This window comes from Achromobacter semiaridum (genome assembly GCF_053543755.1).
In genome coordinates this window covers 62,096-112,323 of sequence record NZ_JBLVOL010000104.1, presented here as the reverse complement: position 1 = coordinate 112,323, position 50,228 = coordinate 62,096, and the positions used below count along the sequence as shown (strand labels likewise).

General features: G+C 65.1%; 48 protein-coding genes and 3 pseudogenes. 33 read left to right on the top strand and 18 right to left on the bottom strand.

Annotated features, from left to right (window positions below; genetic code table 11):
* The 4 genes from ACNPP0_RS23855 to ACNPP0_RS23840 all read left to right on the top strand — a co-directional run.
* Positions 1 to 302: SPOR domain-containing protein (locus ACNPP0_RS23855; protein WP_448707194.1), on the top strand; the 302-nt coding region annotated here is incomplete at its 5' end.
* An 80-nt stretch (positions 303 to 382) separates the two neighbouring features.
* The gene (locus tag ACNPP0_RS23850; protein ID WP_448707193.1) at positions 383 to 1,015 is read left to right on the top strand and encodes a thiol:disulfide interchange protein DsbA/DsbL; all 633 of its coding nucleotides are present in this window, start codon (positions 383 to 385) and stop codon (positions 1,013 to 1,015) included.
* Positions 1,016 to 1,181: 166 nt separating this feature from the next.
* On the top strand, positions 1,182 to 2,399 hold the full coding sequence (locus ACNPP0_RS23845; RefSeq protein ID WP_448707192.1) for an ABC transporter substrate-binding protein: 1,218 nt from the start codon (positions 1,182 to 1,184) through the stop codon (positions 2,397 to 2,399).
* Positions 2,378 to 3,397 carry an alpha/beta hydrolase gene (locus ACNPP0_RS23840; RefSeq protein ID WP_332609143.1) on the top strand — a complete coding sequence of 340 codons (1,020 nt, stop codon included), beginning with the start codon at positions 2,378 to 2,380 and terminating at the stop codon, positions 3,395 to 3,397. The genes ACNPP0_RS23845 and ACNPP0_RS23840 overlap by 22 nt, the downstream gene beginning before the upstream one ends.
* A gap of 208 nt (positions 3,398 to 3,605) precedes the next feature.
* Here the strand turns inward: ACNPP0_RS23840 and metC are convergent, their stop codons facing one another.
* Positions 3,606 to 4,799, bottom strand: a complete 1,194-nt coding sequence (metC, locus tag ACNPP0_RS23835; RefSeq protein WP_448707191.1) for a cystathionine beta-lyase — start codon at positions 4,797 to 4,799, stop codon at positions 3,606 to 3,608.
* Between the two features lie 84 nt (positions 4,800 to 4,883).
* Entirely contained in the window at positions 4,884 to 5,606 is a 723-nt protein-coding gene (locus ACNPP0_RS23830; RefSeq protein WP_448707199.1) for a nitroreductase, read from the bottom strand.
* 208 nt (positions 5,607 to 5,814) lie between these two features.
* Here ACNPP0_RS23830 and ACNPP0_RS23825 point away from each other — a divergent pair, with 208 nt between their 5' ends.
* The gene (locus ACNPP0_RS23825; RefSeq protein ID WP_046803949.1) at positions 5,815 to 6,441 is read left to right on the top strand and encodes a LysE family translocator; all 627 of its coding nucleotides are present in this window, start codon (positions 5,815 to 5,817) and stop codon (positions 6,439 to 6,441) included.
* 33 nt (positions 6,442 to 6,474) lie between these two features.
* Here the strand turns inward: ACNPP0_RS23825 and ACNPP0_RS23820 are convergent, their stop codons facing one another.
* Positions 6,475 to 7,542 carry an MBL fold metallo-hydrolase gene (locus ACNPP0_RS23820; protein ID WP_448707190.1) on the bottom strand — a complete coding sequence of 356 codons (1,068 nt, stop codon included), beginning with the start codon at positions 7,540 to 7,542 and terminating at the stop codon, positions 6,475 to 6,477.
* Positions 7,543 to 7,615: 73 nt separating this feature from the next.
* Here ACNPP0_RS23820 and ACNPP0_RS23815 point away from each other — a divergent pair, with 73 nt between their 5' ends.
* The 3 genes from ACNPP0_RS23815 to ACNPP0_RS23805 all read left to right on the top strand — a co-directional run bounded on the left by ACNPP0_RS23815 (position 7,616) and on the right by ACNPP0_RS23805 (position 9,664).
* Complete coding sequence (locus tag ACNPP0_RS23815; protein ID WP_046803951.1) at positions 7,616 to 7,996, top strand: MerR family transcriptional regulator; 381 nt, start codon at positions 7,616 to 7,618, stop codon at positions 7,994 to 7,996.
* Positions 7,997 to 8,006: 10 nt separating this feature from the next.
* Positions 8,007 to 8,339, top strand: a complete 333-nt coding sequence (locus ACNPP0_RS23810) for a YnfA family protein (RefSeq protein WP_332609148.1) — start codon at positions 8,007 to 8,009, stop codon at positions 8,337 to 8,339.
* A gap of 251 nt (positions 8,340 to 8,590) precedes the next feature.
* Positions 8,591 to 9,664 carry a hypothetical protein gene (locus ACNPP0_RS23805; protein ID WP_448707189.1) on the top strand — a complete coding sequence of 358 codons (1,074 nt, stop codon included), beginning with the start codon at positions 8,591 to 8,593 and terminating at the stop codon, positions 9,662 to 9,664.
* Here ACNPP0_RS23805 and ACNPP0_RS23800 read toward each other — a convergent pair.
* Together ACNPP0_RS23800 and ACNPP0_RS23795 are read right to left on the bottom strand one after the other, a co-directional pair.
* Positions 9,651 to 10,622 carry a Bug family tripartite tricarboxylate transporter substrate binding protein gene (locus ACNPP0_RS23800; RefSeq protein ID WP_448707188.1) on the bottom strand — a complete coding sequence of 324 codons (972 nt, stop codon included), beginning with the start codon at positions 10,620 to 10,622 and terminating at the stop codon, positions 9,651 to 9,653. The genes ACNPP0_RS23805 and ACNPP0_RS23800 overlap by 14 nt on opposite strands.
* A 59-nt stretch (positions 10,623 to 10,681) precedes the next feature.
* Positions 10,682 to 11,860, bottom strand: coding sequence for a M20 aminoacylase family protein (locus tag ACNPP0_RS23795; protein WP_448707187.1), 1,179 nt, complete (start codon positions 11,858 to 11,860; stop codon positions 10,682 to 10,684).
* 247 nt (positions 11,861 to 12,107) lie between these two features.
* On the opposite strand from ACNPP0_RS23795, the gene ACNPP0_RS23790 reads away from it, so the two are divergent.
* From ACNPP0_RS23790 to ACNPP0_RS23755, 8 genes are all read left to right on the top strand, one after another.
* Positions 12,108 to 13,286: an isovaleryl-CoA dehydrogenase gene (locus ACNPP0_RS23790; RefSeq protein WP_332609152.1), complete on the top strand. Its 1,179-nt coding sequence runs from the start codon at positions 12,108 to 12,110 to the stop codon at positions 13,284 to 13,286.
* Between the two features lie 22 nt (positions 13,287 to 13,308).
* On the top strand, positions 13,309 to 15,228 hold the full coding sequence (gene aceK, locus ACNPP0_RS23785) for a bifunctional isocitrate dehydrogenase kinase/phosphatase (protein ID WP_332609153.1): 1,920 nt from the start codon (positions 13,309 to 13,311) through the stop codon (positions 15,226 to 15,228).
* Positions 15,229 to 15,230: 2 nt separating this feature from the next.
* A complete protein-coding gene (locus ACNPP0_RS23780) occupies positions 15,231 to 16,412 on the top strand; it encodes an acetyl-CoA C-acetyltransferase (RefSeq protein WP_046803956.1) in 1,182 nt (393 codons plus the stop codon).
* Positions 16,413 to 16,626: 214 nt separating this feature from the next.
* Positions 16,627 to 18,234 carry a carboxyl transferase domain-containing protein gene (locus ACNPP0_RS23775; protein ID WP_332609154.1) on the top strand — a complete coding sequence of 536 codons (1,608 nt, stop codon included), beginning with the start codon at positions 16,627 to 16,629 and terminating at the stop codon, positions 18,232 to 18,234.
* A 77-nt stretch (positions 18,235 to 18,311) separates the two neighbouring features.
* Positions 18,312 to 20,339 carry an acetyl/propionyl/methylcrotonyl-CoA carboxylase subunit alpha gene (locus ACNPP0_RS23770; protein WP_448707186.1) on the top strand — a complete coding sequence of 676 codons (2,028 nt, stop codon included), beginning with the start codon at positions 18,312 to 18,314 and terminating at the stop codon, positions 20,337 to 20,339.
* A gap of 238 nt (positions 20,340 to 20,577) precedes the next feature.
* Positions 20,578 to 21,813, top strand: a complete 1,236-nt coding sequence (locus ACNPP0_RS23765) for an MFS transporter (protein ID WP_448707185.1) — start codon at positions 20,578 to 20,580, stop codon at positions 21,811 to 21,813.
* 62 nt (positions 21,814 to 21,875) lie between these two features.
* Positions 21,876 to 22,250, top strand: coding sequence for a glutaredoxin family protein (locus tag ACNPP0_RS23760; RefSeq protein WP_448707184.1), 375 nt, complete (start codon positions 21,876 to 21,878; stop codon positions 22,248 to 22,250).
* Positions 22,251 to 22,378: 128 nt separating this feature from the next.
* A complete protein-coding gene (locus ACNPP0_RS23755; protein ID WP_332609159.1) occupies positions 22,379 to 22,930 on the top strand; it encodes a type 1 glutamine amidotransferase domain-containing protein in 552 nt (183 codons plus the stop codon).
* 89 nt (positions 22,931 to 23,019) lie between these two features.
* Here the strand turns inward: ACNPP0_RS23755 and ACNPP0_RS23750 are convergent, their stop codons facing one another.
* Together ACNPP0_RS23750 and ACNPP0_RS23745 are read right to left on the bottom strand one after the other, a co-directional pair.
* Entirely contained in the window at positions 23,020 to 23,634 is a 615-nt protein-coding gene (locus ACNPP0_RS23750; RefSeq protein ID WP_448707183.1) for an ABC transporter ATP-binding protein, read from the bottom strand.
* A gap of 199 nt (positions 23,635 to 23,833) precedes the next feature.
* Positions 23,834 to 24,724: a LysR family transcriptional regulator gene (locus tag ACNPP0_RS23745; protein WP_448707182.1), complete on the bottom strand. Its 891-nt coding sequence runs from the start codon at positions 24,722 to 24,724 to the stop codon at positions 23,834 to 23,836.
* Between the two features lie 226 nt (positions 24,725 to 24,950).
* On the opposite strand from ACNPP0_RS23745, the gene ACNPP0_RS23740 reads away from it, so the two are divergent.
* The 5 genes from ACNPP0_RS23740 to ACNPP0_RS23720 all read left to right on the top strand — a co-directional run bounded on the left by ACNPP0_RS23740 (position 24,951) and on the right by ACNPP0_RS23720 (position 29,328).
* Positions 24,951 to 26,003, top strand: a complete 1,053-nt coding sequence (locus ACNPP0_RS23740) for an alpha/beta hydrolase (protein WP_448707198.1) — start codon at positions 24,951 to 24,953, stop codon at positions 26,001 to 26,003.
* A 107-nt stretch (positions 26,004 to 26,110) separates the two neighbouring features.
* Positions 26,111 to 27,247, top strand: a complete 1,137-nt coding sequence (locus tag ACNPP0_RS23735) for an MFS transporter (RefSeq protein ID WP_448707197.1) — start codon at positions 26,111 to 26,113, stop codon at positions 27,245 to 27,247.
* A gap of 204 nt (positions 27,248 to 27,451) precedes the next feature.
* The gene (locus tag ACNPP0_RS23730; RefSeq protein WP_448707181.1) at positions 27,452 to 27,859 is read left to right on the top strand and encodes an ASCH domain-containing protein; all 408 of its coding nucleotides are present in this window, start codon (positions 27,452 to 27,454) and stop codon (positions 27,857 to 27,859) included.
* Between the two features lie 91 nt (positions 27,860 to 27,950).
* Positions 27,951 to 28,826 (top strand): leucine-rich repeat domain-containing protein, encoded by an 876-nt coding sequence (locus ACNPP0_RS23725; RefSeq protein ID WP_448707180.1) that lies wholly within the window; start codon positions 27,951 to 27,953, stop codon positions 28,824 to 28,826.
* Positions 28,741 to 29,328, top strand: a complete 588-nt coding sequence (locus ACNPP0_RS23720) for a hypothetical protein (RefSeq protein ID WP_448707179.1) — start codon at positions 28,741 to 28,743, stop codon at positions 29,326 to 29,328. Before ACNPP0_RS23725 ends, ACNPP0_RS23720 begins: the two co-directional genes overlap by 86 nt.
* A gap of 228 nt (positions 29,329 to 29,556) precedes the next feature.
* Here the strand turns inward: ACNPP0_RS23720 and ACNPP0_RS23715 are convergent, their stop codons facing one another.
* From ACNPP0_RS23715 to ACNPP0_RS23700, 4 genes are read right to left on the bottom strand one after another with little or no spacing between them, the layout of a single operon-like run.
* The gene (locus tag ACNPP0_RS23715) at positions 29,557 to 30,189 is read right to left on the bottom strand and encodes a hypothetical protein (protein ID WP_448707178.1); all 633 of its coding nucleotides are present in this window, start codon (positions 30,187 to 30,189) and stop codon (positions 29,557 to 29,559) included.
* A gap of 53 nt (positions 30,190 to 30,242) precedes the next feature.
* On the bottom strand, positions 30,243 to 31,232 hold the full coding sequence (locus ACNPP0_RS23710; protein ID WP_448707177.1) for an NAD(P)H-quinone oxidoreductase: 990 nt from the start codon (positions 31,230 to 31,232) through the stop codon (positions 30,243 to 30,245).
* Positions 31,229 to 31,579, bottom strand: coding sequence for a carboxymuconolactone decarboxylase family protein (locus ACNPP0_RS23705; protein WP_448707176.1), 351 nt, complete (start codon positions 31,577 to 31,579; stop codon positions 31,229 to 31,231). The genes ACNPP0_RS23710 and ACNPP0_RS23705 overlap by 4 nt, the downstream gene beginning before the upstream one ends.
* 14 nt (positions 31,580 to 31,593) lie before the next feature.
* Positions 31,594 to 33,030 (bottom strand): NAD-dependent succinate-semialdehyde dehydrogenase, encoded by a 1,437-nt coding sequence (locus ACNPP0_RS23700; RefSeq protein WP_448707175.1) that lies wholly within the window; start codon positions 33,028 to 33,030, stop codon positions 31,594 to 31,596.
* 155 nt (positions 33,031 to 33,185) lie between these two features.
* Between ACNPP0_RS23700 and ACNPP0_RS23695 the strand changes: the two genes are divergently transcribed.
* Positions 33,186 to 34,130: a LysR family transcriptional regulator gene (locus tag ACNPP0_RS23695; protein ID WP_448707174.1), complete on the top strand. Its 945-nt coding sequence runs from the start codon at positions 33,186 to 33,188 to the stop codon at positions 34,128 to 34,130.
* Positions 34,131 to 34,346: 216 nt separating this feature from the next.
* Here ACNPP0_RS23695 and ACNPP0_RS23690 read toward each other — a convergent pair whose 3' ends face one another.
* Together ACNPP0_RS23690 and ACNPP0_RS23685 are read right to left on the bottom strand one after the other, a co-directional pair.
* Entirely contained in the window at positions 34,347 to 34,829 is a 483-nt protein-coding gene (locus ACNPP0_RS23690) for a cupin domain-containing protein (RefSeq protein WP_448707173.1), read from the bottom strand.
* Positions 34,830 to 34,879: 50 nt separating this feature from the next.
* Positions 34,880 to 35,076 (bottom strand): annotated as a pseudogene (locus tag ACNPP0_RS23685) (hypothetical protein); the annotation flags it as partial.
* 7 nt (positions 35,077 to 35,083) lie between these two features.
* Between ACNPP0_RS23685 and ACNPP0_RS23680 the strand changes: the two are divergent.
* Positions 35,084 to 35,737 (top strand): annotated as a pseudogene (locus tag ACNPP0_RS23680) (helix-turn-helix domain-containing protein); the annotation flags it as partial.
* Between the two features lie 61 nt (positions 35,738 to 35,798).
* Here the strand turns inward: ACNPP0_RS23680 and ACNPP0_RS23675 are convergent.
* The 3 genes from ACNPP0_RS23675 to ACNPP0_RS23665 form a co-directional block, all read right to left on the bottom strand.
* The gene (locus ACNPP0_RS23675) at positions 35,799 to 36,389 is read right to left on the bottom strand and encodes a mobile mystery protein B (protein WP_448707172.1); all 591 of its coding nucleotides are present in this window, start codon (positions 36,387 to 36,389) and stop codon (positions 35,799 to 35,801) included.
* A complete protein-coding gene (locus tag ACNPP0_RS23670) occupies positions 36,380 to 36,841 on the bottom strand; it encodes a mobile mystery protein A (RefSeq protein WP_332609175.1) in 462 nt (153 codons plus the stop codon). Before ACNPP0_RS23670 ends, ACNPP0_RS23675 begins: the two co-directional genes overlap by 10 nt.
* Positions 36,842 to 37,062: 221 nt before the next feature.
* A complete protein-coding gene (locus ACNPP0_RS23665; protein ID WP_448707171.1) occupies positions 37,063 to 38,256 on the bottom strand; it encodes an acetylornithine transaminase in 1,194 nt (397 codons plus the stop codon).
* A 215-nt stretch (positions 38,257 to 38,471) separates the two neighbouring features.
* Here ACNPP0_RS23665 and ACNPP0_RS23660 point away from each other — a divergent pair, with 215 nt between their 5' ends.
* The 6 genes from ACNPP0_RS23660 to ACNPP0_RS23635 all read left to right on the top strand — a co-directional run bounded on the left by ACNPP0_RS23660 (position 38,472) and on the right by ACNPP0_RS23635 (position 42,968).
* Positions 38,472 to 39,437: a Bug family tripartite tricarboxylate transporter substrate binding protein gene (locus ACNPP0_RS23660; RefSeq protein ID WP_448707170.1), complete on the top strand. Its 966-nt coding sequence runs from the start codon at positions 38,472 to 38,474 to the stop codon at positions 39,435 to 39,437.
* Between the two features lie 240 nt (positions 39,438 to 39,677).
* Positions 39,678 to 40,001: a hypothetical protein gene (locus ACNPP0_RS23655; RefSeq protein WP_448707169.1), complete on the top strand. Its 324-nt coding sequence runs from the start codon at positions 39,678 to 39,680 to the stop codon at positions 39,999 to 40,001.
* A gap of 126 nt (positions 40,002 to 40,127) precedes the next feature.
* A complete protein-coding gene (locus ACNPP0_RS23650) occupies positions 40,128 to 40,910 on the top strand; it encodes a transporter substrate-binding domain-containing protein (RefSeq protein WP_332609180.1) in 783 nt (260 codons plus the stop codon).
* Positions 40,911 to 40,928: 18 nt separating this feature from the next.
* A complete protein-coding gene (locus ACNPP0_RS23645) occupies positions 40,929 to 41,597 on the top strand; it encodes an amino acid ABC transporter permease (protein ID WP_332609181.1) in 669 nt (222 codons plus the stop codon).
* On the top strand, positions 41,594 to 42,250 hold the full coding sequence (locus tag ACNPP0_RS23640) for an amino acid ABC transporter permease (RefSeq protein ID WP_448707168.1): 657 nt from the start codon (positions 41,594 to 41,596) through the stop codon (positions 42,248 to 42,250). The genes ACNPP0_RS23645 and ACNPP0_RS23640 overlap by 4 nt, the downstream gene beginning before the upstream one ends.
* On the top strand, positions 42,231 to 42,968 hold the full coding sequence (locus ACNPP0_RS23635) for an amino acid ABC transporter ATP-binding protein (protein WP_332609182.1): 738 nt from the start codon (positions 42,231 to 42,233) through the stop codon (positions 42,966 to 42,968). The genes ACNPP0_RS23640 and ACNPP0_RS23635 overlap by 20 nt, the downstream gene beginning before the upstream one ends.
* A gap of 11 nt (positions 42,969 to 42,979) precedes the next feature.
* On the opposite strand, the gene ACNPP0_RS23630 is transcribed toward ACNPP0_RS23635, so the two are convergent.
* Entirely contained in the window at positions 42,980 to 44,119 is a 1,140-nt protein-coding gene (locus tag ACNPP0_RS23630) for a DSD1 family PLP-dependent enzyme (RefSeq protein WP_448707167.1), read from the bottom strand.
* 288 nt (positions 44,120 to 44,407) lie between these two features.
* On the opposite strand from ACNPP0_RS23630, the gene ACNPP0_RS23625 reads away from it, so the two are divergent.
* The 4 genes from ACNPP0_RS23625 to gluQRS all read left to right on the top strand — a co-directional run bounded on the left by ACNPP0_RS23625 (position 44,408) and on the right by gluQRS (position 49,170).
* Entirely contained in the window at positions 44,408 to 45,370 is a 963-nt protein-coding gene (locus ACNPP0_RS23625; RefSeq protein WP_332609186.1) for a TAXI family TRAP transporter solute-binding subunit, read from the top strand.
* Between the two features lie 120 nt (positions 45,371 to 45,490).
* Positions 45,491 to 47,515: a TRAP transporter permease gene (locus ACNPP0_RS23620; protein ID WP_332609187.1), complete on the top strand. Its 2,025-nt coding sequence runs from the start codon at positions 45,491 to 45,493 to the stop codon at positions 47,513 to 47,515.
* A gap of 261 nt (positions 47,516 to 47,776) precedes the next feature.
* Positions 47,777 to 48,235, top strand: coding sequence for a Smg family protein (locus tag ACNPP0_RS23615; RefSeq protein WP_006216709.1), 459 nt, complete (start codon positions 47,777 to 47,779; stop codon positions 48,233 to 48,235).
* A gap of 41 nt (positions 48,236 to 48,276) precedes the next feature.
* Positions 48,277 to 49,170, top strand: a complete 894-nt coding sequence (gene gluQRS, locus ACNPP0_RS23610; protein ID WP_448707166.1) for a tRNA glutamyl-Q(34) synthetase GluQRS — start codon at positions 48,277 to 48,279, stop codon at positions 49,168 to 49,170.
* Positions 49,171 to 49,177: 7 nt separating this feature from the next.
* Here gluQRS and ACNPP0_RS23605 read toward each other — a convergent pair.
* Positions 49,178 to 50,228, bottom strand: a pseudogene (locus ACNPP0_RS23605) (GDYXXLXY domain-containing protein); the annotation flags it as partial.

The window sequence follows — 50,228 nt, the reverse complement described above, 5'->3', positions numbered from 1 at the left end:
CCACGCCTTTGTCCAAGCCCGCACCAGCGCCCACGCCGGCTCCTGCCGCCAAGGCCGCCGCGCCGGCCGCAACCGGCACGTACTACCTGCAAGCCGGCGCATTCCGGGGCGAGAACGACGCGGAATCGCTCAAGGCCCGCATTATTCTGCTGGGCTTGCCGGTTGCCGTGCAGAAGGCCGAAGTGAACGGCAAGCCGCTGAACCGCGTGCGTGTCGGCCCGTTTGCGCGGCTGGACGACATGAACCGGGCGCGTGGCCGCCTGGGCGAAAACAAGATCGAGACCGCCGTGGTGCGCCAGTAGCGCAATGCGGCGCCATTTTTTCATTGAACTAATCCGGCCCCGGGCCTGTCTGTAACTTTTTACTCAGGAACCTCTCATCCATGTTGTCCCCCAAGATCGTACGCATCATGGCCGCGGCCGCGCTGACCGCCTCCGCGTTCTTCAGCCCGGTTAGCCACGCCCAAGGCACCCAAGCCTACGTGGCCATCAACCCGCCGCTGCCCTCCGACACCCCGGGCAAAGTGGAAGTACTGGAATTTTTCGCCTACACCTGCCCGCACTGCGCCGCCATGGAACCCATGGTGGAAACCTGGGCCAAATCCGCCCCGGCCGACGTCGTGCTCAAGCAGGTTCCCATTGCCTTCAATGCCGGCATGAAGCCGCTGCAACAGGTCTACTACACGTTCATGGCCCTGGAACGCCCCGACCTGCACGCCAAGTTCTTCACCGCCATCCACGGTGAAAACAAGCGCCTGTTCGACAAGAAGTCCATGGGCGAATGGGCCGCCTCGCAAGGCGTGGACCGCGCCAAGTTCGATTCCGTGTTCGACTCGTTCAGCGTGCAGACCCAAGTGCAGCGCGCCACGCAGCTGGCCGAGGCCTACCGCATCGACGGCACCCCGTCGTGTGCCGTCGGCGGCAAGTTCATGACCTCGCCGGTCATGGCGGGCAACAGCTACGAAGGCGCCCTGAAGGAAGTCGACAAGCTGATCCCGATGGCGCGCAACAAGTAAGTCACGCGTTCATCTCGCTTCATCGTGCAAAACGCCTCGGCCACATGGCCGAGGCGTTTTTCTTTGGGAAATCGTTGAGAAAGTCTTCCAACTTTCTGATGTGCCGGGGCTACACTTTTGCCACAAGAATTCGCCGCGACGACGGCATCAAAAGGGTGGAAGACAAATGAAGCAGCAATTTTTGCGCATACGCGCGGCACGAGCGCTGGGCCTGTGCCTGGCATTGACCGCCATTGCCACGCACGCCAATACGGCGGACGGCGTGAAGATCGGCGTACTGACCGACATGGCGGGCGTTACCGCCGACGCCACCGGCAAGGGGTCGGTGGAAGCCGCCCGGCTGGCCATCGAAGAGATGGGCGGCACGGTGCTGGGCAAGCCGATTTCACTGGTCTCGGGCGACCACCAACACCGCCCCGACATCGGCAGCAGCATGGTCCGCAAGTGGTACGACACCGACGGCGTGGACGTCGTGGTGGACGTGCCCAATTCCTCGGTCGCGCTGGCGGTGCAGGGCATCGCGCGCGAAAAGAAGAAACTGGTGCTGTTCTCCAGCCCCGGCACCACCGCGCTGTCGCAGGCGCAGTGCTCGCCTTACGGCGTGCAGTGGACGTACACCACCTACGCCTTGTCGCGCGGCACCGCCACCGCCGTGGTCAATGAAGGCAACAAGCGCTGGTTCATCCTGGCGTCGGACTACGCCTTCGGCAAGCAGTTGGCGGCGGACACGGAAACCGTCGTGAAAGCCAACGGCGGTGAAATCGTGGGCACCGTGTTCCACCCCCTGAACGCGTCGGACTTTGCCTCGTTCCTGTTGCAGGCGCAGGGCTCCAAGGCGCAGATCATCGCCATTGCGAACGCGGGCGGCGACACGATTTCGGCCATCAAGCAGGCGGCGGAATTCGGCATCGGCGGTGTACAGCAGCTGGCCGCCATGTTGTTGCTGATCACCGACGTGCACAGCCTGGGGCTGCAAGCCGCGCAGAAGACCTACCTGACCGTGCCGTCGTACTGGGACATGAACGACGGCACGCGCGCCTTCACCAAAAAGTTCGAGGCGCGCGTCGGCCGCCCGCCCACCTTCCTGCAAGCCGGTGTGTACGGCCAGGTGCGGCACTACCTGCAAGCCGTGAAGGCGGCCGGCACGGCGGACCCGGACGCGGTGATGGCCAAGATGAAGTCGCTGCCCATCGACGACCCGTTCAGCATGAATGCACGCATTCGCGAAGACGGCCTGGTGGTGCGCGACATGATGCTGGCGCAGGTGACGACGCCCGCGCAATCGAAGGCGCCCTGGGACTACTACAACATCGTGCGCAGCATTCCCGGCGACACATTGGCCTGGCCGCTGTCGGACAGCCAATGCCCGCTGGTCAAGCGATGACGCGGCCCAAGCCTGAAACCGGGGCTGCCCCGCGCGCGCAGCCCCGGGGCGATGCCGTCACACTGGCCGACTTCGGCAGCTTCTACGCGGGCGGCAGGCCGGTGCGCGTGGCCGGGCTGCCGCAGCGCGAGATCGCCTTCACAAAAAGCGCGTCGCTGGCGTATGACCCTAACGGCCTGTACCACTTCGAGCAGGCCTATGTGCAGTATTTCGTCCCGGCACGGCTGGCGCATCCGCTGCCCATCGTGTTGCTGCACGGCGGCGGGATGACGGGAGCGATGTGGGAACAGACGCCGGACGGCCGGGCGGGCTGGATGCAGCACTTTCTGCGCCAGGGCCATGCGGTGTATGTCGTGGACAACGTCGAACGCGGCCGCGCCGGCTGGGCGCCGTTTGAGCAGGTGTGGCCCGAGGCGCCCATCATCCGCACCGCCGAAGAAAGCTGGTCGTTGTTTCGCCTGGGCCGCGCGGAGGATTTCGAGACGCGTCGTGCATTCGCGGGCCAGCGCTTTCCGGTGGGTGCGTTCGACGATTTCATCCGACACGCAGTGCCGCGCTGGCTGGGCAACAACGAGGCGGCATTGCACGGTTTCTGCGCGGCGCTGGATCGCATCGGGCCCTGTTTGGTCGTGGCGCACAGCCATGGCGGCGAGGTCGCTTACCGGGCGCTGCACGCGCGGCCCGACCTGGTGCGCGCCGTGATCGGTATCGAACCGTCGGGCTACTCCGCCGACGTCACGGCCGCCGCCGTGGCAAACAAACCGTTCCTGTTCGTCTATGGCGACTATCTGGACGCCACGCCGCTATGGCGACGCCTGTGCGCAAGCGGGCAGGACTACGCCGACTCGCTGGCGGGCCACGGCGCCCGGGTAGACACGTGGAGGCTGGCCGACATGGGTATCGCCGGCAATTCGCACATGCCGATGATGGATGACAACAGCGACGACATTGCCGCGCGCATCGGCGCGTGGATACGCGGCACGGTCGCGGGTGACTAAGCGGGTGACTAAGCCGGGGTGACTAAGCCGGGGCGACTAAGCCGGGGCGACTAAGCCGGGGCGACTAAGCCGGGGCGACTAAGCCCGGCGAAACTACGCCGGTGACTACGCAGGGGGACTACGCGCGCCGCGATGCCCGGCGCAGCGTCGCGGCATCCGGCGCCGCCATGCCGCATCCGGCGCCGCGGCGTCACAGTGGCGGGCGTCGCTACGCGCTGACCGCCGCCGCCTTTTCCAGCGCCTGGGTCAGGTCCGCGATGATGTCCTCGGGCGCTTCCAGGCCGATGTGCAAACGCACCAGCGCGTTCTCGCCTTCGCCCCAATAGCGGTGCTTGGACAAATCCTTGGACGACACCAACTGCACCAGGCTTTCGTAGCCGCCCCACGAAAAGCCGATGCCGAACAAGGTCAGTGCGTCCACGAACGCGCGCGCGGCAGCGGGCGACAGCCGCAACTCAACCGACAGCATGCCGTTGGACCCGGAACAATCGCGCTGCCACAACGCGTGGCCGGGATCTTCGGGCAATGCGGGGTGAAAAAGGCGCACGGTTTCGGGGCGGCTTTTGAAGAATTCGCACACCTGCAAGGCATGGCGCGCGTGCTGCGCCATGCGGATCGGCATCGTGCGCACGCCGCGCAGCGCCAGCCAGGCGTCGTCTGCGCTGATGGAATAGCCCATCGCGTACTGCGTGCGGTTCAGTTTTTTGGCGATGGCTTCGTCGTTGGTCACCACCGCGCCCAGCATCAGGTCAGAGTGCCCGCCCACGTACTTGGTGCCGGCAATGATCGACACCTGCGCCCCCAGCGTCAACGGACGGTAGATGTAGCCCGAGCCCCAGGTGTTGTCGGTGGCCAGCACCAAGCCGTGGCGCTTGGCGAAGGCCGCCATGGCGCCCATGTCCAGCATTTCAAACAGCAGCGAGCCCGGCGACTCGACGTACAGCAACTTTGTGTTGGGCCGCACCAGCGCGTCCAGGCCTTCGTCGGCCGCGAAGTAGGTGATGTCGATGTTCATGCGCTTGAGCACGGCATCGTCCAGTTCCCGCATCGGGCCGTAGACGCAATCGGAGATCAGCGCGTGGTCACCGGCCGAGCACAGCGCCATCATCACCATCGTCATCGCGGACAAGCCCGACGACGCCAGGTAGCAATGCGTGCCGCCCTCCAGCTGCGTAAAGACCTGTTCCAGCGCGGCGTGGGTGTCCATGCCCATGCGGCCATAGGTCGTGGCGCGGCCGCCTTCGGCCTTGCTGCGCTGCGCCTGTTCCAGGGCGGCCAGGTTCTGAAAGCGCACGGTGCTGGCGCGCATGGGCGGCAGCGGCACGGGCGCGGTACCGGTCTGGGGGTCGAACGGGGCGGTGCCCGCGTGCTGCAAAACCGTATCGATGTGTTTGGAGGTCATCTTCGAAGGAACGCTGGAGAAATGAACAGGGGCCGGACTCGGGGCGAACAGGCTGAACCTTATCAGGCGCGGCGGCGCCTGTCCCTAGCCCGTGACCCAGCGGACCGTTTCGGACAGGTCGGCGCGGCGCGTGCGGTAGCTGTTGGCGGGATGATCGGCATCGGCATAGCCGAACGAAATGCCGCAGACCACGCGCCGGTCGGCATCGATGCCCAGCACGTCGCGCAACACCTCGGGATACATCGCCAGCGACGCCTGGGCCACCGTGGCCACGCCGTTGGCCTGGGCGGCCAGCAGGAAGTTGGCGACGTACCCGCCGCAATCCATGGCGCCGTATTCGCCCAGCGCTTCGTCGGTAGTGATGATGGCCACGTGCGGCGCATCGAACAGTCGAAAATTGCGCATTTCCTGCCGGCGGTAGGCGTCGCGATCACCGCGCGCCACGCCCACCGCGCCGTACAGTTGAAAGCCGGATTCGCGACGGCGCGCCAGATATTCGTTGCGGTATTCGCGGGGGAAGGGGAAGTCGGGGGTAAAGCCTGACGGCGCATCGGCTTGTTGCGCTCGCGCCAGCAGCGCGGCGCGCAAGCGTTCGGTACCCGCGCCTTCGGTCACCGCGACGCGCCAGGGCTGGCAGTTGCACCATGACGCCGTGCGCTGAGCCAGCGTCAGGATGCGTTCGATGACGTCGCGCGGCACCGGCGTGGGCAGGAAGGCGCGGCAGCTGTGCCGCGCCAGCAGCAGGGCTTGCAGCGCGGCATCGGCGCGCGTTGCGTCGCCGGGATGCGTCGCGGCGTCGTCGTGCATCGCGGATTGCGTTGCATCGTGGGTGGCATGTTGCGCCCGAGCGGTTTGAGATACCTGGGATGCCTGGGATGCCTGCGCGGCGTTTGTCGTCATGGTGTGTGTCTCTCTCTGTCCTTGGGGTTGCATGGCAAGGCTGAACAGCGGGGAAATTGCCCTTATGATGCCATTCTCCGGCTACCCGGCGCCCACCTCCACCAGGCCACGTCCCATGCTGCCCTTCGACACCCTGATCGCTTTTTTCGGCATTGCCGTGCTGCTGGCGCTGACGCCCGGGCCGGACAATGTGTTCGTGCTGATGCAGTCCGCTATCTGGGGACGCAAGGCGGGCATGCTGGTGGTGTTGGGGCTGTGCACCGGTCTGCTGGGTCACACGGCCGCCGTCGCGCTCGGTCTTGCCGCGGTGTTTGCCGCGTCGCCCATGGCGTTCACGGCGCTTAAGCTGGCGGGCGCGGCGTACCTGACGTACCTGGCCTGGCAAATCCTGCGCGCGCCGGTCGAATCGGAAGACGGCAAGCGGCCCGAACCGCTCAAGCCCGGCGCGCTGTACCGGCGCGGCATCGTCATGAACCTGACCAATCCCAAGGTGCTGCTGTTCTTCTTTGCCTTCCTGCCGCAATTCACCACGCCCGCCCTGGGCCCGGTCGGCTTGCAGGTCATGCAGCTGGGCGCGGTGTTCATGGTGTCGACGTTGCTGGTGTTCGGCGCCATCGCGTTCTTTTCCGGCGCGTTCGGCGAACTGCTGCAACGCTCGGTCACGGCCAAGCGCTGGTTGAATCGCATCGCCGCGCTGGTGTTCGTGGGCCTGGCCGTCAGACTGGCCACGGCGACGCGCTGACGGGTCCTGCCAGGAACCCGCCGCGCTTGTCGATCACGCAGCCGTGAACCGCACGATGCCGTCGTCGCCGGTGGCACGACGCAGCTTGCCTTCGAAATACAGCGCATGCAGGTGCGCCAGCGCTTCGCCCATGGCGAAGGTCAGCTGATGCAGGTCCAGCTTGCGCTTGAACAACACGGGCAGGATGTCCGTCGTTGACCGCGGCTGCGCGGCGCAAGCCTCCAGCACTTCAGCCAGACGATCGCGGTGGTGTTCATGCTGCTGCGCAATGCGCTCGTGCAGGCCCTTGAACGGCCGGCCGTGCGAGGGCAGCACCAGCGCGTCGCGGGGCAGGCCGGCGTAGCCGTCCAGCGACCGCAGGTACAGCGGCAAGGGGTTGGCGTCCGGCTCGTAATCGAACACGCTGACGTTGGTGGAAATGCGCGGCAGCACCATGTCGCCCGAGATCAACACGTTCAGGTCGGGGCTGTACAGCGAGGCATGCTCCGGCGCATGGCCGTAACCCACGATCACGCGCCAGTCATGGTCACCGATGCGAACTTGATCGCCGTGCATGATGCGCGTGTAGCGGGCGGGCACAGCCGGCACCAGGTTGGGGTAGTAGTTGGCGCGCTGGCGGATCTGCTCTTGCGCGTCCAGGTCCGTCAGGCCGTGGCGCGCAAAGTGTTCGACGGCGGACTGGCCGCCCGGGCCACCGCCCGCTTCGTTGCGGCGCGACGACCACAACGAGGCCACCATGAAGTCCGTCATCGTCATCCACAGCCGTGCGTTCCAGCGCTCGCACAGCCAATGGGCAAGGCCGATGTGGTCAGGGTGCATATGCGTGACCAGCACGCGCAGCACGGGCAGCCCTTCAAGTTCGTTCTTGAAGACGTCTTCCCACAGCGTTTTGACCTCGTCGCGCGAGATGCCACAGTCAACGATGGTCCAGCCGTCCTGGCCATCGATGCGGTCGCGCAGCAGCCAGAGGTTGATATGATCCAGCGCGAACGGCAGCGGCATCCGGATCCACTTGACGCCTTCCGCCACCACATGGGCCCGGCCGGCTTCGGGCTGGAAGTCCGCCCAGGGGTACTGCAATTTCTGTTCGTTGGGGTTCATTGCCTCTTGCTCCACGCTTGACGTTGACGTCAAGTCATCATAATTTACGTTTACGTAAACTGCCACACGCCGCATGCCCTCGTCAACCTGGACCATCTCGGAACTCGCCCGCGAGTTCGACGTCACGCCCCGCACGATCCGCTTCTATGAAGACCAGGGTATCGTCAGCCCGGCGCGCGAGGGCCGCAACCGCATCTTTGGTCCGCGCGACCGCACGCGCCTGAAACTGGCGCTGCGGGGCAAACGCCTGGGATTGCAGCTGTCTGAAATCCTGACGCTGATCGACATGTACGACGGCCCCGGCGATACCGAAGTGCAATTGCGCCAGTACCTCAGCGTGCTGGAACAGCATCGCGACACGCTGGAACAGCAGCGCCGCGACATCGAAGACACCTTGCAGGAAATTGCCCAGCAGGAACGCGAATGCCGCGCGCTGCTGGCGCAAAAACCCTGAAGGCGCGCTCATGGCCGCCTTGCAGACCCTTGCGCTGTTCGTCCTGACGGCGCTGGCCGAAATCATCGGCTGCTACCTCCCGTACCTGTGGTTACGCAAGGGCCATTCCATCTGGTTACTGGCCCCGGCCGCGGCCAGCCTGGCGCTGTTCGCCTGGCTGCTGACCTTGCACCCGGCCGCCTCCGGCCGGGTCTACGCGGCTTACGGCGGCGTGTACATCGGCATGGCGCTGATGTGGTTGTGGGCAGTGGACGGCCTGCGGCCCAGCGCAAGCGACTGGCTGGGCGTCGGCCTGTGCCTGGCCGGCATGCTTGTGATCATGTTCGGGCCCCGCCCGGCCTGAAGCGTGGCCCGGCCTGGCGCGGCACTGGTCTAACCCCGGCGCCGCCTCAGAAAGTTCCGACCAAAAATAAGACTTTTCCAATATCTTTGCGTCCGACAGGAAGGCAAGATCGGCAATCGCCATCGCCGCTGCATCGCGGCCGTGATTGCCCGAAGCCCTTGCGCCTTTCCTTCGGCTTTGCTTCTGTCTTGCCGGGTTCTTGCGGCGGCGCACGGTGGTCAATGGCGGTGTCTCTGGCAACAGGATTCCTCATGCACACGAAGCCCCAACACCCCATCCTCGACCGCCAACCGCAATTGCGCATCGCCGCCGATGCGGCCGGCTTTGAATGCCTGGATACGCATTGGCGGGGCTTGTCGGCGATGTACCGTTTTCAATGCAACGCGGGCCACCAATTCCAGCGGACGCTGCAAACTTTCGGCCGCGCGCTGCAAGTCAAGTGCCCGCTATGCGCGGCCGGCGCCAACTTTGCCCGCCTGGGCGAACTGGCGCAGAAGAATGGGGTCACGTGCCTGGAACCCCACTGGCTGGGCTGGGATGTACCGCATCGTTTTCAATGCGACGCCGGCCACGCCTGGAACCGCAAGGGCAACAAAGCGCTGCAACGTGTCGGTTGCGCCGTGTGTGGGCGCGACGCGGGCTACCGACGCCGGCGCGACGACCTGCTTGGGCGTATCCACAAGACCGCGGTCGCGCGCGGAGGACAGTGCCTGGATACCGCCAGCCCGCGCGGGCAAAAGAGCTTCCAATTCCGCTGCGGCGCGGGGCACGAATGGGAGGCGGCGGGTGCGGATGTGCTGCGTCGAACCTGGTGCCCGGAATGCGCGCGCCTGCGCAAGGTCGAAGGCTATCGGCATCCCGACGGCCTGGCGCGGCTGCAACGCAAGGCCAAAGAGCGCGGCGGCCTGTGCCTGTCGGATGCCTATCGCGGGCTGGGCGTGCGGTATCGATTCCGCTGCGCCGACGGCCACGAATGGCTGACCACCGGCGGCAAGATTCTGCTGGGCAGTTGGTGCGGCGTGTGCGCCAACCTGAACAAGCGGCTGGGCATCGAAGCCGCGCATCAGGCGGCCCGCGATCGCGGTGGCGAATGCCTCACGTCCGTGTATTTGAACACCACCCGGAAGATGCACTGGCTATGCCATCGCGGCCACGATTGGCACGCGCCGTTCGCGTCGATTCGCGCGGGCCATTGGTGCGCGCAATGCGCCCACATGGCCCGCATCACCAACGCCAAATCGCTGGCCGCCATGCGTTATCGGGTGATGGGGCTGCCGGTGGACGACCGCGGGCTGCCCCACAAGCCACGGCTTAATCGGCCTTGATATTGCCCTCTTTGATCAGGCGGGCGTTGTTGGTGAATTCCGCCTGCACCTGCTTGGCGAAGGCTTCGCCGGTCGCGGTGCCGGGTTGCAGATACGACTTGGCCAGCAGGTCCTGGAAATCAGCGCTGGCCACCGCGCGCGTCAGCGCGGCCAGCAGCGGCTGGGACACGGTGGGCGGCAGGTTGGCGGGCGCGAACACGCCAAAGTTCGAGTAGTACTGCGCTTGCGGCAACTTCAGTTCGGCCATCGTCGGCACGTCGGGCCATGCGGCCAGGCGTTGCGGCGCCATCACCGCCAGCGGCTTCAACGCGCCGTTGGCCACGTGCGGCAGCACCACGTCGCTATTGACCACCAGCAATTCCACCACGCCGCCCAGCCCGTCGGTCAGCGCCTGGCTGTTGCCGCGATAGGGCACATGCAGCATCTGCGTGCCGGTCTGCTTGGTGACGGCGGCCATGCCGATATGCGCCACCGTACCCTGGCCCGGCGTGCCGTAACGCACGCCTTCCGGATGCGACTTGGCGTAGTCGATCAAGCCCGCAAAGTCCTTGACCGGCAGGGCCTTGGTGGCAACGATGGCCACGGGTGCGACGGCCACGCTGGCCACCGGCGTCAGGTCCTTCATCGGGTCGTAGTTGGTCTTGGCCAGATGCGGGAAGATCGTCAGCGGGCTGGTCGATGCCAGCAGCAGCGTCGTGCCGTCCGGCTGCGAGCGCGCAACGAAGTCGGTGCCCACCGAGGCGCCCGCGCCCGGCTTGTTTTCAACGATGACGGTTACGTTGGCTTCCTTGCGCAGCACGTCGCCCAAACGGCGTCCAATGGCGTCCGCGCTACCGCCCGCCGTGTACGGCACCACCAACGTGATGGGTTTGGCGGGCCAGCCTTGGGCCATGGCGCCGCTTGCCACGATTGCCAGGGCCGCCCCCGCGCCCTTGATCAGCAAAGTCTTCTTTTTCATATTGTCCTGGTGATGTTGCGTAGCACTGCGTGAGGTAAAGCGTCAGGCGGACCAGCCCGTCAGGCCGTCAGATAGCGTTGCGCCAGGCGAACCCAGTACGACGCGCCCGCCGGTATCAACGAATCATTGAAGTCATAGCTGGCGTTGTGCAACATGCACGGGCCCAGGCCGTGGCCGGCCATGCGGTGTTCGCCGTCGCCATTGCCCAGGAAGACGTAGCAACCCGGCTTTTCCTGCAACAGGAACGCGAAATCTTCCGATGCCATGGCGGGCTCGATCGTCAGCGCGCGGTCGTCGCCGCCCACATCGCGCATGACCTGCATGCAAAATTCCGTTTCGGCCACGGTGTTGACCAGTGCCGGGTAGCGGCGTTCGAAGAACACGTCAGCTTCGCAGCCATGCGCGGCGGCGATGTTGCCGGCAATTTCGTTCATGCGGCGTTCGATCAGGTCGACGACCTCGGTGCGATACGCGCGCACCGAGCCGCCCAGCCAGGCCGTGTTCGGAATGACGTTGATGACGCTGCCGCCGGCCTGCACCTGCGTGATCGACAGCACGGCCGCGTCCAGCGGGCGCTTGCTGCGGGTCAGGATGGTTTGTAGCGCCTGGCCGATGGCGAACAGGGCAGGCACCGGGTCATTGCAATCCTGCGGCGCGGCGGCGTGGCCGCCCTTGCCCTTGACGGTGATCTTGAAACCATTGGCCGCCGCCATCATGGGGCCGGCGCACACGCCGAACGACCCGGCCGGCAGGCCCGGCCAGTTGTGCATGCCGAACACGGCTTCACAGGGGAAGCGCGTGAACAGACCGTCCTGGATCATGGCGCGGCCGCCCGCACCGCCTTCCTCGGCGGGTTGGAAGCACAGGTACACGGTGCCATCAAAGCCGCCGGCCGACTGCAAGTGCCGCGCCGCCGCCAGCAGCATGGCGGTGTGGCCGTCGTGGCCGCAACCGTGCATCTTGCCGTCATGGCGCGAGCGGTGTTCAAACTGGTTTTCTTCCTGCATGGGCAGGGCGTCCATGTCGGCGCGCAACATGATGGCCCGGTCCGACGTGCCACGCTTGATCACGCCCACCACGCCGGTCTTGGCGATGCCCGTATGCGTCTCGATGCCCCAGCCACGCAGCGTGTCCGCCACTACTTTGGCGGTTCGGTGCTCTTCGTAGCAAAGCTCCGGGTGCATATGGATATCGCGCCGCAGCGCCACAATTTCGTCCAGATTGGATAGTTCAAGCACGGCACACTCCGCTTCGATCAGGCTAATTCGGGGGACAGAGGCGAATAGTAAACAGCGTTCTTCCCCATGAAAGCGGCAATTTCCTAGGGATTACCCGACTCCAATTTACGTTTACGTAAACGTAATATTTGCGGTGCATCATTGCGCGGCGACACCGGATCGGCGCATGATGAGCCACACGATGGCGGCGCGGCGCAGGCCACAGGCGCTCATAAGAATGTAAGCACCCACTATCACGGAGACATCGATGAACCTTCCCGGCCTGAACTTCGACCTGGGCGAAGACCTGGACATGCTGCGCGACGCCGTGCGTAATTTTGCGCAGGCCGAGATCGCTCCGCGCGCTGCCGAGGTGGATCGCAGCGACCAGTTTCCGATGGACCTCTGGCGCAAATTCGGTGAGCTTGGCGTGCTGGGCATGACGGCCGACGAAGAATATGGCGGCGCCAACATGGGCTATCTGGCCCACATGGTGGTGATGGAAGAAATCTCGCGCGCCAGCGCCTCGGTCGGCTTGTCGTACGGCGCGCATTCGAACCTGTGCGTGAACCAGATCAACCGCAACGGCACCACGGCGCAAAAGGCCAAGTACCTGCCCAAGCTGATCTCCGGCGAACACGTGGGCGCCTTGGCCATGAGCGAACCGGGCGCCGGCTCGGACGTGGTCAGCATGAAGCTGCGCGCCGACAAGAAGGGCGACCGCTACGTGTTGAACGGCACCAAGATGTGGATCACCAACGGTCCCGACGCCGACACGCTGGTGGTCTACGCCAAGACCGACCCCGAGGCCCACCAGCGCGGCATCACCGCCTTCCTGGTCGAAAAGGGCTTCAAGGGTTTCTCGGTGGCGCAAAAGCTGGACAAGCTGGGCATGCGCGGGAGCCACACGGGTGAACTCGTGTTCCAGGACTGCGAGATCCCCGAAGAAAACGTGCTGGGCCAGGTCAACGGCGGCGTCAAGGTGCTGATGAGCGGGCTGGACTACGAACGCGCCGTCTTGTCCGGCGGACCGCTGGGCATCATGCAGGCCGTGATGGACGTGGTGGTGCCCTACATCCATGACCGCAAGCAATTCGGCCAGGCCATCGGCGAATTCCAGTTGATCCAGGGCAAGGTGGCAGACCTGTACACCACGCTGCAAGCCAGCCGCGCGTTTTGCTACCAGGTGGGCAAGAACCTGGACAAGCTGGGCACAGAACACGTGCGCCAGGTACGCAAGGACTGCGCCGCATTGATCCTGTACACGGCCGAGAAGGCCACATGGATGGCGGGCGAGGGCGTGCAGATCCTGGGCGGCAACGGCTACATCAACGAATATCCGGTGGGGCGCCTGTGGCGCGACGCCAAGCTGTATGAAATTGGCGCGGGCACCAGCGAAATCCGCCGCATGCTGATCGGCCGCGAACTGTTCAACGAAACCGCCTGACACGCCGGCCGAGCGCCCCGCCATGATCCGCATGTCCGACGTCCAGCATATCGAGCAGGCCCCCGCCCCGGGGCCCTCGGCGCTGGACGTGGCGAGGATCATCCTGGCCGGTTTCGACCGCCACTACGCGCTGTTTCGCTACAGCGCGCAACGGGCCAAGGCGTTGTTCGAATCGGGCGACTGGCATGGCATCCAGCACCTGTCGCGCGAACGCATCGAGTACTACGACATGCGTGTGCGCGAATGCGCCACGCAGCTGGAAGGGGTGCTGCGCGGCCGCCCGGAAGGCGCGCTGAACGACATCCCCGGCCACAACGGCAACGCCAACGGCAACGGCGCGGCCGTACCCGCCCTGACCGACGCGCAGACCGCCTACTGGCAACAGATCAAGCAGGAATTCGTGGGCCTGCTGGGCGACCACAAGCAGCCCGAATGCGCCGAGACCTTCTTCAATTCCGTCTCGTGCCGCCTGTTGCACCGCGACTATTTCCATAACGACTTCCTGTTCGTGCGGCCCGCGGTTGCGACCGACTACCTGGACAGCAGCACCCCGTCGTACCGGGTGTACTACCCGGCGACCGACGGCCTGGAAAAAAGCCTGATCCGCATGGTGGCCGACTTCGGCCTGGCGCTGCCTTTCGAAGACCTGCCGCGCGATACGCGCATGCTGGCGCGCGCCGCCGTCGCGCAATTGCGCACGCTGCTGCCCCGCCATGTGGGTCGGCGCATCGCCAGCGATTGCCAGATCCATGCGCTGGGCTCGCTGTTCTTTCGCAACAAGGGCGCCTACATCGTCGGCCGCCTGATCAACCAGACCACCGTCTACCCCTTTGCCGTGGCGCTGACGCGCAACCCGGCCGGCCAGGTCACGCTGGACGCGCTGCTGCTGGGCGCCGACGACCTGAGCACGCTGTTCAGCTTCACACGCGCCTATTTCCTGGTGGACATGGAAACGCCCGCCGCCGTGGTGAACTTCCTGGCCAGCCTGTTGCCGCGCAAGCCCAAGGCCGAGCTCTACACCATGATCGGCCTGCAAAAGCAGGGCAAGACGCTGTTCTACCGTGACTTCCTGCATCACCTGGCCCATTCGCGCGACGCCTTCGACATCGCGCCCGGCATCAAGGGCATGGTGATGTGCGTCTTCACGCTGCCGTCCTATCCCTATGTGTTCAAGCTCATCAAGGACCGCATCGATAAAGACGGCATGGACCACGCCACCGTGCGGCGCAAGTACCAGATGGTCAAGCTGCATGACCGCGTGGGCCGCATGGCCGATACCTGGGAGTATTCACAGGTGGCATTGCCGCGCAGCCGTTTTGCGCCCGCCTTGCTGGACGAACTGCGCCGCCTGGTGCCCAGCCTGATCGAAGAAACGGCCGACACGGTCGTCATCCGCCACGTCTACATCGAACGGCGGATGACGCCGCTCAATATCTATCTGCGCCAGGCGTCCGACGCCTTGCTGGACCCGGCCGTGCGCGAATACGGCGATGCCATCCGTCAGTTGGCCGCCGCCAATATCTTCCCCGGCGACATGCTTTACAAGAACTTCGGCGTGACGCGCCTGGGCCGCGTCGTCTTTTATGACTACGACGAAATCCAGCGCATGACCGAGATGAATTTCCGGCGCATCCCGCCGGCCCCCAACGAAGAAGCGGAAATGGCGTCCGAACCCTGGTACGCCATCGGACCGAACGACGTATTCCCCGAAGAATTCGGCCGCTTCCTGCTGGGCGACGCGCGCGTGCGCGGCGCCTTCATGCGTCACCATGCCGACCTGCTGGAACCGGACTGGTGGCAGGCCTGCCGCGCCCAAGTGGCGCAGGGCCGTATTGAAGAATTTTTCCCTTACGATACGGACAGACGCCTGCGTCCGGCACGCCTTTCTGGCGACCGCGCAGCGCCGACACCCAGACGCTGTCCCGACCCCCACAGGAGTTAGTCATGTCAGATCCCATCGTTATCGTTTCCATCGCCCGCACCCCCATGGGCGGCATGCTGGGCAGCCTGTCCGGCCTGGCCGCGCATGAGCTGGGTTCGGTGGCCATCAAGGCCGCCATCGAACGCGCCGGCATCAAGCCGGACCAGGTCGACGAAGTCATCATGGGCAACGTGCTGCAAGCCGGCCAGGGCCAGGCGCCCGCGCGCCAGGCCGCGCTGGGTGCCGGCCTGCCGCTGGGCGTGGCATGCACCACGATCCACAAGGTGTGCGGTTCAGGCCTGAAGGCGGCCATGTTCGGCCACGACCTGTTGGCGGCGGGCAGCGCGCAGGTGGTGGTGGCGGGCGGCCAGGAAAGCATGAGCAACGCGCCGTACCTGTTGCTCAAGGCGCGCCAGGGCTACCGCTTCGGCCACAACACCGTGTATGACCACATGGCGCTGGACGGCCTGGAAGATGCCTACGACAAGGGCAAGGCCATGGGCGTGTTCGCCGAAGACTGCGCGGCCAAGTATGAATTCACGCGTGAACAGCAGGATGCTTTCTCGCTGGAATCGCTGCGCCGCGCCCGCGCCGCCACCGAAGACGGTAGCTTCAAGTGGGAAATCGCGCCCGTCACCGTTGCCGGCCGCAAGGGCGACACGGTGATCGACACCGACGAAGCCCCCACCAAGGCCATGCCGGAAAAGATCCCGACGCTCAAGCCCGCCTTCAAGAAAGACGGCACCATCACCGCCGCCAACTCGTCGTCGATTTCCGACGGCGCGGCCGCCATGGTGCTGATGCGCGCGTCCACCGCCGAAAAACTCGGCGTCAAGCCGCTGGCCCGCATCGTTGGCCACAGCCAGCATTCACAAGAGCCGGGCTGGTTCACCACCGCGCCGGTCGGCGCGCTGAAGAACCTGTTCGCCAAGACGGGCTGGAAGGCCGAGGACGTGGACCTGTACGAAATTAACGAAGCCTTCGCGGTGGTCACCATGGCCGCCATGAACGACTTCAAGCTGCCGCACGACAAGGTCAACGTCCATGGCGGCGCGACCGCCCTGGGCCACCCGATCGGCGCATCGGGCGCGCGCCTGATGGCCACGCTGGTCGGCGCATTGCGCAAGACCGGCGGCAAGCGCGGCGTTGCCACGCTGTGCATCGGCGGCGGTGAAGCCGTGGCGATGGCTATCGAAATGGTCTAAGCCGGTACCTGGAAGACGGACGCGTTCCGTCTTCCAGCCTGGTTTTTCGCTGCGCCTGTCGACAAGGCTTGCGGGCGCGACGGCAAGCCGCGCGCGCCGGGAAAGGCGCAACGAAAACCCATTTGACAAGAATGCCCGGCCCACCGGGAAGCAGAGACAAACCGCTCGACCAGAGCGCCTTCAAATTCCAATCACGCAGGACGGGTGGAACCCCATGCCCATCATCGAATCCCGCATCAATCCGCGGTCGCAGGACTACACCGATAACGCGCGCGCCATGCAGGCGCAGCTGGATGATCTGAATCAGAAACTGGCGCAGACCGCGCTGGGCGGCAGCGAAGCCGCGCGCGCCAAGCACGTGGCGCGCGGCAAGCTGCTGCCACGCGACCGCGTCGAAAACCTGATCGATCCGGGCACCCCGTTTCTGGAGCTATCGCCCATGGCGGCGCATGGCATGTACGACGGCGACGCGCCCGGCGCGGGCGTCATCACCGGCATCGGCCGTGTGTCCGGCACCGAATGCGTCATCGTCTGCAACGACGCCACGGTCAAGGGCGGCACCTACTACCCAATGACCGTCAAGAAGCATTTGCGGGCCCAGGAAATCGCGGCGCAAAACCATCTGCCCTGCGTCTACCTGGTGGATTCCGGCGGCGCCAACCTGCCGCAGCAAGACGAAGTGTTCCCCGACCGCGAACACTTCGGCCGCATCTTCTACAACCAGGCGCAGATGTCCGCTCAGGGCATTTCGCAGATCGCCGTGGTGATGGGCTCGTGCACCGCCGGCGGCGCCTACGTGCCCGCCATGAGCGATGAATCCATCATCGTGAAGAACCAGGGCACCATTTTCCTGGGCGGCCCGCCGCTGGTGAAGGCGGCCACGGGCGAAGAAGTCAGCGCCGAGGACCTGGGCGGCGGCGACGTGCACACGCGCCTGTCCGGCGTGGTGGACCACCTGGCCGCCAACGACATGCACGCGCTGCAACTGGCGCGCAACGCCGTCGCGCGGCTTAATCGCAAGAAGCCCGCGCAATTGGCCACCATCGCGCCGCGCGATCCGCGCTACGACCCCAGCGAACTGAACGGCATCATTCCCGCCGACACGCGCAAGCCCTATGACGTGCGCGAAGTCATCGCGCGCATCGTGGACGGCTCGGAGTTCGACGAATTCAAGGCGCGCTTCGGCCCCACGCTGGTGACCGGCTTTGCGCATATCCAGGGCATGCCCGTGGGCATCGTCGCCAACAACGGCATCCTGTTTTCAGAGTCGGCACAAAAGGGCGCGCACTTTATCGAACTGTGCGCACAGCGCAAGATACCGCTGGTGTTCCTGCAGAACATCACCGGCTTCATGGTCGGCCGCAAATATGAAAACGAAGGCATTGCGCGCCATGGCGCCAAGATGGTGACGGCGGTGGCCACCGCCGCCGTGCCCAAGTTCACCGTGCTGATCGGCGGCTCGTTCGGCGCCGGCAACTACGGCATGTGCGGCCGCGCCTATTCCCCGCGCATGCTGTTCATGTGGCCCAACGCGCGCATCTCGGTCATGGGCGGCGAGCAGGCCGCCAGCGTCCTGGCCACCGTCAAGCGCGATGGCATCGAAGCGCGTGGCGGCCAGTGGTCCGCCGACGAAGAAGCCGCGTTCAAGGCCCCCATCCGCGAACAGTACGAACACGAAGGCCATCCGTACTACGCCACCGCGCGCCTGTGGGACGACGGCATCATTGCGCCCGCCGACACGCGCCGCGTGCTGGGCCTGGCGTTGTCCGCCGCGTTGAACGCGCCCATTGAAGACACGCGTTTCGGCGTCTTCCGCATGTAGGGCATCGGCCCCGATCGCGCCCCTACCGCAGCGCCAGCGCTTGCAGTTCAAGAAGAATTACAGCCAGGATGACATTCATGTTCGACACTTTGCTGATTGCCAATCGCGGCGAGATCGCCTGCCGCGTCGCCGCCACCGCCCGCCGCATGGGCATCCGCACCGTCGCCGTGTATTCGGACCCGGACGCCAACGCGCGCCACGTGGCCGCTTGCGATCAAGCCGTGTACATCGGCGGATCGGAACCGCGCGCCAGCTATCTGCGGGCCGACGCCATCCTGCAAGCCGCGCGCGACACGGGCGCGGGCGCCATCCACCCGGGATACGGCTTTCTGTCGGAAAACGAAGCCTTTGCCGAAGCCGCTGAAAAGGCCGGCATCGCGTTCGTGGGCCCGCCGGCATCCGCCATTGCCGCCATGGGCAGCAAGTCGGCCGCCAAGTCGTTGATGGAAAAAGCCGGCGTTCCGCTGGTGCCCGGCTATCACGGCGACAACCAGGACCCGCAATTCCTGAAAGCGCAGGCCGACGGCATCGGCTACCCCGTGCTGATCAAGGCCAGCGCGGGCGGCGGCGGCAAGGGCATGCGCGTCGTGGAATCTTCCGGTGCATTCCTGGACGCGCTGGCCTCGTGCCAACGTGAAGCGGCATCCAGTTTTGGCGATGACCGCGTGCTGATCGAACGCTATCTGCAAAAACCGCGCCACATTGAAATCCAGGTGTTCGCGGACACGCAGGGCAATTGCGTCTACCTGTTCGAACGCGATTGCTCCGTGCAGCGCCGCCACCAGAAAGTCATCGAGGAAGCCCCCGCCCCCGGCATGACCGAAGAACGCCGCCGCGCCATGGGCGAAGCCGCCGTGGCCGCCGCGCGCGCGGTGGGCTATGTGGGCGCGGGCACGGTGGAATTCATCGCCGAGCCCGACGGCCGCTTCTACTTCATGGAAATGAACACGCGGCTGCAAGTCGAACACCCGGTCACGGAAATGATCACGGGCCACGACCTGGTGGAATGGCAGCTGCGCGTGGCCGCCGGCCAGCCGCTGCCGGCGCGCCAGGAAGACCTGCGCATCAACGGCCACGCCATCGAGGCCCGCATCTACGCCGAGAACCCTGAAAAGGGCTTCCTGCCGTCAATCGGCACGTTGGCCTACCTGGGCCTGCCCCCGCACACCGCGTTTGCCAACGCCGACATCCGCGTCGATGGCGGCGTGCGCACGGGCGACACGATCACGCCGTTCTATGACCCCATGATCGCCAAGCTGATCGTGCACGGCGCCGACCGCGACCAGGCCCGCCAGCGCATGCTTCAAGCATTGGCGCAAACGCAGGCCGTGGGCGTGCAGACCAACGTGGCCTTCCTGTCGCGGCTGATGAAAGACGCCGCGTTTGCCGCCGCCGACCTGGACACCGGCCTGATCGAACGCCAGCGCGCCACGCTGCTGCCCGAACCGCAGCCAGCCGACCCCGCCACGCTGGCGCTGGCATCGGCCGCCGTGCTGGTGCGCCAGGGCCTGGCCCAGTCGAACGCAAGCTCTGCCGGAAAAGGCCCCGCCGACCCTTGGGACGCACGCGACGGCTGGCGCCTGGGCGGCCAGTATCAGCGTCACCTGCAATGGGTGGACGACGGCGAGACGCGCCGCGTCACCGTTGCGCGCCAGGGCGGCGCCTGGACGCTGGACACCGGCGCGGGGCCGCAGCCATTCCTGTGGCGCGCGCACGCCAGCGCGAATCCCAATCTGGCCTACGGACTGCGCATTACGCTGGCCGGCCATGAAAACGCCGGCACCGTCGTGCTGCATGCCGACCGCGCCCACGTCTTTGGCGACAACGGCGTGCACGTGCTGGAACTGTACGACCCGCTGGCGCACGCGCAGGACACGCAGGGCGAGCATGCCGGCGGCCTGACCGCGCCGATGCCGGGCAAGATCATCTCGATCTCGGTCAAGGCGGGCGACACCGTTGAAAAGGGCCAGCCACTTCTGGTGATGGAAGCCATGAAAATGGAGCACACGATTTCCGCGCCCGCCGACGGCAAGGTGGAAGAAGTGTTCTACGGCGTGGGCGACCAGGTCACCGAGGGCGCCGAGCTGGTGTCGATCGGCGCGTAAGCAAGAGTCGCCGCTCGCGGTCGCGGAGGGGTGGCGCGGAGTGGTGGCGCGGACGGGCGGCGCGATGTCGCTAAGCAGTTTCCCGATGGCAACCCCGTCGGCATGGCCATCGCGGCGCGCTCTGCCGCAATGTCCCGCCGCGCATCGCCCCGCCGGCTGGCGCTTTAGTTTCGCGTCAGCCTGCTGTCACTAGAATGTGCCTTCCGGCGCCGCCCGCGCGCCTGCCGCGCACGCTGTCATGCCCGCCCCCGATTCCCCCAGTCCGCTTACCCGCCCGCCATTCCTGCACTTCCTGTTCGCCCGCGTCAGCGCTTCGCTGGCGTTCCAGATCGTCTCGGTAGCGGTCGGCTGGCAGATCTACGCGCTGTCCGGCAGCGCCATGGACCTGGGCTTGATCGGCCTGGCCCAGTTCCTGCCCATGGCCGCGCTGACGTTGGTGGTGGGCCACGTGGCCGACCGCTACGACCGCCGCAAGATCGTTGCCCTGTGCATGGCCATGGAAACGCTGGCGACCCTGGTGCTGGCCATTGCCGCGCTGCATGGCGTGGGCGGCAAGACGCTGATCTACGCCACCATCATCATCATGAGTTCGGCGCGCGCCTTCGAGGCCCCCACCTTGTCCACGCTGATCCCCGCCGTGGTGCCGCGCGTATGGTTGCCGCGCGCCACGGCACTATCTTCATCGGGCGGGCAGATCGCCCAGATCGCCGGCCCCGCGTTGGGCGGCATCGGCTACAGCCTGGGCGCGGGGTGGATCTATTGCGTGGCGGCGGCGTTGTACCTGACGGCATTCGCGTCCATTGCCACGCTGGTCATCGAACGCGCGCCGCCGCGCAAGGAGCCCACGACCTGGCACACACTGTTTGCCGGCATCACCTTCATCTTTCAACGCCGCCTGCTGCTGGGCACCTTATCGCTGGATCTGTTTGCCGTGCTGCTGGGCGGCGCAACGGCCTTGCTGCCGCTGTTCGCCAAAGACATCCTGAATGCCGGGCCGTGGGCCTTGGGCGCCTTGCGCGCCGCGCCCGCGTGCGGCGCGGCCTTGATGTCCTTGACGCTGGCGCGCTTAAGCCTGGGCGACAACGTGGGGCGCCTGCTGTTCGGTTCGCTGATCGTGTTCGGGTTGGCGACGACCGTATTTGGCTTGTCCACGTCGATTCCGTTGTCCGTGGCGGCCCTGGTCGTGCTGGGCGCGGCCGATTCGGTCAGCGTCGTAGTGCGGTCCTCTCTGGTGCAGCTGAACACACCCGACCACATGCTGGGCCGCGTCAGCGCGGTAAACACCTTGTTTATCGGCGCGTCGAACCAGCTGGGCGAATTCGAATCCGGTTTGACGGCCGAGCTGTTCGGCGCGGTGCCCGCCGTGGTGCTGGGCGGCTTGGGCACGATTGCGGTTGCCGGACTGTGGATGCGCTGGTTCCCGGAATTACGAAGGCTCAAGACCCTGCACGGCCACGAATCGGCGCGCACCTAAAGGCGGCGCGCGGCGAAAGAGTAGACTGACCGCCTCTTTCCTTCGTTTCGAGTCCCCCATCCATGCTAGTCAAAGCCCTGCGTGTCGGCCTGGGTCAACTGATCGTGATTGGCGACGCGCTGACTCGTCCGCGCCCGCAACAGCGATCCGCCCAAGGCCAGGCCAGCGTCAACGCGGAAGCCGCCGCGCTGTCGCTCTATCAATTCCACGCTTGCCCCTTCTGCGTGAAAACGCGGCGCGCCATGCACCGCCTGAACGTGCCGGTAACGCTGCACGACGCCAAGAACGACCCGCAGGCGCGTGAACAACTGCTGGCTGGCGGCGGCAAGGTCAAGGTGCCTTGCCTGCGTATCGAAGAAGCCGGCGGCACGCGCTGGATGTATGAATCCAGCGAGATCATTGCCTACCTGGACAAGCGTTTCGCCAACGTGGCCTGAGCGGACTCCGCCGGGTTCCCCCTGTCCACCCGCGCTCTCGGCATGGCACTTGCTGCGCCAGCGACTCGGCGGGTGTGGCCCCGGCCCGCCGCGTGTCGCTCGCGCGGGGCCCCGCACAGGGAGCAATCATGGCAACACTTAACGACATGACCATCGCCATTCTGGCCGTGGATGGTTTCGAACAGGTAGAACTGACCGGTCCGCGCGACCGTCTGCAAGCAGAAGGCGCGCGCACCGTGTTGATATCGGCCCGCAGTGAGCCGATCCAAGGCATGCATCACGACAAACCCGGCGACCGCTTTCCCGTGGACCTGACGTTCACGCAGGCCGAAGCGGAACCCTCGGTGTTTGACGGACTGCTGTTGCCCGGCGGCGTGATGAACGGGGACGAGATCCGCATGCATCCCAAGGCGCAGGACTTTGTGCGCGCCATGTTGGACGCAGGCAAACCCGTGGCCGTCATCTGCCACGGGCCGTGGCTGCTGGTGTCCGCGAACGTGGTGCGCGGCCGCACCATGACCAGCTGGCCGTCGCTACAGGACGACCTGCGCAACGCCGGCGCCAACTGGGTGGATCAGGAAGTGGTGGTGGACGGCACGCTGGTATCCAGCCGCAAACCCGACGACATCCCCGCATTCAGCAAGGCATTCATCGAGGTCTTGCAGGCGGCCAAGCGCTGATGTGTTTCCAGGAGCGAGGCGGGTGGCGGCCGGTGATGAACAATCAACAGTCGGCAATCAACCGGCAACGGCCAGCAACCCCTTGCTGCCTAGCGCAGATCGGCGACGTCAAGCATGCGCGCGTTGCAGGCTTGCACCAGTTCGGGGTCGTGGCTGGCAAACAGCACGACGCGGTCGCGCGCCCACGTTTGAAACACGTCGGCCAGCACCCCGCGCGCCTGGGCGTCCAGGCCGTTGCTGGCGCCGTCCGCGACAATAACGGCCGGCTCGCCCAGCGCGGCAGCCGTCAGATACACCTTGCGGCGCGTGCCGGTGGACATCTGCTCGAAGCGTTTGTTCAGATGCGGTTCCAGCCCCAGGCGCGATGCCAGATCCAGCACGCCGTCGTCCAGGCTGACATTTTTTTGAGCCGCCGCCTTCAACAGGAATTCGCGTCCGGTCTGCATGGGAAATTCCAGGCAGTTGTCCGGCACATAGGCCACGCGCAACCGGGCTTGCTGCGGCGCAAGCCGAAGGGAATGCCCGTCTATCCAGACGTCGCCGTCATCAGGCGGGATCACGCCAGCGATGATGCCCAGCAGGCTGGATTTTCCGGTGCTGTCTTCTTCGCACAGCGCCATGCAGCCGGGCTCGAATGTATGAGTCAGGCCTTGGAATACGACGTAGTCGCCGTAGCGCTTGCTGAGGTTGTCGATGCGTAGCATGGCGGGAAGTTTGCCAGAGGAACAGGCGTTCGACCAGAGGTCTGCACGGCGCGTATCGGCGGCAGTGGGCGGACGCCAAGTTCGCTTGCCGACGCCGGTCGGCACCCTGCGCCGGCGCCGGACCGTAGCGACGCGGCTGGTCGGCTGGCGTTGATCGGCCTGAGCATCAAGCTGGCGGCGGATGTGCGCCGATCACGCATCACCCGCGTCGCAGCGCCTTCAACACGAGGGAAAACGCCGGCGAGGGCTGCCGGCGGCTGGGATAGTAAAGGTGATAGCCGGTGAACGTCGGGCACCAGTCTTCCAGCACGCGCACCAGTTCGCCGGCTTCGATATGCGGCATCAGCTCGTCTTCCGGCAGCAGGGCCAGGCCCAGCCCCGCCAGCGTCGCGTCCACCTGCGGCGGTGCGGTGTTGAAGATCAGCTGCCCATCCACGCGCACATTCACCTGACGGCCGCGTCGCTCAAAGTCCCACACATACAAACCGCCAGAGGTCGGCATGCGCTGATTGATGCACTGGTGCGCGGTCAGGTCGTCGGGCGTCAACGGTATCGCATGCCGGGCAAAGTAGTCGGGCGAGCCCACCACCGCCATGCGCAACACCGGCCCGATCGGCACGGCGATCATGTCTTTGTCGATGGTGCTACCCAGGCGCACGCCCGCATCGAAGCGGTCCGCAACGATATCGCGCAGCCCATAGCTGACGTCGAACTCGACATTGATTTCGGGATAGTCGCGCAGCACGGGCGCCAGCCGGGGCAACAGCACGGACCGCAAGATGTGATCGCCGCAGGTGATGCGCACCGTGCCGGCGGGCTTGTCGCGCAGTTCGGTCAGCGCATCCAGCTCGGCTTCGATTTCGTCAAAGCGGTGGCCAATGGCCTGCATCAGCCGCTCGCCGGCCGGCGTGGGCGACACGCTGCGCGTGGTGCGCGTCAGCAGCCGGATTTGCAGCCGTTCTTCCAGGCCGCGCACCGCCTGGCTTAACGCCGATTGCGTCACGCCCAGCGTGCCCGCCGCGCGCGTGAAGCTGCGTTCCCGCGCCACGGTAACAAAGGCCAGCAGATCGTTCAGGTTGCGTTTCGCCATGCGCGCGGCTCGTGTGAGTTATTAGCCTGGCTAATAGGGCAATTAAGGATTCATTACCTAGTCTAGCTTATCGCTCATCTTCAAAATGGCGACCATCCCGTCAATTCCCGTGAAGCAAGCCGCCATGCAAGCGTCCGACCCCTTTGAAACCACCGCCGTCGACTCGGCTAGTCAACCCGATGCCAACCGCCGCACCTTGCTAAAGGCCGCGGGCATCGGCACCGGCATGGCAGCGCTCGGGGCGTTGTCGTCCACCGGCACCGCCGCGTGGGCCGCTGCCGCGCAACCGGCGGGCGCAACGCCCGAAGGCGCCGATAACTTCTACACCAGCGACCGCGTCACGGTCCAGAAGGTGACGTTCAGGAACCAATACCAGATGGAGGTGGCTGGCAACCTGTTCACCCCCAAAGATCTGGACCGCCGCAAAAAAGCGCCCGCGATTGTGGTCGGCCACCCCATGGGCGCAGTCAAGGAACAAAGCGCAAACCTGTATGCCACCAAGATGGCAGAGCAGGGCTTCGTCACGTTGTCTTTGGACCTGTCGTTCTGGGGCGCAAGCGCGGGCCAGCCGCGCAACGCCGTATCGCCGGACATCTACGCCGAAGACTTCAGCGCGGCGGTGGACTTCCTGCGGGCGCAACCCATGGTTGATCGGAACAATGTCGGCGCCATCGGCGTTTGCGGAAGCGGCAGCTTCGTCATCAGCGCGGCCAAGATCGACCCGCGCATCAAAGCCATTGCCACGGTCAGCATGTACGACATGGGCGCCGCCAACCGCCACGCGTTGAACCGCACGCTGACGCCCGCGCAACGCCAGGCCATCATTGCCGACGCCGCGCAACAGCGCGATGTGGAATTCGCCGGTGGCGAACGAAAGTACACCAGCGGCAGCGTGCATCAGCTGACTGCCGATTCGACGCCTGTGGACCGCGAGTTCTACGACTTCTACCGCACGCCGCGTGGGCAATTCACGCCCGCCGGCTCATCACCCGCGTTGACGACGCACCCCACGCTGACCAGCAATGTCAAGTTCATGAACTTCTATCCGTTCAACGACATTGAGACGATTTCGCCCCGCCCGCTGCTGTTGATCACCGGCGACCAGGCGCATTCGCGCGAGTTCAGCGAAGACGCCTATCGCCGGGCCGCCGAGCCCAAGACCCTGTACATCGTTCCCGGTGCCGGCCATGTCGACCTTTACGACCGCGTCACGTTGATTCCGTGGGCGACGTTGAACGCATTCTTCGACAAGCACCTGGGGCGCGTGGAGGCGTCATGACCACATCCACGCAGCAGGCCACGGCGGCCGGCAAGCCGGAACACGACGCACCCCGCAGTCGGCACGTCGGCCCCGATGCGCCCGCGCATTGGGGCGGCGTCTTCGCGATGACGTTGTGTGTCTTTGCGCTGATCGCCTCGGAATTCATGCCGGTCAGCCTGCTGACCCTGATCGCCACCGACCTACAAGTCAGCGAAGGGCTGGCGGGGCAGGGCATTGCCATTTCGGGCGCGTTCGCGGTGCTGACCAGCCTGTCCATCGGAAGACTGGCCGGCAGCATGAACCGCAAGACGCTGTTGCTGGGTTTGACGGCATTGATGGCCGTCTCTGGCGCCACCGTGGCGCTGGCGCCGAATTACCCGGTGTACATGGTGGGCCGCGCGCTGATCGGCGTGGTCATCGGCGGCTTCTGGTCGATGTCGGCTGCGACCGCCATGCGCCTGGTGCCGGCGCGCCAGGTGCCGCGCGCCTTGGCCGTCTTCAACGGCGGCAATGCGCTGGCCACCGTCGTGGCGCCACCGCTGGGCAGCTACCTGGCGGCGGCGATAGGGTGGCGCGGCGCCTTCCTGTGCCTGGTTCCGGTGGCGGCACTGGCGCTGGCGTGGCAATGGGTCAGCCTGCCCGCCATGCAAGCCGAGCCGCCTGCCCGCGCGTCGGGCAACGCATTCACGCTGCTCAAGCGCCCCTTCGTTGCGCTGGCCATGGCCGCTTGCGGTGCGTTCTTCATGGGGCAATTCGCGCTGTTCACATACTTGCGGCCTTTCCTGGAAACCGTCACGCACGTGGGCGTGTCGTCGTTGTCGCTGGTCTTGCTGGCCATTGGCGTGTCGGGCGTCGTGGGCACCGGCCTGATTGGCACGGTCCTCAGAAATGGCCTGTATCCGCCGCTGATCGTCATCCCCGTGTTGATGGCGGTCATCGCGCTGGCGCTGATCCCGTTCGGCGCCTCGCTGACCGTGGTCGCGATACTCTTGGGCTTGTGGGGGCTGCTGGCCACTGCCGCGCCCGTCGGCTGGTGGAGTTGGGTCGCACAAGCCATGCCCCGGTCCGCCGAAGCCGCGGGCGGATTGATGGTGGCGGTGATCCAGCTGTCCATCGCGCTGGGGTCGACGATAGGGGGGCTGCTGTTCGACCACAGCGGGTATCGAAGCACCTTTGCAGTCAGCGCCGTGGTGCTGCTGGTGGCGGCGATGCTGGCCACCCTGACGTCACGGTCGCACGCGCGTGCGGCGGCAGGCGCGTAGGGGCTGGGCGGTGGCTGGGCGGCCTCTGGGCGGTGGCAGGTAATGGGCATGCCGGCGGGGTCACGGCTCGCCCGCATCAAAGTCACTAGAATGCCATCATCACGTTTCAGTCTCGTACTCGGCCCGCGTTGAAAAGTGGCGCCTGGCCGTGGACCGCACAACGTCCATCCCCGACCCGAATCAGGTGCAGCACCCATGCCAACCATGAAACCACCCGCCCCCTTTGAAGACGCCGTGACGTTTCAATTCGGCGATTCGCCGGAACTTGCCGACGCCTTGCTGGCCCTTGTGCTGGCCGGAACCAAGACCGCCACTTGCGGCGCGCTTGACCACTTTGGCGACGAAGAGCCCGTACCCCAAGCGGGCCGGCGCGATGTCGTGCTGGACGGCCAGGGCCGCCCCGCCTGCGTCATCGAGACGACCGGCGTATTGATCCAGCGCTTTGACCAGATCGACGAAGCGTTCGCCGTCGCCGAAGGCGAAGGCCCGTACCCGGTCTGGCGCGACGAACACATTGCCTACTTCGAACGCAATGGCGGTTACTCGCCGGACATGATGCTGGTGTGCGAGCGCTTTCGCGTCGTTCACGTTTTTGACAGGTCGGCCCCTTAAGGTCCACAGCGCCCAGGCCGCCCTACACATGGGTGATCGCGGCCTTGATTCGCCTCGTAAACTGGCGATCCAAATTCCATTGGAAAACCGCATGTCGCCCATCCCGTTTTCGACGCCCCTGCCCGGTCGGGATCAGACTTGGCGCTTCATGCATAGCCGCCAGTCCGCGCACTTTCCCGGCGACGATGCGCGCATCGTGTTCTACGATGCGCCACCGGACGAGGCCACGCTGGCCCAGATCACAGACGTGCACCTGTGGGCGCCGCACGAAGATCCCCTGCAAGCCCTGCCCGAGCTCATCGCCCGGCTGCCCTCGCTGGTCCATTTGTCGATTGGACCGGGCGTCATCCTGCCCAGCGTCGTAAAGGGGCTGCGCGCCGATATGCTGCCCGCCAGCCTGCGCCACTTGTCCATGCATCCCCAATCGGGCACCTATACCTGGCAGGCGGGTCCGATGCCCCGCCTGGAATCCCTGACCGTCGGCGCAACGCTGCGCTTGGACCCACAGGACTTCCCCGCGTTGATATCGCTATCGGCCATTCCCGATCGGCGCGGCGCGTTGGTGGATAGCGCGTTGCAGCTGGCGTTGAAAGAACTGAACCTGTGGAACGTGCCGTTCGATTCGTCGCTGTTCAATCGCCTGGCGCCGCTGCCGCTGGTCGCGCTTGGCCTGTTGGGTGGGCGGACCCTGACAACGCTATCCGGCATTGAACAGCTACCCGGCCTGCGTTCGCTGCGTCTGAAGAACCTTCCCTTGCTCGATACGATCGGCCCGATCGCGACCCTTGCCAAGTTGGAATTTCTGAACATCCAGTACTGCGCGCGGATTGCGGATATCAGCGTACTGGCAACGTTGCGACGTTTGCAGGAACTGACCTTGGTTGGCTGCGGCAATGTGGGTCTGGGCCAGCTGGAACACACGTTGCGCGCTTCGTTGCGGCGCGCGAATATCGCTGCTACACGGTAACTACGGTGCCACTTCATGGCACTTCATGGCGTTTCAGGAGATCAAGGATATGCACTGCAATCGCAAGGCGTGGGCAAGCTGGCAACGATCGGGCCGCCTGGCATTGACGTTGGGTATTGCCGCATTGCTGGGTGCTTGTTCTATGTCCTCCGGCATGTGCGACGCGTTCGGTCCCAGCACAAGCGCGTCGATCGCAGTGCCGCAAAACGCATCCGTTGATGCGGTGTTCGCCTGCATCGATCAGGCAAGCGTCTCCGGCAAAGACCATAGTGCGCTGTTCGACAGCGGCTACGCCATCCGCGACACGCAATCCGGCGTGCTGGAGTCAAAAAATTACAGCACGCCCAACACCGGCGGCTTCCGTCTGCGGGCCGAGGTCTCAAAGAAGACGTCCACCCTGAATCTGTCTTTGCGCGGCGCGGGCGCTTATTGCACGGACCTGGGCGTGGACAAGGAAATGGCCCGGCTGACTTCCGACATCAGCGGCTGCCTTGAGCGGTAATTCCCCATGTCCGTTCAACGTACGCCTGTGCTGCTTGCCGCGCTGACGCTGCCGCCCGTGGTTGGCGCGTAAGCCCCGTCCAGCGTTGCCGCCTGGACGCCACCAGGCCCCGCCACATTCGGCTTTTCGGGGTGGACCACCAACCTGAAGCCCGAAATACCGGTGCGCGCCGAGGCGTCCGGCGAGACGACGTGCGATATGCGTTCGGTGGATGAATGAACCACCCGGCTACAGCGACTCCAGCTGCCCGGGGTCGAACGCCCATTGATGCGTCTTGTTGTCCGCACACTGAATGACCGTCTTGCTGCGCTTCTGTGGCCCGATGTCTTTCAGCTTGATTTCCGCATTGCAGACGGGGCAGCTTCCGCCCATCGTGGTGAGGTAGACCCGCCCCGACTTATCGGCTTCGAAGTTGAGCAAGCCGGCAAGCCGTACAAACCGCTTCTTCATCAGACCATGGCCGATCAGAAACGCAATCGCGCTGGGCACAACAAACCAGAACCACCACACGCCCCACTTGAAAGCCACTTCGCCAATGGTGACGGCCAGCCCCGCCGCGCCAAACGCGGTAAGCCATCCCCGCTGTAGCGAACGGCCCGCCAGCGCGATGGGTATGACGTCCATGCGAACGAGTTGCGGCCGATCCCAGCCGCCCTCCCGGGAGAGCGGTTTTTGATACGCGGGCGCAGTCAGCTCCTTTTCCACATCGAAGCCACCCAAGGGCGGCGGCGCCTGCTTGGCGTCCGACAAGCCAGACAAGGTTTTGCTGCATTCGTCGCAAAGACGGCCCCGACCGCGATGCGCCGCCCCACAAGTTTGACAATGCACGCGCGTTCTCTCGTGAATGATGACGACGGGCAAAAGAATACAACCGATTGGCGCGCCACGGCCCCGCGCGCGCCATCGCTGTGGCCCTACGCCCCCATCGTCAAGATGATCTTCCCCACATTCTGAGACGATTCCATCCGGCGATGCGCGTCCGATGCGCGTTCAAGTGGATAGGTGCTGTCCACGACGGGAACCAGCCCGGCACCACTGGAAAAGCGGTCCAGCCAATGCTCGCGAAAGCGCTGCACCATCGCGTGCTTTTCGGCTTGTGGGCGCGACTTCATCACGGTGCCGAAAATTTGCAGGTGGCGATAGAGGATGTCCTCAAGAGCGATGTTGATCTGGCCGCCGCCGCCCAGGATGCCCACCTGAACCAGCCGCCCGCCGTTGGCCAGCGACGCGATATTGCGCGCGAAGTTGGGCGCGCCGATGAAGTCGATGACCACGTCCACGCCGCGCTCCGACGTCTGTTCGGCCACGACCCGCGCGTAGTCCTGCGTGCGATAGTCGATGACGCAATCGGCGCCCAGTTGCTGGACCTGCGCCAGCTTGCTGGCCTCGGCCGTGGCGTATACGGTGGCTCCCGTCGCCCTGGCAAGCTGCACTGCCGCAGAGCCGACACCGCCCGCCGCCGCGTGAATCAGCACGGAATCGCCGGCCTTCAAACGCCCAAGGTGCAGCATGGCTTCGTGCGCGGTGACGAACACTTCGGGGATGGCGGCGGCATGCACGTAGTCCAGCGCGTCGGGAACGGGCAAAGCCATGCGCCAGTCCAGCCGCGCCACTTCCGCGTAGGCGCCGCCGCCCACCACGCCCATCACGCGGTCGCCCACCTTGAATCCACGCACGGCGCTTCCTGCTTGCAGCACGTCGCCCGCGATCTCCAGGCCCATGATGGTGGAGTCGCCAAAATTCGGGCGGCCATAGCCACCCCGGCGGTGCGTCAGGTCGGCGCGGTTCACGCCGGCGGCATGCACGCGGACGATAAGGTCATCGGGTCGCATTTCAGGCCGCGGAACGTCGGCCACTTCAAGCACGTCGGCCTCGCCAAACTGTTCAAAAGTAATCGCTTTCATTGCTTGTCCTTCGCGCCGCTTTCGGATGATGCGGCCAGTGTGTGTTGTGCAATCGCCGATGCGGTGATTGCTGCGGGAAAGCCGACATAGAACGCCAGGTGCGTGATGGCGGCCGCCAGCTCTTCGCGCGTCACGCCGTTACTGACGGCGCGGCGCAAATGGGCAGGCAGTTCGTCCGTGTGGCCAGCGGCAATCAGCGCGGCCACGGTGATCAGGCTGCGGTCTCGGGGCGCCAACGCGGGGTCGCCCCAGACGTCGGGGTAAAGCGTGTTGTCGACGAAGGCCGACAGCGTGGGCGTAAAGGCGCGCGCGGCCTCACGCGGCTGGCTGAAATCGATGTTGGACATGTGCTGTTCCCGGTTCAAGCCTGACTGATGAACTTGTGCGTGAGGTAGTACTCGATACCTTCAACGCCGCCCTCAGAACCGTGTCCGCTTTCCTTCATGCCTCCGAACGGCAGCTCGGTCGCGACGATGCGATATTGGTTGATGCCGATCATGCCGGCTTCCAGCCCATCGGCCACGTCGATCGCCGTGCGTGCATCACGGGTGAACGCATAGGCGGACAAGCCGTAGGGCAAGCGGTTGGCTTCCTGCAAACCGTCCGCAAGCTCATCAAAGGCCATCAGCACCGCGATGGGGCCAAAGGGCTCTTCGTGCATGATCCTGGCTTGCATCGGTACATCGGCCAGCACCGTTGGTTCGAAGAAATAGCCTTCCCCTTCGATGGCTTTGCCGCCAGTCAGCACCGTGGCCCCGCATGCCACCGCATCCGCGATCAAGGCCTGCATCTTCTCAAGTTGGCGCGGGTTCGCCAGCGGGCCGACCTGCGTGGCCGGATCAAGCCCGTTGCCCACCTTCAGGGCGCGCGTGGCCTTGACGAAGTGTTCGCGGAATTCGTCATAGACGCCGCGTTGAACCAGAAAGCGTGTCGACGAAATGCAGACCTGGCCCGTGCCACGAAACCGGTTGGCCGCGCCTTCGACCGCGGCGCGCGTGACCTCGGCATCGTTGAACACCAGAACCGGCCCGTGCCCGCCCAGCTCCAGCGTGATGGGCTTCACCCCTTCGGCGGCGCGTGCCGACAACAACCTGCCGATCGGCACCGACCCGGTGAACGTCACCTTGCGGATGACCGGGGACGCAATCAACTGCCGCGAGACGTCGTCGGGCACGCCGAAAACCACTTGCAGCACGCCTTTGGGCAGGCCGGCGTCGTCCAGGGCACGGGCCAGTGCCAGCGCGGTGGCGGGGCTTTCTTCGCCGGGCTTGATGATGACGCTGCACCCGGCGGCAAGCGCGGCGGCCAGCTTGCGTGCCGGCGTGATGGCCGGGAAGTTCCAGGGCGTGAAAGCCGCCACCGGCCCAATTGCTTGCCGTTTCACCAGTTGTTGCACGCCGGGACGGTTGGCGGGCACAACGCGGCCGTCTATGCGTTTGGCTTCTTCGGCAAACCAGTCGAAGTAATCGGCGGCGCGCAATACTTCATCGCGGCTTTCAACCAGCGGCTTGCCTTCTTCAAGCGTCATCAGCGTGGCGATGTGCTCGGCCCGCTCGCGCATCAATTCCGCACCGCGCTTGAGCACCCGGGCACGCTCGTTGGGAAAGGCGGTGCGCCATGTGTTGAACGCCTGCTGCGTCACGTCAAGCGCGCGCTCCAGGTCGGCAGGCGTCGCAAGCGGCACGCGGCCCAGTTCCTGGCGCGTGGCCGGGTTGATCACGGCGGCGGTGTCGCGCTCGCCAGCGCCTATCCATTCGCCGTTGATGAAGAGGTAAAGCGGATCATAGTTGCCGTTCATGGCTGCAAACTCCGATAAGATTGTTCGTTTCCTGCCGGGCCAGGGGCCTGACCATGGAACGAAGTCTAGGCGCGAGACAGGCGCGGATTTAGCCCTTGGCGAAGGAATGACTTTCTCTGCCAGAGGGAAAGTCGCCCCCACACAATGGACCCACGATGGACAAGCTTTACAACATGTCGGTGTTTGCGAAGGTGGTCGAAATGGGCAGCTTCACTGCCGTCGCCAACCACCTTTCCACCACGGTCGGCAACATTTCACGCGCGGTCACGACGCTGGAAGAAGGGCTGAACGCCCGGCTGATCCAGCGGTCCACCCGCCGCCTGGTCGTCACCGATGTGGGGCATCGGTTCTATGACCGCTGTGTGGCGATCCTGGGCGACGTCGAACGGGCGGAGGCCGAAGCAGGCCATGCAACGATCTCGCCACGTGGCGTCTTGCGCGTTCACGCCGTGCCGGGCCTGGGCCGCACCCTGGTCACCCGCGCGGCCCTCGCGTACAGAAAGGAATACCCCGATGCTTCCGTTGACCTGCTGCTATCGCAGCGCATGCCGAACCTGCTGGAAGAACAGCTGGACGTCGGAATCGTGATCGCGCGCGCCTTGCCGGACTCCACCTACGTCAGCCAGAAAATCGGCGTCAGCCACTGCATCCTGGCCGCATCGCCCGCCTACCTTGAACAGCGTCCGCCGGTGCGAACCCCCGAAGACCTGGCGCAACATGACTGCGTGCTGCTCAGCACGGTGGACTACGCCCCGGACGAATGGCATCTGGAAAGCGCGAACGGCACGTACACCCACTGCCCGCCCGGCTCGCATTTCGGCGTGAACGACATGGACGCCATGGCGACGGCCCTGCGCGATGGCGCGGGCATCGGCCTGCTTGCCGGTTTCTCGGCAATCGAGGATCTGCGCCGGGGCACGCTGGTGCGGGTGCTGCCCGGCTATTACACGAACCAGCGCAACGTGTATGCGCTGTACCCGTCGCGACAATTCGTGGATGCAAAGATCAAGTTGTTCGTGGATGCGTTGAAGCTGCACGTGGGCGCGCAGCTGGCGGGGTATGCGGCGGAGCTGGGGATTGTGGCGGCAGAAGCAGGGTAGCGAATGGCAAACCCATTGGCCTTGAGCAGTTGCCGATATTCATTGCGGTCCACACCGCCGTGATAAAGCGGCTTGCCTTCGAGCGGCCAATGGCTTCTCCCAGCGACGTCGCGCTGGTGAACATCAACACCGCCCCGGGCGCCGCCAGACGCCGCTATGTGGTCTTGATAGAGCGCGATAACGTTATCGGCGTGTGAGGGCATCTGCCAGGACCACTCAGTCAGGCTTCCCGTCATGGCCGCCCAGCGGCCTGGCGGGCCAGTCTACCCAGCGGTTCACGCGGGTACGTTCGTACGCTTCGTTAAGCGGGAAGCGCACAAGGTTGTCGGCGCGTGTCGGTTCGCCGACCACCATCAACCTGACTTCGTCCTGCGTGTTGTTGATGAAGGTATGACAGATGCCGGTGCCGGCGGGAAACGCAACGCAGTCCCCTTCGGCGATCGGATGCAACACGCCGTCTATCCAGACATCGGGCTTGCCTTGAAGCACGAACACGAATTCCTGCTCGGTGCTTTCGGCGTGCGGATATGACGTACGTCGACCGGGCAACAGCCTGACGTGATGAATGCCGACGCGTGTGATGCCGAGTTCCGCGGAAAGCGGCGCGTCCAGCGCCATGGCTTCGGTATCGCCCTGGTAGGAATGCGCGTCGGACGCTTCGAGTTCGGTCCAGTGCTTGATGAATTCCGGTCGGCTCATCGGCGGTTCTCCTGGTGGTTCCTATGAAGGCATGTCTTGATTACAGCGTATCAGGCATCCGTCGACACCGTAGTCGCCTCCCACTCTCGAAACTCGTCATCCAACGCAGCAAGCTTGGCTCGCACCAGCGTCAGCGCATCGCTGCCCAGCAATAGATGCGCCGGAGGCTTGTGCCTTCCAGCGCGAATTTGCTGCCGCAGTAGTACGCGATTCCCGGCATGGTGACGTGTCCGCCCATCGACGTGACGACGTTGTTGCAGGCGCTTTATCCGCACCTTAATTTCACGGTGGCTGCCGAGCCGGCCGCGCAGATCGGCAACGCAGGCACGGGCGATGGGGCAAAGGTGCCCAAGAGCATGATGTCGACTCGGATGGACGACAGGATACGCACCTGCGTTCTGCGCTTTATTGAAGCCATGCACCAGCCAATCGAAGCCGCCGTGCTGGGACCGGGCCTGCTGCGCGAACGTTACTTCCGCGTGTTGACCGGGCCACAAGGCGGGGCGATGCGCGAGGCACTGGCGATGCAAGGGCAGTTTGGCAGGATAGGGATGTCGCCACGGCATATTCATGCCGCGTACGCCGAACCGCTTGATGTGACGCAGCTTGCGCAGAAGGCGGGCATGAGCGTTCCCAGCTTCCACAGCCATTTCAAGGCGGTCACGCAAGTGTCCCCGATGCAGTACGTGAAATCGACGCGGCTCCATCAGGCAAGGCTGTTAATGGTGCGCCAGGACTTGACCGCTGAAGCGGCGGGCCACGCCGTAGGCTACACAAGCACATCGCAATTCAGCCGAGAGTTCAAGCGGCTGTTCGGCTTGACGCCGGCGGCCGAGGCGAGACGCATGCGCGAAAGCTTCGCGATTCCCGCGGCGTTTGCCGACGCCACCTATGTGTCGTCGCACTGACGTCGGGGGCTACCGCTTGTCCAGGGTGCTGCGACAGATCGGCCCGTTGGGCAAGGCGCTTTTAGCTGCGAACAAACGCAAGCAGCAAGTGATATTCGCCCTGGTCCGCGGCGCGTAGCGCGTTGAGATAGCGAGTCCGAGCGTTGGAGGCGTTCACAAGATTTCCCGCGCCCCCCCAGGAAAACTGCGCTTGCCCCAGGCTACGTAGAAGAGCGTCAGCCATCATTCGGGAATGCCGCCCGTTGCCGTTTGGGAATGGGTGAATCCAGACCAGGTCGCGGTGAAAGCGGGCAGCGATTTCGTCAGGTTGATAGGCGCCACGCTCGATTCCCCAACGGGTGTTGGCAAGCAGTTGCGATAGACGTGTGCTGACCTGCGTCCAGTCACAACCGATATTCTTGTCTGACCGACGGAAGGTCCCTGCCCAGCTCCAGGTCTGGTCAAACATTTTGGAATGGAGCGTTCGGCAGAATCCTTCGCTTAGAACATCTGGCGAACGAGCCCTTTTCAACCAGCGCACCGCACGCAACAGGTTTTCCTGCTCCCAATCATTCAAGTCGCCCTTGGTGCTCAGGTGCTCGGGGATGAGGCCCGCCCGTTCATCGGGGTCCAGTGGTGTCTGGCCGCTTTCATAGTCAAGATCTAGCGCCATAGCTCGGACCATCGGCCCCGTAGCAGTTCATCGATTCTGCGCTCTACTTGTTTACGGAGCCGGTCCTCTGTTGGGCGCTGGTCTTCGAGGCCCATGGTGTGCGCAACGCCTCCGACCTCTTCCAGCGCGACAGCGCGGGCGCGCTCTTGAACCCTATCCGTAAGCGGCTTGCGAGGCACCAAGGCATAAACGAGTTCGCAATCAAGCCCGTCCGCCAGCTTGCGCAGTTGCCTGAGCGTGATGCGTTCGTCCGCTTCCGCTTGCTCTGATTTATGAAGCGTGGGCGCCGAAATTCCCAAACGTTCGGCTTGCTGCCGCTGAGTCAAGCCAAGCGACTCACGGATCAGCTTCAACCAACCGCTAGCAGGCGGTTTTCGCCCCAACAGGTTTGCGTAAGCAGAGAGCGCGGCCTGCAGTTGTTCCAAGCGAAGTTGGTTGAGTTCGGGGGACATTTCCTAGCCTATACGCAGTCATAAGTTAGGAGAATATTAGCCTATAGCGCAGCAAAACCGCAGATTCTATTAGCCTATAGTGCAACAAGTTTTGCGGGATTGCTGCACTATAGGCTAACGATGAAGGTGCGATCCCCGTCTCCGCGCCCCGCGAGCCTGTCCGCGCAAGAAAAAGGGCCGCGAATCCGCGGCCCTTGCTCACTCTTGCCAGCCTGAATCAATCAAGCCTTGCGCACCTGCGCGATCAGCGCGTCCAGTTGCGTCAGCATCAGGTCGATTTCTTCGGCCGTGACGTTCAGCGCGGGCATGAAGCGCAGCAGGTTGGGGCGCGGGGCGTTCAGCAGCAGACCTTGGGGGTTCTGGTTGCGGGCGGCTTCGACGATGGCAGGGCCGTCGTCGCGGTCCATGACCAGGGCGCGCAGCAGGCCTTGGCCGCGTTCGCCCTTCATGCCGTACTTGGCCGACAGGGCCAGCAGGCCTTCGGACAGTTGCTTGGCGCGCGCGTTGACGGCGTCCATGAAGCCCGGGGCGGCCAGGGTGTCGAACACGGCCACGCCCACGGCGGTGGTCAGCGGGTTGCCGTTGTACGTGCCGCCCTGGTCGCCGTGCGAGAACACGCAGGCGTCTTGGCGGGCCAGCAGCGCGGCCAGCGGCACGCCGCCGCCGATGCCCTTGGCCAGCGTCATGATGTCCGGCGTGACGTCGGAATGCTGGTAGGCGAACATCTCGCCGGTGCGGCCCATGCCGGTCTGGACTTCGTCCACGATCAGCAGCAGCTGGTTCTCGTCGGCCAGCTTGCGCAGGCCCTGCATGAACTCCTTGGTGGCGGGGATGACGCCGCCTTCGCCTTGCACCGGCTCCAGCATGATGGCGACGGTCTTGTCGTCGATCAGCTTCTTCACGGATTCCAGGTCGTTCAATTCCGCCTTGGGGAAGCCTTCGACTTGCGGGGCGAACATCTTGTCCCAGCCCGGCTTGCCCGATGCGGACATCGTGGCCAGCGTGCGGCCGTGAAAGCCGTGGTTCATCGTGATGATCTTGTAGGCGCCGTTCTTCTTGACCTGGCCCCACTTGCGCGCCAGCTTGATGGCGCCTTCGTTGGCTTCGCCACCGCTGTTGGCGAAGAAGACACGGTCAAAGCACGACGCGCCGGTCAGGCGTTGGGCCAGCTCGATGGAGGGGATGTTGTAGAACGCCGGCGACGGGTTCATCAGCTTTTGCGACTGTTCGACCAGCGCGCGCTGCATTTCCGGCGCCGAGTGGCCCAGCGTGTTCACCGCCCAGCCCTGCACGAAGTCCAGGTATCGCTTGCCCGCATGATCCTCCAGCCAGGAGCCCTTGCCGCTGACGAACACGAGGTCCGGGCGGGAAGTGATGTCCATGAGGGTGTTGACGTTGAACTGGCTGAATTCCATGGCGGTTCCTGCGGGGTAAGGACAGCGGTGAAGGAAAAACTTCGCGGGCAAAGCGCGAAAAGGCAAATGTAGCACCGACAGAGGGATGCTATCGTGACGCACCCCCCGCCGAATCGCCCCGGGCCGCCTCAAAAGGGCCGCCGTTCGGGCGCTCTATTTTATGAGAAGTGGCGCGCCTCTCGCGCGCAGCCCTTGTCGCTTTTTACTGACCAATCATGAAACGTATTCTTTCCAGTCTTGCCGCCGGCCTGGCGCTGGCGGCGGCCGGCGCGCCGGTGCACGCCGAATATCCCGAACGCGCCATCCGCCTGATCGTGCCGTTCCCGCCCGGGCAGGCCACCGATATCTTTGCCCGCGCGCTGGCTGAAAAGCTGGGCGCCGCCGTCAAGCAGCCGATCGTGGTGGAAACCCGCGCCGGCGCGGGCAGCAACATCGGCATGGAACAAGCCATGCGCGCCCCCGCCGATGGCTACACGCTGGTCATCGCGGGCAGCGCCGCCGCCGTCAACCAGACGCTGTACAAGACCATCAACTACAGCCTGACCAGGGATTTTGCGCCGGTGTCGGGCGTGTTCTCGGTGCCGTTGATGTTCTTGGCCACGCCGGCGTCCGGCATCACGTCCCTGACGCAGCTGGTGACGCAGGCGCGCGCCAATCCGGGCGAACTGGCGTACGCCAGCGCCGGCATCGGCGGCACGCAGCATCTGTCGGCCGAGATGTTCAAGGCGGCGGCCAACATCGATATCCGCCACATTCCGTACAAGGGCAGTGGCCCGGCGCAGGCGGATTTCCTGGGACACCAGGTGCCGCTGATGGTGGATTCCGTGACCGCGGGCCTGCCGCACGTGCAGAACAAAAAAGCCGTGGCGCTGGCCGTGACCACCGCCAAGCGCCTGCCGCAGTTGCCGGACGTGCCGACGGTGGCCGAATCGGGTTATCCGGGTTTCGAGGCCATCGGCTGGGCCGCCGTGCTGGCCCCGCGCGATACGCCGGCCGACGTCACCAACTACCTGAGCCGTCAGATCGGCGTGGCGCTGAATACGCCGGAAATGCAGAAGTTCCTGCGTGACCGGGGCGCCGAACCGATGCCGCTCAGCCCCGAGGCCACGGGCAAGTTCATCGCCACCGAAGTGGACAAGTGGGGCCGCGCGGTCAAGCAGTCGGGCGCGCAGGTGGACTAAGCATCCAGGCGCCGCCGAGAAGCCGTTCCGGGGTTTTTTCCTTCCCCGGGGCGGCTTTTTTACTTCACCGCAACGTCAGCCCCCCGCTCAACTTGCCGGCCAAAGCTTGGTTGGTCTTTCCCGTTGCCTGCCGCTTCCAGACCAGCCCGGCCGCCAGAGCAAGCGCCACGCTTATGGCCACCGAGGTCGCGGCAAAACCAAGCCGAACGTCCGTCTTGGGCACTGGCGCCGTCGGGCGCGATGGCGATGAACAACCCGCCGGCCAGGGCGACGCTTACGGCGGCGCTGATCGAGCGCGGCGGGAACGGCAAGCAGGATGATGGGAAGCTTGCTCAGAAAGACGCTACGCCAACCCAATCCCCACGGGCTGGCCGCATCGACACGCCGGATCAACCGTCCACGCGAGACATCTGGGTGGGCGATCACCACGACTTGCGGCATATGGATCGTTTGCGGGCAATGCTGGATATGGCCGCCATGATGCTGACGGATTCACGCCCCCAAACCGGTGCCGTTCATGCCCGCATTGAGCGCACGGCACGCACCAAATCAGGGCGAACATAAACGCGCTACAACGCCGTGCCGGGCGCACGCCAAATGGCACGGAACTTGCTTTTCCAGCTTTGTATACCGAATCGGTGTGCAACGCATCGACCCGCCCCGGGCGATGCGCGCCCTGGAGAGTTCCTCATGAACCGTAGAACCCTGTTGTTGTCCCTTTGCACCGCCGCCAGCCTGCTGGCCGCGCCGCTGACGCACGCCGACACGTTGGATGACATCGTCAAAGCCGGCACCATCAAGATCGCCGTGCCGCAGGACTTCCCGCCGTTCGGCTCGGTGGGGGCCGACATGAAGCCGCTGGGCTACGACATTGATACGGCCGCGCTGATCGCCAAGCAGTTGGGCGTGAAGCTGGAACTGGTGCCGGTCACCAGCGCCAACCGGGTGCCTTACTTGCAGACCCGCAAGGTGGACCTGGTGATTTCCAGCCTGGGCAAGAATGCGGAACGCGAAAAAGCCATCGACTTTTCCGATGCCTACGCGCCCTTCTTCAATGGCGTGTTCGGCCCGGCGGACTTGAAGGTGTCGTCGGCGGCGGACCTGGCCGGCAAGACGATCGGCGTCACGCGTGGCGCGGTGGAAGACATCGAGCTGTCGAAGATCGCACCGGCTTCTGCCACCCTGAAGCGCTATGAGGACAACAACGGCACCATCACGGCCTTCCTGTCGGGCCAGGTGCCGATGATTGCCACGGGCAACGTGGTGGCTGCCGCCATCCTGGCACGCAATCCGCCCAAGAAGCCCGAGACGAAATTCCTGATCAAGAATTCGCCGTGCTACATCGGCATGAACAAAGACGAAGCCAAGCTGCGCGCCAAGGTCAACGACATCCTGGCCGCCGCCAAGCGTGACGGTTCGTTGTCGGCGATTTCGCAGAAATGGCTGGGGGCCGAGCTGCCCAAGGACCTGTAAGTTCCGACGGCGGCCATCATGGCTTACCAATACGACTTCGCGTCGGTATTCGACTACACGCCGGTGCTGGTGAAAGGCATCGGCGTGACGGTGGAACTGATCGCCTTCGGCGCGGTGGCGGGCGTGGCGCTGGGCATCGCCTGCGCCTGGGTCCGCACGCAGGGGCCGCGCTGGCTGCGCGCGCCCGTGGCCGCCTATGTCGAGGTGATACGCAACACGCCGTTCCTGATCCAGCTGTTCTTTGTGTTTTTCGGCCTGCCATCGCTGGGCGTGCAGCTGGGCGAAATGCAGGCGGCCTGCCTGGCGATGGCGCTGAACCTGGGCGCCTATAGCGCCGAGATCATCCGCGCCGGCATCGACGCCACGCCCAAGGGGCAGTACGAGGCCGGCGCCAGCCTGGCGATGACGCGCTTTCAGGTGTTTCGGCACGTGGTGCTGAAACCGGCCCTGAAACGCATCTGGCCGGCGCTGTCGTCGCAGATCGTGATTGTGATGTTGGGCTCGGCGGTGTGCTCGCAGATCGCGGCCGAAGACCTGACTTTTGCCGCCAACTTCATCCAGTCGCGCAATTTCCGCGCGTTCGAGGTGTACCTGGTCACCACCGGCATCTACCTGGCGCTGGCCATTGTCCTGCGCCAGTTGCTGCGCCTGGCGGGCCGGCGCCTGTTTCGCAAGGCGGCGCGATGATTGAATTTTCAATGTGGGACATCGTCCGCAACCTGCTGCTGGCCGCGCGCTGGACGGTGGTGCTGTCGCTGGTGGCGTTTGTGGGCGGCACGCTGATGGGCATGCTGGCGCTGATGATGCGCACGTCGCGCGTGGCGCTGATGCGCCGCGCCAGCTGGGCGTATATCGAACTGTTCCAGGGCACGCCGCTATTGATGCAGCTGTTCCTGGCGTTCTTCGGGCTGTCGCTGCCGGGCCTGGAAGTGCCGCCCTGGCTGGCGGCGGGCGCCGCGCTGACGCTGTGGTCGGGCGCCTTCCTGGCCGAGATCTGGCGCGGTTGCGTGGAAGCCATTCCGAAAGGCCAGTGGGAAGCGTCCGCCAGCCTGGCGCTGGGCTACGTGCAGCAGATGCGCTACGTGGTACTGCCGCAAGCGCTGCGTATCGCCATTGCGCCCACCGTCGGCTTCGCCGTGCAGATCGTCAAGAGCACGGCGCTGACCTCCATCATCGGGTTCACCGAGCTGTCCAAGGCCAGCACGGTGATCACGAACGCCACGTTCAGTCCCTTCACCGTCTACGCCTGCGCCGCGCTGATCTACTTCGCGCTGTGCTGGCCCCTGTCGCGCCTCAGCCTCCGGCTGGAAAGGAAGTTGCATGCCCCTCATCGCCCTTGAAGACGTCCGCAAGAAATTCGGTGACAACGAAGTCCTCAAGGGGGTGACGCTACGCGTTGAACCCGGCGAGGTCATCGCCATCATCGGCAAGAGCGGCTCGGGCAAGAGCACGCTGCTGCGCTGCGTGAACGGGTTGGAGCAGATTGACGGCGGCGCCATCATGGTGGCCGACGCGCAGCTGGGCGACGACGAATTGCGGCTGCGCGCGCTGCGGCTCAAGGTGGGCATGATCTTCCAGCAGTTCAACCTGTTTCCGCACCTGACGGTGGGGCGCAACGTGATGCTGTCGCCCATGGTGGCCAAGCGCATGCCGGAGGCGGCCGCGGCCGACATGGCGCGCGCCATGCTGACGCGCGTGGGCCTGGCACACAAGTTTGATGCGTGGCCCGAGGAACTGTCGGGGGGTCAGCAGCAGCGCGTGGCCATTGCACGCGCGTTGGCGATGCAGCCGCTGGCGCTGTTGTGCGACGAAATCACGTCGGCGCTGGACCCGGAGCTGGTCAACGAAGTGCTGGCGGTGGTGCGGGAACTGGCAGCCGACGGCATGACGCTGTTGATGGTCACGCACGAAATGCGCTTTGCGCGCGAGGTCTGCGACCGCGTCGTCTTCATGCACCAGGGCCGCGTGCATGAGATCGGGCCGCCCGAGGAATTGTTCGCATCGCCCGCCACCCCCGAATTGCGGCAATTCCTGGGGATGACGAACCTGGCGATGTAATGGGAAGGGAATCAGCGCGAAAAGCCGCGCGCGGCGATTTCCCAAATGTCTTGCACCACGCCATCGCGCACCACGACCAGGCCGTCATGCAAATTGAACGTGGGGTCCACGTGCGAGGGCACCAGGCGCAGCACGTCGCCAAGCGCCGGCGCGGCGGCCTCGGGCGCCACGCGCACCACGCCATGCTCGTCGTTGATGGCGGCATAGGTCAGGCCCGGCGCGTCGAAGACGGCGGGCGGGCCGCATTCGGCGGTGGTCGACTTCAACCCCGCGTCCAGGATCACGCGGTCGGGCGCGGGCACGCTCATGACGGTGGACAGCACGAACAGGCTGTTCTGGAACGTAAGCGGACCGTCCCATTCGTTGGCGCCGTAATCGCCGTCCATGAACGCGTACGAGCCCGCTTGCAGCTCGGTATAGACGCCGCTTGCCGCATCGAATTCCGCGCTGCCCGTGCCGCCGCCGGTAATGATGTCGCACGCGATGCCGCTTTCGCGCAGCAGTTGGGCGTAAGACGCGGCGATGCGCGCGGCCTGGCGGCAGATCTGCGCGCGCTCTTCGCGCGTGCGGGCATGCTGCACCGAGCCGTGATAGGCCTGAAGGCCCACAAAGTCCACGCCGGGAAGATCGCGCGCCTGTTGGGCCAGCGCCAGCACCAGGGCGTCGTCCGAGACGCCACAGCGCCCTTGTCCGACGTCGACTTCGACAAGCACATCGATCTGGGCGCCGGCTTGCACCATGGCCTGGGAAATGTCCGCCAGGTTCTTCGCGTTATCCACGCAGACGCTCAGCTTGGCCACGCGCGCCAGTTGGCCCAGCAGGGCCAGCTTGGCCGGCCCGACGACTTCGTTGCTGATGTGGATGTCGTGGATGCCGGCCGCCACGAAAGGCAGCGCTTCGCTGACCTTCTGGCAGCAGATGCCGCGCGCGCCCAGGGCCAATTGGCGTCGCGCAATTTCGGGGCATTTGTGCGCCTTGGCGTGCGGGCGCAAGGCGACGTCATGGCGGTCCGCCCAGCCCTGCATAGCGCGCAAGTTGGCCTCGAAGGGCGCCAGGTCCAGCACCAGGCTGGGCGTATCGACGCGGGCCAACGGATCGCCCGGCTGCGCCGGCGGGGGCAGCGCAATGCCGCGTATGACTTCCTGGGACATCGGGATAACTCCGTGATCTACAGCGCGTGGGATGTAACCGCCAGCGGCCACACCATAACTAAAGCACGACCTTCCATAACCCCAAGGCTTATTCACCCCCAGGTAAACGATAGCTCCGTAACCATTGGCTACGGATGCCCCGCATGCCAGAATTTCAACATGAAAACGGCCCCCAAGGGGAGGCCCATTTTTGTGCCCGGACGGCGCTTTTCTGGAACCGCCCGGCACAGGAATGACAAGACGATTTCCGTCACACGAACCCTACCTGACAACACCGGAGAAGCTCGCATGAAACTCAAACACTGGATCACCGCCCTGACCGTCGCGGTTGCCGCCGTCGGCACCGTGGGTTCCGCACAGGCCCAGCAGTTCTTCCGCATCGGCACGGGCGGCACGGCAGGCACGTACTACCCGATCGGCGGCATCATCGCCAACGCCGTGTCGCAGCCGGGCAAGCTGGTGGCCACGGCCGTGGCGTCCAACGGGTCGGTGGCCAACATCAACGGCATTCTGGGCGGCTCGTTCGAAGCCGGCTTCACGCAGTCGGACGTGGCGTACTGGGCCTATAGCGGCACGGGCACGTTCGAAGGCAAGCCCAAGGCGCAAGACCTGCGCCTGATCGCCACGCTGTATCCCGAAAGCATCCACCTGGTGACGCGCAAGGGCGCGGGCATCAAAAGCGTGGCCGACCTGAAGGGCAAGCGCGTCTCGATGGACGAACCGGGCTCGGGCACGCTGGTTGACGTGCGCCTGATCCTGGGCGCCTACGGCATGACCGACAAGGACATCAAAGCCGAATACCTGAAGCCGAACCAGGCGGGCGACAAGCTCAAGGACGGCGGGCTGGACGCGTTCTTCTTCGTGGGCGGCGCGCCGGCCGGCGCCATCGCCGAACTGGCCTCCAGCGGCGGGGGCATCGAAATCGTGCCGCTGGTCGGCCCGGAAATCGACGCGCTGCGCGCCAAGCAGGAGTTCTTCACGCCCGACACCATCGCCGCCAACACCTACCAGAACGTGGGCGAGGTCAAGACCATCTCGGTCAACGCGCAAATGGTCACGTCGGCCAAGCTGCCGGAACAGGTCGTGTATGACGTCACCAAGGCGCTGTACAGCGACGCCACGCGCAAGACGCTGGACAACGGCCACGCCAAGGGCAAGCTGATCACGCGCGACAACGCCATCAAGGGCGCCGGCATTCCGTTCCACCCGGGCGCCGAGAAGTTCTACAAGGAAATCGGTCTGCTGAAGTAAGCCCAAGCCGTACTCGCGACGGCGATACACCGGCGCGCCGGGTACCCCCGGTGCTGCGCCGGCATTGCGCAGGGCCGCCTCGTGCGGCCCTGTTTGCGGATTCACCTGAGAAATACGTCGATGGAAATAGACCACGAAAAGACCCAGCAGCTGGCGGAAAAATACGATTCCGAAATCCGCTTCCGGCCGCTGGACAAGACCGCCACCTGGATCGTCTCGGGCCTGCTGGTCACGCTCTCGATCTTTCATTACTACACCGCGGGCTTTGGCCTGCTGCGCGAAGCCACGCATCGGGGCGTGCACCTGGCGTTTGTGCTCAGCCTGATTTTCCTGGTGTTCGGTTTTTCGAAATCGCACTATCAGCGCGAGCCGAAATCCACCTGGTACGCGCCGGGCGGCATCCCGCTGTATGACTGGGTCATCGCCGTGGCGCTGGCGCTGTCTGTGATGTACATCCCGTACATCTTCGAAGACCTGGCGTTCCGCGTGGGCAATCCATTGCCCATCGACGTGTTCATGGGGTCCATCCTGCTGATCGGCCTGCTGGAAGCCACGCGCCGCGCCATGGGCTGGCCGCTGCCGATCATCGCCCTGGTGTTCATGGCCTACGCCATGTTCGGCCCGTACTTCCCGGGCCTGCTGCAACATGCGGGCAACAGCTGGTCCCAGATCGTCAACCACATGTATTTGACCAGCCAGGGCGTGTACGGCGTGGCGGTGGGCGTGGTGGCGACCTACGTATTTCACTTCGTGCTGTTCGGCGTGCTGGCCACCCGCATCGGGCTTGGCCAGTTGTTCCTGGACGTGGCCTCGAAAGTTGCCGGCCGCTATGCCGGCGGCCCGGCCAAGGTGTCGGTGTTTGGCTCGGCCATGTTCGGCATGTTGTCCGGTTCATCGGTGGCCAACGCGGTCACGGTGGGGTCGCTGACCATTCCCGCGATGATCCGCGTGGGCTATCCGCGCCACTTCGCGGCCGGGGTCGAAGCCGCCAGCAGCACCGGCGGGCAGATCACGCCACCCATCATGGGCGCGGCGGCGTTCCTGATGATCGAATTCTTGGGCATCCCGTACCAGCAGATCGCCATCGCCGGTATCTTTCCGGCCTTCCTGTACTTCTTCGGCCTGTTCATGCAGGTGCACTTCGAGGCCAAGCGCGAAGGGCTGCGCGGCCTGACGGCCGAGGAAATGCCCAAGCTGAAGCAGTCGTTCAAGATGCGCTGGCCGACCTTGATCCCGCTGTTCCTGCTGATCGGCGTGCTGGCCAGCGGCCGCACGCCGTATCTGGCGGCATTCGCGGGCATCACCGGCTGCGTCCTGGTGGGGCTGCTCAATCCGTACCAGCGCTTGCGTTGGCGTGATCTGTACGAAGCCTTCGAGACCGGCGCCAAGTACGCGCTGGCCGTGGGGGCCGCTGCCGGCACGGTAGGTATCGTGATCGGTGTGGTGACGCTGACGGGCGTGGGTTTCAAGGTGTCGTACATCGTGATCTCGGCGGCGCAGTCCATCGCCGGCGTGGCCTCGGCGGTGATTCCGGAGGCCATCGCGAATACGCAGTCGCTGACGCTGGTGGCCGCGCTGATCATGACGGGCATTGTCTGCATCCTGATGGGTTGCGGCATTCCCACCACGGCCAATTACCTGATCATGGTGGCGGTGGCCGCGCCCACGCTGGTGCAGCTGGGCGTGCAGCCGATTGCGGCGCACTTCTTCGTGTTCTATTTCGGCATCCTGGCAGACATCACGCCGCCCGTGGCGCTAGCGGCCTACGCGGCGGCCGGGATGGCGGGCAGTGACCCGTTCCAAACGGGCAACACGGCATTCAGGCTGGGCATCACCAAGCTGATCGTGCCGTTCGTGTTCGTGTTTTCGCCGTCGCTGCTGATTTCGGTGCAGGGCTTCACCTGGTACGACTTCTTCGTGACGCTGATCGGCTGCATGGTGGGCCTGGTGCTGCTGTCGGCGGCGTTCTCGCGCTACATGCTGGTCGGCATGAAGAGCTGGGAGCGGTGGCTGTGCACGCTGGGCGCGTTGCTGACGATCGTGCCGGGGGTGACCAGCGGCGTGATCGGGCTGGCCATCTGCATCCCGGTGTTCATCCGCCAGTTTGCCGGACTGAAGCTGGAGAACGCGGCCAAGGCAGCCTGAGAACCGCTTTGCCGGCGCGGTCCGGCAAGGGATAAAAACAGGGGCGGACCCGATTGTCCGCCCCTGTTTTCTTTTGCACTATCGCGCATTTTGGCAGCAAATAAGGGCAGAATGGGGGCCGTCCACGACAGGGTGACGCCATACAACATTCCGCCTTTTCGCCGGTTGCCCGGCTAAATAAATCAGCGTAAAGTAAAATTCATGTTTGCTGGTCTGCCGATATGCGGGCCGACTGTGCAAACAGGCACAACACTGCGCCATATGTTCGATATCCTGGTTTATCTGTTCGAGAATTACTACACGCCGCAAGCCTGTCCTGCGGCCGATGTGCTCGCAAAGCGGCTAGCCGCCGCCGGTTTCGAGCACGAAGACATCGACGACGCGCTCGGTTGGCTGTATGGCCTTGCCGAGACCACCGAACGATGTGTCGACCTCGCTCAGGCGCCCAACACCGGAACCCGGATCTACACCGACAACGAATACAGCCAGCTCGGCTCCGAATCCATCGGCTTCATCGCCTTCCTGGAATCGGCCGGCGTGCTGCCGGCGCCCCTGCGTGAGATCGTCATCGACCGAGGCCTCGCTTCGCCCGAAACGCCCGTGCCGCTATCCAAGATCAAGATCATCGCCCTCATGGTTCTCTGGAGCCAGGAAGCGGAGATCGACAACCTGGTCCTGGAAGAGCTGCTGGACGAAGAGGGCGTGCGGTTGTTGCATTGAAGCGGCGCGCAGGTTTTTTGCGGTTGCTGTAAGCGGTTGCCATGCCGTACGTAGGCCGATTCGCCCCCAGCCCTAGCGGGCCGCTGCACGCGGGTTCGCTGGTGGCCGCGCTGGCCAGTTGGCTGGACGCGCGCGCCCACGGCGGGCGCTGGCTGCTGCGCATGGAAGACGTGGACACCCCCCGCAGCGTCGCAGGGGCCGCCGACACCATCATGGCGCAACTGCGCGCATTGGGCTTGCACTGGGACGGCGACGTCCTGTGGCAGTCCCAGCGCAACGCCGCCTATCAATCCGCGTTTGACTCGCTTGCCGCCCGTGGCCTGATCTACGGCTGCGGCTGCACGCGCCGTGAAATCGCCGATTCCGCCTTGCGCGGCCAGACCGCGCCTGGCGCCGACGGTGAACGTCCGTATCCAGGCACCTGCCGTCACGGCTTGCCGCCCGGCCGGCAGGCGCGCGCGTGGCGCTTGCGCGTGCCTGACGGCGTTGAACATTTCGAAGACCGCTGGCTGGGTCCGCAAGAGCAGGACGTGGCCGCCGCCGTGGGCGACTTTGCCTTGCGGCGCGCCGATGGCTTGTGGGCGTATCAATTGGCAGTGGTAGTGGACGACGGGGAGCAGGGCGTGACCGATGTGGTGCGTGGCGCGGATCTGCTCAGTTCCACCGCGCGCCAGCGCGTGCTGGGCCGCCTGCTGCGCTTGCCACCGCTGCGCTACCTGCACGTGCCGTTGATGCTGGACGCGGCCAGCGGCTTGAAGTTGTCCAAGCAGAACGGCGCGCCTCCCATCGACATCGGCGCTCCCCTTAACGCGCTGCAAGAAGCATGGCGCGGTTTGGGTTTCGCGCCCATCTCGGCGGCGGAACCGGAAGCATTCCTGTCGGCGGCCACCGCGCACTGGGCGCGGCGCTTTCCGCTGCCATCCCTTCAAAAATAGCGCGCTGCTACAGCGGTTGCAGGTCTTCGCCCAGCATCCGCACCAACAAGGCTTCGCCGTTTTCCGCCACGCGCAGTTCGCCATATCGCGCCACTTCAAAGCGCTTGGCCTCGCCCTCCTGGAAGAACCAGGCGTTGGTGACGATACGCACGCCGCGATCGCGCACCCGGTATCGCAACGGCACTTCGCCCGGCGCATGCGGCTGCGCGTTCGGCTGGATGCGTAGCGGCGTGGGCCACGCCGCGCGCATCGGCTTGCAGCATCACGTATCCGTCGGGCTCAAACCCCATCAGGGAGTCCTCGTCCGCCAGGCGATCGCCACCCAAGCGCAGCCGGGTGATGTCGCGGCTGGCGGCGAAATTCAGCGCCATGTAGTCGCCCTGCATCAGCGACCGGGGATCGACCGGCGCCAGTTCCAGAATCACGACCTTGCCGGTAGCCAGCAGCTTTTCGCGCTGCCAGATGCCGCCATTGGCCACCACCAGCACCAGCGCCAGACCGCCCAGAATGGCCAGCGTGCGCCAGCGCAGCGGACCTGACACCGGCGGCAGCGGCGCGCGCCGGTCGGGCGCCTGCGTACGCATCAAGCGCGGCACCAGCCAGACCAGGCCGCGCAGCACGAACAGCAGCGCGGCGCCACCGCCCAGCCACAGCGCCTTTTGCAGCAGCGGCACATCCAGCTGGTAGTAATAGACGCCCAGATAAGCCAGCAGGCTCAACACGCCAAAGATGACCAGCCGCAACTGGTTCAGCCCAAAGCCCAGCAACAGCCAGGCCAGCGCAAAGCCCACGCCCGGGCTGGGCAGCCAGAAAAGCGCCAGGGCCAGCAAGGCGATGGGCACGCCCCAGGTCACGCCGCCCGTCAGCACGTGGCGGCGCGGCCATAGCACCGCCAGCGCGGCGGCGGCCGGCAACAGCGCACCGGCCACCACCAGGAACGCGCCCTGGGGGTTCAGCTTCCCCATGGCCGGCAGGTGCAGGGCCGAGATGCCGCCCGCCAGCCAGACCATGCCTTGCACGGACAGCAGGAAGGCCCAGGCCAGCGGCTCCATCGCGTG

Bases quoted from the DNA above. Each gene is read 5' to 3' on its own strand.
- ACNPP0_RS23845 (WP_448707192.1), top strand. From the start codon at position 1,182: ATGAAGCAGCAATTTTTGCGCATACGCGCGGCACGAGCGCTGGGCCTG.
- ACNPP0_RS23640 (WP_448707168.1), top strand. From the start codon at position 41,594: ATGATTGAATTTTCAATGTGGGACATCGTCCGCAACCTGCTGCTGGCC.
- ACNPP0_RS23780 (WP_046803956.1), top strand. From the start codon at position 15,231: ATGTCAGATCCCATCGTTATCGTTTCCATCGCCCGCACCCCCATGGGC.
- ACNPP0_RS23810 (WP_332609148.1), top strand. From the start codon at position 8,007: ATGGCCGCCTTGCAGACCCTTGCGCTGTTCGTCCTGACGGCGCTGGCC.
- ACNPP0_RS23660 (WP_448707170.1), top strand. From the start codon at position 38,472: ATGAAACGTATTCTTTCCAGTCTTGCCGCCGGCCTGGCGCTGGCGGCG.
- ACNPP0_RS23730 (WP_448707181.1), top strand. From the start codon at position 27,452: ATGAAACCACCCGCCCCCTTTGAAGACGCCGTGACGTTTCAATTCGGC.
- ACNPP0_RS23650 (WP_332609180.1), top strand. From the start codon at position 40,128: ATGAACCGTAGAACCCTGTTGTTGTCCCTTTGCACCGCCGCCAGCCTG.
- ACNPP0_RS23770 (WP_448707186.1), top strand. From the start codon at position 18,312: ATGTTCGACACTTTGCTGATTGCCAATCGCGGCGAGATCGCCTGCCGC.
- ACNPP0_RS23745 (WP_448707182.1), bottom strand. From the start codon at position 24,724: ATGGCGAAACGCAACCTGAACGATCTGCTGGCCTTTGTTACCGTGGCG.
- ACNPP0_RS23820 (WP_448707190.1), bottom strand. From the start codon at position 7,542: ATGAACCCCAACGAACAGAAATTGCAGTACCCCTGGGCGGACTTCCAG.
- ACNPP0_RS23635 (WP_332609182.1), top strand. From the start codon at position 42,231: ATGCCCCTCATCGCCCTTGAAGACGTCCGCAAGAAATTCGGTGACAAC.
- ACNPP0_RS23670 (WP_332609175.1), bottom strand. From the start codon at position 36,841: ATGTCCCCCGAACTCAACCAACTTCGCTTGGAACAACTGCAGGCCGCG.
- ACNPP0_RS23735 (WP_448707197.1), top strand. From the start codon at position 26,111: ATGACGTTGTGTGTCTTTGCGCTGATCGCCTCGGAATTCATGCCGGTC.
- ACNPP0_RS23805 (WP_448707189.1), top strand. From the start codon at position 8,591: ATGCACACGAAGCCCCAACACCCCATCCTCGACCGCCAACCGCAATTG.
- ACNPP0_RS23625 (WP_332609186.1), top strand. From the start codon at position 44,408: ATGAAACTCAAACACTGGATCACCGCCCTGACCGTCGCGGTTGCCGCC.
- ACNPP0_RS23740 (WP_448707198.1), top strand. From the start codon at position 24,951: ATGGCAGCGCTCGGGGCGTTGTCGTCCACCGGCACCGCCGCGTGGGCC.
- ACNPP0_RS23755 (WP_332609159.1), top strand. From the start codon at position 22,379: ATGGCAACACTTAACGACATGACCATCGCCATTCTGGCCGTGGATGGT.
- ACNPP0_RS23750 (WP_448707183.1), bottom strand. From the start codon at position 23,634: ATGCTACGCATCGACAACCTCAGCAAGCGCTACGGCGACTACGTCGTA.
- ACNPP0_RS23645 (WP_332609181.1), top strand. From the start codon at position 40,929: ATGGCTTACCAATACGACTTCGCGTCGGTATTCGACTACACGCCGGTG.
- ACNPP0_RS23620 (WP_332609187.1), top strand. From the start codon at position 45,491: ATGGAAATAGACCACGAAAAGACCCAGCAGCTGGCGGAAAAATACGAT.
- gluQRS (WP_448707166.1), top strand. From the start codon at position 48,277: ATGCCGTACGTAGGCCGATTCGCCCCCAGCCCTAGCGGGCCGCTGCAC.
- ACNPP0_RS23615 (WP_006216709.1), top strand. From the start codon at position 47,777: ATGTTCGATATCCTGGTTTATCTGTTCGAGAATTACTACACGCCGCAA.
- ACNPP0_RS23655 (WP_448707169.1), top strand. From the start codon at position 39,678: ATGGCGATGAACAACCCGCCGGCCAGGGCGACGCTTACGGCGGCGCTG.
- metC (WP_448707191.1), bottom strand. From the start codon at position 4,799: ATGACCTCCAAACACATCGATACGGTTTTGCAGCACGCGGGCACCGCC.
- ACNPP0_RS23775 (WP_332609154.1), top strand. From the start codon at position 16,627: ATGCCCATCATCGAATCCCGCATCAATCCGCGGTCGCAGGACTACACC.
- ACNPP0_RS23790 (WP_332609152.1), top strand. From the start codon at position 12,108: ATGAACCTTCCCGGCCTGAACTTCGACCTGGGCGAAGACCTGGACATG.
- aceK (WP_332609153.1), top strand. From the start codon at position 13,309: ATGATCCGCATGTCCGACGTCCAGCATATCGAGCAGGCCCCCGCCCCG.
- ACNPP0_RS23830 (WP_448707199.1), bottom strand. From the start codon at position 5,606: ATGCACGACGACGCCGCGACGCATCCCGGCGACGCAACGCGCGCCGAT.
- ACNPP0_RS23760 (WP_448707184.1), top strand. From the start codon at position 21,876: ATGCTAGTCAAAGCCCTGCGTGTCGGCCTGGGTCAACTGATCGTGATT.
- ACNPP0_RS23705 (WP_448707176.1), bottom strand. From the start codon at position 31,579: ATGTCCAACATCGATTTCAGCCAGCCGCGTGAGGCCGCGCGCGCCTTT.
- ACNPP0_RS23700 (WP_448707175.1), bottom strand. From the start codon at position 33,030: ATGAACGGCAACTATGATCCGCTTTACCTCTTCATCAACGGCGAATGG.
- ACNPP0_RS23850 (WP_448707193.1), top strand. From the start codon at position 383: ATGTTGTCCCCCAAGATCGTACGCATCATGGCCGCGGCCGCGCTGACC.
- ACNPP0_RS23725 (WP_448707180.1), top strand. From the start codon at position 27,951: ATGTCGCCCATCCCGTTTTCGACGCCCCTGCCCGGTCGGGATCAGACT.
- ACNPP0_RS23690 (WP_448707173.1), bottom strand. From the start codon at position 34,829: ATGAGCCGACCGGAATTCATCAAGCACTGGACCGAACTCGAAGCGTCC.
- ACNPP0_RS23825 (WP_046803949.1), top strand. From the start codon at position 5,815: ATGCTGCCCTTCGACACCCTGATCGCTTTTTTCGGCATTGCCGTGCTG.
- ACNPP0_RS23695 (WP_448707174.1), top strand. From the start codon at position 33,186: ATGGACAAGCTTTACAACATGTCGGTGTTTGCGAAGGTGGTCGAAATG.
- ACNPP0_RS23710 (WP_448707177.1), bottom strand. From the start codon at position 31,232: ATGAAAGCGATTACTTTTGAACAGTTTGGCGAGGCCGACGTGCTTGAA.
- ACNPP0_RS23840 (WP_332609143.1), top strand. From the start codon at position 2,378: ATGCCCGCTGGTCAAGCGATGACGCGGCCCAAGCCTGAAACCGGGGCT.
- ACNPP0_RS23800 (WP_448707188.1), bottom strand. From the start codon at position 10,622: ATGAAAAAGAAGACTTTGCTGATCAAGGGCGCGGGGGCGGCCCTGGCA.
- ACNPP0_RS23630 (WP_448707167.1), bottom strand. From the start codon at position 44,119: ATGTCCCAGGAAGTCATACGCGGCATTGCGCTGCCCCCGCCGGCGCAG.
- ACNPP0_RS23675 (WP_448707172.1), bottom strand. From the start codon at position 36,389: ATGGCGCTAGATCTTGACTATGAAAGCGGCCAGACACCACTGGACCCC.
- ACNPP0_RS23815 (WP_046803951.1), top strand. From the start codon at position 7,616: ATGCCCTCGTCAACCTGGACCATCTCGGAACTCGCCCGCGAGTTCGAC.
- ACNPP0_RS23765 (WP_448707185.1), top strand. From the start codon at position 20,578: ATGCCCGCCCCCGATTCCCCCAGTCCGCTTACCCGCCCGCCATTCCTG.
- ACNPP0_RS23665 (WP_448707171.1), bottom strand. From the start codon at position 38,256: ATGGAATTCAGCCAGTTCAACGTCAACACCCTCATGGACATCACTTCC.